The sequence below is a fragment of the Psychrobacter glacincola genome (genome assembly GCF_904846075.1).
GTDB lineage: Bacteria > Pseudomonadota > Gammaproteobacteria > Pseudomonadales > Moraxellaceae > Psychrobacter > Psychrobacter glacincola_C.
Genome location: NZ_CAJGZH010000003.1, coordinates 576,713 through 634,383 on the forward strand (window position 1 = coordinate 576,713; position 57,671 = coordinate 634,383).

Consider the following 57,671-nt stretch of genomic DNA (forward strand, 5'->3'; position numbering starts at 1 on the left):
CCATTTTTATATACATATCGTCATCTTTATGCTGTTTGCTGTTTGCTGTTTGCTGTTTTGCATAATACAGTAATTATCTGGTGATTTATCGCTATCTAAGCAGTAAATCATTTGACAGATACATAGCTTTGAGCCCTTGCGTTAACTGGCTGGCATCGACAGCTCATAGGATTTTCCGCCACTTTGTAACGTCAGTATCGTCTCACCATTTTGCTCTGTCAATTCGCCAATTTCGGTCAAGTGATAAAAAGTATTACGCCCAATAAGTGCGTCCAAACCATTTCTAACGGGCATATAAGGACGTACCTGCATATCCATTGCTGCCTGCTGATCAATCGTATCATTGTCTGTAGGATTATACGCTTTTAATGTGATGGTGTGCTCATCATCTAAACGCACCACATCGCCAGTCGTCGTGGTAAATTCTAGCCAACGGTTATTGCCTTCGTTGACGATACCGACGTCATTGATTAATAAAGGGGCATCTTCAACTTGGATACGGATTTTCTGTACTGGCGTCTTCAAAAAATATTCAATGACACCATTATTATCTTCTTTCCATAAAATAGTCGCAAATAAGCTCACCAATGACTCTCTGGTCATTTGCCCTCCTTCATGCCACCACTCGCCATTTGCCTTTATGACCAGATCCATATCGGCCACATCTTTTGGGTGCCATTTATCCAATGGTGGGATGGCACGTCCTTCACGTTTGCCTACAGTAGACTTTAGATACTGACTGAGCGAATCCATATTACTTAGCTCAGATGGCACGTCTTTTGGCGGTTTAGCTGCCGATTCATCGTTTTGAATTATGTCTTCATTATTGTTATTCATCGTGTAATCCTTTACTTAGCATTCAAAGTTTGGCAAATCTATTATTACTATAAATTTTAGTTTCGGGTATGATGAAAACATATCATCTTAGCACCCTCATTAGTTCAATCTTACCTTAACATCGATACTCATAAATGCGTATCGTGTTTGTAGGACTTTTCTTTTATAATGAGTAACGATTTTTTATTGAAACAGTCAAGTGCGCGTTGTCTTAGTGACACATTTTATTAGCGGATATGTTGATCGCTTTTTATTCACTAGGTTTAACAGCAACGTTGTCAATTGATGCCGCAAAGACAGTTTCTGTCGAGCAGCCATATGTCTGAGTGAAATTAGCGCCGCAAGCCTTATTATGCAATTGTTAAGCTAATGATGCCCTGAGATAAGCCACTAAAAGTTTAGGAGTAGGTATGCAAGAGCAAGACAATCAAAAGCCAGTCGTCGACGGTGATAGCGTTCACACTGATGCACCAGTCGCGACAGATACGGCCAAGCTAGACACCACAAAGCCAGAGTCAACGACGCTGACCAAAGAAGCGCCAGCTGAAGAGATTGCTGTCGAAACCGCCGACCTCAAAAAAGCTGAGACCATTGAAACTGCGACAGAAGCAGCAGTCGAACCTGTCGCCGTGGATAAAGAGCCTGCCGAGAAAGTAGCGGTCGAAAAAACGCCTGAACCAGTAGTAGAACCTGTCGCGGCAGAGCCTGAGATTGAGCGCGAATCAATGGAATTCGACGTCATCATCGTCGGCGGCGGACCTGCGGGTCTATCTGCTGCGATTCGTCTGCGTCAGCTCGCTATCAAAGCTGGCAATGATGAGTTTATGGTTTGTGTGGTCGAAAAAGGTTCTGAGTTTGGTGCGCATACCTTATCAGGTGCTGTGATCGAACCACGCGCTTTGAACGAGCTGATACCAGACTGGAAAGAAAAAGGCGCGCCGCTTAATGTGCCAGCGACCGAAGATCGCTTTTATTATCTAAACTCAGCCACGCGCTCTACTAAAGTACCTGACTCGTTGATTCCAGGACCGATGCACAACAATGGCAACTATATTGTCTCATTGGGCAATGTGGTGCGCTGGTTGGCGGTACAAGCTGAAGAGCTTGAAGTCATGATGTTCCCAGGCTTCCCTGCAGATGATATTTTATATAATGATGACGGTTCTGTACGCGGTGTCTTGACGGGCGATATGGGTGTGGCTGCCAATGGCGAAGCCAAGCCTAGCTTTGAGCCAGGTTATGAGCTACTTGCTAAATACACTATTTTTGCCGAAGGCAGCCGTGGTCATTTAGGTAAGCGCTTAATCAGCCGTTTTGATCTTGATAAAGACTCAGATCCTCAGCATTATGGTATCGGTCTAAAAGAGCTGTGGGACGTAGCCCCTGAGAAACACGAGCAAGGCGTGGTCATGCACGGTCTTGGCTGGCCATTGACCGAAACAGGCTCTACTGGTGGCTGGTGGTTATACTTCGATGAAAACAACCAAGTAAGCTTTGGTCTTGTCGCTGACTTATCTTACCACAACCCATATATGTCGCCATTCGATGAGATGCAGCGCCTAAAGACCCATCCCGTCATCAAAAACGTATTGGAAGGCGGCAAGCGTATCTCTTATGGCGCACGTGCTTTGACCAAGGGTGGCTTAAACTCTCTACCGAAATTCACTTTCCCAGGTGGTGTCTTGGTTGGTGATGATGCTGGATTCTTGAACCCTGCTAAAATCAAAGGCACACACACATCGATGAAGTCAGGCATGCTAGCCGCCGAAGCTATCTTTGAGGCACTACAAGCTGATCGTCAGCATGATGAAGTCGTTGCTTATACCACCATGTATAAAGAGTCGTGGTTGTATCAAGACAACTATGAGTCACGCAACTTCTCGCCTGCAATACATCGCATGGGTCTGTTTATGGGCGGTGCTTTTACCTTTATCGAGCACAACTTATTAAAAGGTAAAATGCCGCTTACCTTACATGACAGCCTGCCAGATTATGATCAGTTAGAGCGTGCCAATCATGCTTTTCAGCCAACCTACCTCAAGCCTGATGGTAAACTGGTATTTGACAAGCTGTCATCGGTATTTATCTCTAATACCAACCATGCAGAAGACCAGCCGGTACATTTGAAACTGACTGATCCAACGGTACCTGTTTCAATTAACTTACCGCTATATGCTGAGCCTGCTCGTTTATACTGCCCAGCTGGTGTGTATGAAGTGGTAAAAGATGCCGAAGGAGCTAAGTTTGTGATCAATGCGCAAAACTGTGTGCATTGTAAAACTTGTGATATCAAAGATCCTTCACAGAATATCACTCGGGTAACGCCAGAAGGTGGCGGTGGCCCTAACTATCCTAATATGTAAATATAAACAATATTAGGATTAATCGCTGATACTAAAAACCGCCCTTATGAATTCATAAGGGCGGTTTTTTTAACTTCGAAACATGAGACAAGTGTATCTTTAATCAGGTGAGATTAATCTGTCCATGCATCACGATTGGCTTCGTTTTTCAGCTTCACAAAGTCATCAGGATTAAACTTGATTTGATCGCCAGTTTTACCTTCTTTAATCTGACGCTCGTAATCACGCAATATGCGCAGTGCTACGGGTGACAAGATTAAAATAGCCACTAAGTTAACGAGTGCCATTAGACCCATTGATAAGTCAGCGAAGTTCCATATGGCAGGAAGACTGGCAATAGCACCCACAAATACCATGCCAAGTACCATAAAGCGGAATATCATGATCATGACTTTAGCATTTTTGGCACCAGAGATGAATTCAAGATTTGACTCACCATAGCTATAATTGGCAATGATAGAGGTGAAAGAGAAGAAGAAAATAGCAATCGCAACGAAGATAACACCCATATCACCCACATATTGCGACAGTGCCAACTGAGTCAGCTGAATACCTTCTTGCTCAACACTAGGATCGACCACACCGGACAAAATAATAATTGACGCCGTTGCCGTACAAATGACAAGGGTATCCATAAACACACCCAGCATTTGCATAAATCCTTGCACCGCTGGATGATCGGGATGACTCTTCGCCGTTGCCGCCGCATTAGGCGCTGAACCCATACCCGCCTCATTTGAAAACAGACCACGCTTGATACCGTTAATCATTGCCTGAGCAATACCATAACCAATCACCCCGCCTGCTGCTTGCTCAAAACCAAATGCTGATTTAACAATTAACACAATCGCCGCTGGGAATTGACTAAAATTCGTCACGATAATGAACAAGGCTAATAGGATATAGAGAATCGCCATAACGGGTACGATTTTACCCGCGATACGAGCAACCGAGCGCAAACCACCGAATACCACTGGCGCAACTAATACAACCAATACCAAGCCTGTCATCCATGTTGGAACCCCAAATGCTTCGTTGGTCGCTTGTGCGATGGTATTTGACTGCACGCCATTAAAGGCTAAGCCGAACGCTACTAATAAGCATAATGAGAAAAATATCGCTAGCCAGCGCTGACCAAGACCTTTTTCGATATAATAAGCCGGTCCACCGCGGTAAACATTGTCATTGTGCGGCACTTTATAGGCTTGTGCTAATGTTGATTCGATAAAGCTGGTCGACATACCGACGATCGCAGTCATCCACATCCAAAACACTGCACCCGGACCGCCAAGGTAAATTGCGATTGCGACCCCTGCCAAGTTACCCGTACCGACCCGCGCCGCCAATGAGGTCATCAGCGCCTCAAATGAGCTGATGCCACCATCTTTACGCCCTTGATTGGACACACGCAATAGCTGCCACATATGCCCAAAGTGGCGAAACTGAATAAAACGTGTGGCAATGGTAAAATAAAGACCCGCACCAATCAGTACGAACATCAGTAATCCATACCAAGGGTTACTTGCAATTAGCCAATCATTGTTGCCCCAAATAATACTGACACCATAATTGACGATGCTATTAAACCAACCTGCTATCCCTTCACCCATACTGCTATCCTCTCACTTACATTTTATACTGCTAGTATATTTTATGGATTGATGTGATTAATGATATTTAAAAATGCTTACTAATCCCTCTGCCTACTCATGAAACAGTAAATATCTGATCAATATACTGGCAAAGTAAATCACTAACATCCTGTCGCTACATTTTAACTGACTAAAGATTATTTAACTATTTCAAACCTCTATTATAAAATAGAATAATTACGAACTTTTGTAAGTTATTTAGATAAAGATCAAAAAAATATTTTTTATATGAAATATTGAAGAAAACTTTTGAGACTAGGTACAACAATTAGATTTTAAAACGTATTCATATAAACACCATTCCAAAAAAAATAGTCACTGCCATAATATTTATTGAGTAAAATATTGGCTATATTTATAGAATGAATGACTTTTATTGCTAATAATGCTCTAATACCTCTATAAAACTAAATCCTTAATATAAATAAGGTTTTATCACAGCCCCTGAGTAGCGGCCGTTTTTTAGCTACTCTCTCTAACATAAGTTGACCATGGTTTCCATAAAGCAAACATTTAGTTACATAAAGTAAATAAAATTTATTTATTGTTAATTAAGTCAATATTGTATATATTCCCAATAAGTTCATAAATATTTCTTGCAATACTTATTGGCATGAATAATAAGTTGAAATATTAAGACAATATCATCAGGGATGATGAGCATAATAAGACAGAGGACTGTCAATCAATAACGACCCTCCTCCATAAATCCTCATCTCTATATACTATAAATCCAGTCATTCTATAGCCCATAAGTCTTGTTAGATGTTTAGGTTATAGTCGACCCACAGCCATATTTTACAATATAAATTTTTAGCAAAATCGAACCACAGAAAAGTATTTTTCATAGTGCTTTGATTAATAGAAATCTGCTTTTTTTTCGATAATATTGGGTTACTTACTACTGGTTGGTCATTCTGCTTTATCAGCCTATAAACTGATTTTAGGATTCGTTTATAGACAACGTATCGAACTGTCTTCCATCATGTGATACATGCTAAAGCAAAATAACTTGTCAGGCTCAAATCAGTAATCTTGTTTTTATGTTAGGCAAAAGGAGTTGTCCTATGGAAAACCACAACGATCCATCCGGTTATTGGCGTGCCAATGTCCGTCTCATTTTAGGTAGCCTATTTATTTGGGCGCTATGCTCATACGGGTTTGGGATTTTGTTACGTCCTCTCTTAGCAGGTATTAAAATCGGTGGTACCGACTTGGGCTTTTGGTTTGCTCAGCAAGGATCCATTGGGGTATTTATCGTTTTAATTTTCTTCTACGCTTGGCGTATGAATAAGTTAGATAAACAATACGGCGTAGACGAGGAATAGCCCCATGAGTCAATTTACGATTAATATTATTTTTGTAGGTCTATCTTTCGCTCTATACTTCGGTATTGCAATTTGGGCACGTGCTGGCACAACGAGTGAATTCTACGTAGCAGGCGGCGGTGTTCATCCTGTCGTCAACGGTATGGCAACGGCTGCTGACTGGATGAGTGCTGCGTCATTTATTTCGATGGCAGGTATTCTTGCCGCTGGCGGTTATGGCGCATCAACTTATTTGATGGGTTGGACAGGTGGTTATGTACTACTGGCAATGCTCCTAGCGCCTTATTTACGTAAATTTGGTAAGTTTACGGTACCTGACTTCATCGGCGACCGTTTTTATTCAAAAACGGCAGCAATGATTGCCGTAATTTGTTTGATTATCGCCTCAACCACATACGTTATCGGTCAGATGACAGGTGCCGGTGTCGCTTTCTCACGCTTCTTGGAAGTTGAAAACACGACTGGTCTCCTGATTGCTGCGGTTGTTGTCTTCTTCTATGCTGTACTTGGTGGTATGAAAGGGATTACTTATACGCAGGTAGCGCAGTATGTAGTTCTAATGATTGCATATACCATTCCTGCTGTTTTCATCTCACTTGAGTTAACAGGCAATCCAATTCCAGGTTTGGGCTTGTTTTCAAACCATGTGGAAGCAGGCGTTCCTATCTTAACCAAGCTAGATCAGGTGGTTACTGATTTGGGTTTCACGGCTTATACTGCTGATGTCCCTAACAAACTAAACATGGTGCTATTTACCTTATCACTCATGATCGGTACAGCAGGTCTACCACACGTTATCATTCGCTTCTTCACCGTACCTAAAGTCGCTGATGCGCGTTGGACAGCTGGTTGGACATTGGTATTTATCTCGCTATTATACTTCACTGCTCCTGCCGTAGGTGCAATGGCACGTTTAAACCTGATTGATACGATTTATCCACAAGGGGTAGCAGAAGCACCTATAAACTATGATCAACGTCCAGACTGGATGAAGACATGGGAAGATACCGGTCTTATTAAGTATAATGATCTTAATAATGATGGTCGTATCCAAATGTACAACGACAGTGGACTTGGTGCCGCTGAGCTTGCCTTGAGTGCTGCACAAGCGGATGGTGGCGATGTAGCCGCTGCCACTGCAGCCGTAGAGACTGCACGTGTCGCACAGGATCTAGAACTTGATGGACGCTTTACCGCAGCAGGCTGGAAAGGTAATGAGCTGGATGTCAATGCCGATATCTTAGTATTGGCTAACCCAGAAATTGCGAATCTTCCACCATGGGTTATTGGTCTTATCGCCGCAGGTGGTTTGGCAGCAGCGCTCTCAACAGCAGCAGGCCTACTACTCGCTATTTCGTCAGCGATCAGTCATGACTTGATTAAACGAAACCTTAATCCAAACATTACTGATAAAGGCGAATTGAGAGTTGCGCGTATTACGATGGGTGTTGCGATTGTAGTTGCTACTTGGTTAGGAATAAATCCACCAGGGTTTGCCGCACAGGTAGTCGCATTAGCATTCGGTATCGCTGGTGCATCGCTCTTCCCTGCACTGATGATGGGTATTTTCTCTAAACGGATCAATAATGTTGGTGCCATCGCTGGTATGCTAACAGGTCTGATTAGCATCCTTGTTTATATCTTTGTCTTTAAAGGTTGGTTCTTCATTAGCGGTACAGCGAACTTCCCTGATACGGCAGAGTATTGGTTATTTGGTATCTCACCACTATCATTTGGTGCGATTGGGGCATTGCTTAACTTTATCGTAGCGTTTGCTGTCTCTTATGCTACTGCTCCGCCACCATTACACATTCAAGAGTTGGTTGAAAGTGTCCGCTCTCCACGTGGCGCAGGCGGTGCAGTCGACCACTAAGTGTATAAATGAGAATATATCTTCAGTTACTATATATCACTCACAGGCAGTAGCTGCTTGTGAGTGATTTTTTTATCTTTTATTTATTATAAAAAATGTTAGATTTTTGCTTTATTGAATATACTTTATTAACTATGCTTAGGGCCTGTTCTCAATTAAATCGATTACCCTCTAAATGGGCTAAAAATGGCTAAATTTTGCCAACCATCGTTAAATAGCTTATCAATATCTCGATATTATTTTCGCTACTTTCCTTGTTTGACGGCAATTTATCTCATTTTTATGACCATTTTTAAAATGAGGACACGCCCTAGTTAAAAGCGCTCAACTAAAAGTGCTTAACGCATTAAGGAAGATTTTATGCTTTTTGAGTTTATCGCTACCATTGCTGCCGCATTTGGCATGGCTGGTCTGGCACTCATTATAACTCACCTCAGTAAACTGGCTGGCAAACGCGCACCAAAGTGGCTTATTCCTTTGTTTGCTGCGATTGGTATGTTTGCCTTTCAAATACACCAAGAATATAACTGGTATGGTCAGCAAGTGAGCAAGTTACCAGCAGGCGTGCAAGTCGTCAAAGTAGCAAAAAGCACCGAGTGGTTTCGCCCATGGTCTTATGTCAAACCGCAAATATTACGTTTTATCGCTGCCGATACCGCCAACGCTAGCGTGCAGGTAGACAATCCAGATGTATATTTGGTTAATTTATATCTGTTTGAAAGACGCAGAAGTGTGCAGAAAGTACCACAAGTTATAAACTGTCGTATTCCTGCGCGTGCCGATTATGTCATCCCCGAAAAAGACAGTAAGCTAACGATTGATGAACATGTGAGGCAAACAACAGCATGGCGAGAGTTGGCAACAGATGACCCGTTGTTCATTAGTATTTGTACTGGTAAAAGCTAACCTCCTCATAAATATGCAAATACAACCCTGCTAAAATATTTGATTACTAAGGGATTTAAGACGGCTTATATTATATTCATGTATTCAATTGCGCTGAAGTTGCGGTATAAGTATGCTTAGAATTAGCGCCTAACAGCAATCCAGCGCATAGACCACCGAAGTGCGCCGCAAACGAGATACCTTGTTGCGGCATCAATCCTTGCTTGATGGTCAACCAATAGCCAGTACCCATGACAATACAGGCAATCAAATAACCCCAACGCCGCGCAAATACAGCACCGCCTATCATATAGCCGAGCATCGCGAAGCATAATCCTGATGCGCCAACATGAATTGACAATGGCGAGCCAATGATCCAAGTGACCAATCCAGATGCGATAATGAGCTTAATCACTGTTCGATAAGCATTCTTCTCAAACAATCCAAACAAAAATAAAATCTGTAACAACGTCAAAGTGTTACCAAGCAAATGTGAAAAATTGCCATGCATCGTCCATGACGCAAACACTCCAATCATGCTGCCCACATCCAAGGCACGAGGTACAATCCCAAAGATATTCCACATACCAAATAATGCCACTTCATTTAAAAAAAACATGCCCCACATCGGTATTAATACAAAAGCATATAAGCCTATAACCTGCTTTATTCGTATCATAATCAAGCTAAGCAGCTGCTGCCAATTCATATAATGCCCTATTCTTTTAATCTATGTTTTTAGCGATATTTTAATGACTCAGCGTAGTAGTGGAGCGTGTTACAGGTGTAAAATCTAACAATGCAGCCTCTTTGTCAGTCATCAAATAACTGTCACTATGTAATAACGACGTCGAGTGATAAGGCACCAAAGCGGTGGGCACAAAACGACGAGCGGCATCGATATGTTTGATAGAATCATCAAAAAAGATATGAGGTGCAAATGTTCTAAGTACAGCTGTTTTTTCTAAACCTCCTAAGAAAAACGCCATATCAACATTGACGCCCCACTCTCGCAATGTCTTAATCGCACGCAGATCAGCGGGTGCGTTGCGAGCTGTCACCAATGCAATCTTTATTGGAGAATACTTGAGACCAGCGGGTAGACGTTCCTGTAAATTTGATAGTTTAATCAACAATTCAGCATAAGGGCCTTTTTCAATGGGTAAATCACGCATCTGTATTTCGCGATCGTGAAAAGCACGCAGTCCTTTTTGCTTGTACAGCAGTTCACCTGAATCATCAAACAGCACCGCATCACCATCAAAAGCAATACGTAGCTGATCAGTATCTAACTCATAGGTATTGATGGGGGTTGCATCGAGTATCGCACAAGCGCAGATATTGGCATCAGCCACTTGCTGGGCATCTTCGCGATTGGTCGTCAAAAATAGATCGACGTTGAAGTCTTTAATATAAGGAGCAACAGGACTGCCTGAAATAAATGCCGAGCGTGAGATAGTCAGCTCATGCTCAAGAATGGCATTGAGGACTTGAATGCCCGTATCTGGACTACTCTTTGAAACAATGACCACTTCCACCAAAGGTGTCTCAACCTCTAAATCTTGCATGCCATCATTGCAATAATTATTCAGATTTAATAGAGCTTTAATTAATGGATAACCAGCACCAATGCTGAGAGCATCGTTCTCACGCTTGGTCATATAATCTCGAAACTCTTTTATGGCGCTTACAGGTCTCTGCTCTAGCAGCTCTAGCAAATAATTTTCTGATTCGGTTAAATCAAAAAGTGCCGTTGCAGAAATCGCGACGATGAGCGTATTACTAAAATCGACTGCCATGATTTTCTCTATTTATAAAGTTATCTATTCGGAAATGCCAACCAGTTTACTACATTCACAAGCCCTTAGAATGATAAGAAAAGTTATCCACGTATAATGTCATTTAGTATAAAAACCACCTTCTAAGTAATCCAAATGACCGCTCAAAAAATGTCTCATAATGTGACTTTATATGCCTTTATGTGGAATAATTTAACCATAGAATTGTTATGTCGACTTTTTCTTTTATCATAAAAAAGCCATATTGTTATGAAAACAATATGGCTCTATTAATGAACAATACAAATGAACGACGAAGCTATGATTTTCTAAGCTTACTTTTATCAATAGCGCTTACGTTAGCAGCACTAAAGATATCGCTGGAAAGGCGACCAAAATAACCAGTCGAATCAGATCAGAGACAATAAACGGTGCGACCCCGCGGAACATATCAGACAGCTTAATATGCGGTGCCATTGCCTTAATGACAAAGATATTCATCCCCATCGGCGGCGTAATCAGTCCAAGCTCTACTGTCAATACAGCGATGATACCAAACCATACGGGATCAAACCCTAACGCCACAATGATTGGATATACCACTGGAATGGTAATGACCAGCATCGCCAAAGCATCCATGAACAACCCTAAGAGGAAGTACATGATTAAGATACAGATCAGTACAATCATCGGGCTAACTGCTAATGTACCAATCCAAGTCGCTAGCGTATAAGACAAGCGTGAAACGGAGATAAAGTAACCCAAGGCTTCTGCACCCAGCAGCATAAAGAACACCACCGCTGATAATGCAAGCGTTTCAATCAAAGATTGCTTTAGACCTTTTATACGCATGCCTTTGGCAAAAGCATAAGCCCAAGAAACAAACGCACCGACTGCTGCTCCTTCTGTCGGAGTAAATAACCCAAAGAAAATACCAGCGATAATCACAATAAAAATAAAGCTAAATGGTATGAGTCCCGTCAATGACAGCAGCTTGGCTTTCCAAGAAGTAGGCTCACCGCGACGCGCTAAATGCGGCTTCCAGCGTACCATAATCATAACAGTGATTGAATACATCACCATGCCCAAAATCCCAGGCAAGAAACCAGCGATGAACATGTCACCGACTGACTGCTGGGTTAAGATGGCATAAACTAGTAGCGCAATGCTAGGCGGAATCATAATACCTAACGTGCCACCCGCTGCTAAAATACCACAGGCAAAACCTGGTTGATAACCATATTTCTCCATTTGTGGCAGCGCAACCTTGGTCATAGTGGACGCTGTGGCTAGGGATGAGCCTGAGATAGAAGCAAAAATACCAGACGATCCTATGCCAGCGATACCCAAACTGCCCCTCACTCCACCAAAAATAGTTCGGGTAGCTTCAAATAATTTCCCTGCCATCCCTGAATGAGTGGCAAACACTCCCATTAAAATAAATAAGGGAATCGCACTAAAGTCATATTTGGCTAGCACATCTACCGGAATATCTTTGAGCATTTGCAGTGCACCACTGGGCGCCGTCACTGCGCCAAAACCAACCAATCCAACACCTAACATGGCAAGCGCCACTGGAACTCGCAGGACAACAAGCAGGATCATGACGATTAAGCCGATAGCTCCAATAATTTCTGGACTCATGCGCCTGTCTCCTCGGCGTCAAAGAACTCGCCCGTTTTAAAGATATTGATGGATTCGATTAATGAGCGAATGGCGAGTAAGAGACTTAAAAATGCACTAAATGCATAGATGGGCATCATTGATAATCGAAGGTCTTGAGTGACTTTACCGTATTCTGTGGCATCAACAGCACTCTCATAAAGCCCCCAAGCAAAAACGATACCGATGATAAAAAAGCCCATCATAAAGACGCCCATCATATAACCTTTAATGGCTTGCGGCATTTTTTGGGTAAAGACATCAACGATGATTTGTGAGCGTTCGACGAAAGCGCCAAAGGCAGCAAGTAAAGCAAAGAGCATGAAGTAAGAGACGATCTCTACACTGCCTTTAACGGTAAAGCCAAACTCGCCACCAGTCAGCTTAAAAATATAACGAGCAGTCACATCGAACATCGTTGTGAGAACAATAATAATAAGACTGATACCACCGATAAACTGGCATAATCTAGAGATTAGAATACTTATTTTTACTAAAAATGCCATGTGACACCTCCAATGGGTTATACCACTTTACAAGCAGCACTGGCAGCTTTTGCTTTCTCATAGACACTATCAGCATCTAAACCCAAAGCATTGACATCACTTAGATATTTTTTAGTACCCTTTTCAAGTGGTCCTTTCCAATCAGGATCATTCAATGGATCAGGAATTTCAACGATCTCATCGCCTTTAGCTTTAGCAGCTTGAATGGCCATTTGATCATGCTTATCAAACACTTCACCAACTTTATTAGCCAATGCCATTCCTGAGTTTTTATCCAACACTTGCTTTAAATCATCAGGTAAGTTGTTATATTTATCCTTATTCATAGTAACCATCAGCGCCGAACTATAAAAAGGAATGTTGGTATGATATTTGGTGATTTCGTCAATTTTGAACGCTGTTACGGCTTCCCATGGAAAACTCAACCCATCGACGACGCCGCGCTGTAGCGAGGTATACATATCATTAGCAGGCAATCCTACTGGTGATGCCCCAGCGCTTTCGATAATATCACCTGCGACTGCAGAAGGGCGTCGGATGCGCATACCTTTCATGTCTTCAGGAGTCCGAATCAACTTATCCGTAGTATGCAGTGAGCCAGGCCCAGCGCCATACATGAATAGTAGATGTGAGTCTTCATACTCACTAGCAAGCGTGCCATCCTCATAAAGAGTCTGAAGCATACAACCCATTTGAGTCGCTGAGTTTGATAAACCAGGAAGTTCAGTGATTTGAGTTAAAGGAAAACGACCACTGGTATAACCATGTGCTTGTGAGCCGATATCTATCGTACCTTTAGCAGCAGATTCGTACGTAACATCTGCTTTGGCAAGACCCGCGGAAGGATACAACTCTACTTTTAAGCGACCATTAGAATCTGTCTCTATTTGCTTGACCCAAGGTTCAAAAACCTCTGTGCTAATAGAAGAGGTTGCTGGCCAAAAGTGAGAGAAGCGTAAAACGGTTGTTTCTTGAGAGTTTGCTGATGAGCCATCAGACGTGTTAGCAGATTGGTTAGAGCAGCCTAAAAGACTAACAGCCGCTAAGACACCAATTGAAAAAAGAGGAGCTAGCTTCATTATCAATTCCTTTTGATAATCGTGAAAATAGGAGTAATACATCACTGGTAAATAATCCAATCTATACCAGATGTAATAATTTACAAGTTTTAAATATATCTTTTACATACCTGTAATAAAAATCTATTTTAAAATTAGCAGCTATAATGAGATAAGTCAAATCATTTTGATGGTAGGACTAAAAATATATTCATAAAATTGCATAGCAATTAAACAAAAAAATCTTCAATTCAAATAGAAAATACACTTATAGAGTGTTAATTCTAAAAGTAAGTGAGATTAAGCATAACTTAATCTCAAACCCACGAAAAAGAAAACCCCCTTCTGCTTATGCAGAAGGGGGTTTTACTTTGAATAGAGAGCTGACGATGACCTACTCTCACATGGGCGAACCCACACTACCATTGGCGCAATGATGTTTCACTTCTGAGTTCGGGAAGGGATCAGGTGGTGCCATCATGCTATTGTCGTCAGCAAAGGGGGTTAGATATGAGTCTGTTATTTTTATTGTTTGACTATAAGTGTTTAGTTTATGGTCGATCAACTTGCAACCTAACTGAATCAAGGTTAAAGGTGATATCGAAATATTCTTTCTTTTATTCTATAAGCTTTCGCTTATACAAGATAGATTAATTAGAGCTTTCATACAAACCACTTGGGTGTTGTATGGTCAAGCCAAACGAGCAATTAGTACAGGTTAGCTACATGCATCGCTGCACTTCCACACCCTGCCTATCAACGTCGTAGTCTTCAACGGCTCTTTAGGGAAATCTAATCTTGAGGTGGGCTTCCCGCTTAGATGCTTTCAGCGGTTATCCCATCCGAACGTAGCTACCGGGCAATGCCACTGGCGTGACAACCCGAACACCAGAGGTTCGTCCACTCTGGTCCTCTCGTACTAGGAGCAGATCCTCTCAAATTTCCAACGCCCACGGTAGATAGGGACCGAACTGTCTCACGACGTTCTAAACCCAGCTCGCGTACCTCTTTAAATGGCGAACAGCCATACCCTTAGGACCTGCTTCAGCCCTAGGATGAGATGAGCCGACATCGAGGTGCCAAACACCGCCGTCGATATGAACTCTTGGGCGGTATCAGCCTGTTATCCCCAGAGTACCTTTTATCCGTTGAGCGATGGCCCTTCCATACAGAACCACCGGATCACTAAGACCTACTTTCGTACCTGCTCGACTTGTGGGTCTCGCAGTTAAGCGCGCTTTTGCCTTTATACTCTACGACCGATTTCCGACCGGTCTGAGCGCACCTTCGTACTCCTCCGTTACTCTTTAGGAGGAGACCGCCCCAGTCAAACTACCCACCATACATTGTCCTCGGTATTGTTATACCTGAGTTAGAACCCCAACATGACCAGGGTGGTATTTCAAGATTGGCTCCACCGAGACTAGCGTCTCGGCTTCAAAGCCTCCCACCTATCCTGCACAAGTCAGGTCAAAGTTCAATGTAAAGCTGTAGTAAAGGTTCACGGGGTCTTTCCGTCTAGCCGCGGGTACACAGCATCTTCACTGCGATTTCGATTTCACTGAGTCTCTGCTGGAGACAGCGCTGCCATCATTATGTCATTCGTGCAGGTCGGAACTTACCCGACAAGGAATTTCGCTACCTTAGGACCGTTATAGTTACGGCCGCCGTTTACTGGGGCTTCGATCAAGAGCTTCGCTTACGCTAACCCCATCAATTAACCTTCCAGCACCGGGCAGACATCACACCCTATACGTCCACTTTCGTGTTTGCAGAGTGCTGTGTTTTTAATAAACAGTTGCAGCAGCCTGGTATCTGCGACTGCCAACAGCTCAAGGAGCGTGTCCTATCACCATCAGCAGCGTACCTTCTCCCGAAGTTACGGTACCATTTTGCCTAGTTCCTTCAGCAGAGTTCTCTCAAGCGCCTTGGTATTCTCTACCTGATCACCTGTGTCGGTTTAGGGTACGATTCGTTTATAACTATTGCTTAGAAGCTTTTCCTGGAAGCATGGTATTTGCCACTTCACTGTACAAGTACAGCTTGCTATCAGATCTCAGCCATGTTGTAGCCCGGATTTACCTAAGCCACAAGCCTACATCCTTTCACCTGGACAACCAACGCCAGGCTGACATAACCTTCTCCGTCCCTCCATCGCATTATAAACAAGTATCGGAATATTAACCGATTTCCCATCGACTACGCCTTTCGGCCTCGCCTTAGGGGTCGACTCACCCAGCCCCGATTAACGTTGGACTGGAACCCTTGATCTTCCGGCGTGCGAGCTTTTCACTCGCATTATCGTTACTCACGTCAGCATTCGCTCTTGTGATACCTCCAGCATGCCTTACGACACACCTTCACAGGCTTACACAACGCTCCCCTACCACTTGAAAACAAATTCAAATCCGCAGCTTCGGCTCCTAGTTTGAGCCCCGTTACATCTTCCGCGCGGGCCGACTCGACTAGTGAGCTATTACGCTTTCTTTAAAGGATGGCTGCTTCTAAGCCAACCTCCTAGCTGTCTATGCCTTCCCACCTCGTTTCCCACTTAACTAGGAATTTGGGGCCTTAGCTGGCGGTCTGGGTTGTTTCCCTCTCCACAATGGACGTTAGCACCCACTGTGTGTCTCCCGGATATCACTCATCGGTATTCGGAGTTTGCATCGGTTTGGTAAGTCGGTATGACCCCCTAGCCGAAACAGTGCTCTACCCCCAATGGTGTTCGTCCGAGGCGCTACCTAAATAGCTTTCGGGGAGAACCAGCTATCACCGAGTTTGATTAGCCTTTCACCCCTATCCACAAGTCATCCCCTGGCTTTTCAACGACAGTGGGTTCGGTCCTCCGGTGCCTGTTACGGCACTTTCAACCTGCTCATGGATGAATCACTCGGTTTCGGGTCTATACCCTGCAACTAAACGCCCTATTAAGACTCGGTTTCCCTACGGCTCCCTAAACGGTTAACCTTGCTACAGAATATAAGTCGCTGACCCATTATACAAAAGGTACGCGGTCACCCTAATAAATTAAGGCTCCCACTGCTTGTACGCACACGGTTTCAGGTTCTATTTCACTCCCCTCACAGGGGTTCTTTTCGCCTTTCCCTCACGGTACTGGTTCACTATCGGTCAGTCAGGAGTATTTAGCCTTGGAGGATGGTCCCCCCATCTTCAAACAGGATTTCTCGTGCCCCGCTCTACTTAATATGTTAACGCTAATGTTTCGAATACAGGACTATCACCTACTACGGTCAGCTTTCCCACGCTGTTCTTCTACATTAGCATTAATCGGCTTCTCCCCGTTCGCTCGCCGCTACTAGGGAATCTCATTTGATGTCTATTCCTAAGGGTACTGAGATGTTTCACTTCCCCTCGTTCGCTTCTTGTACAAGTACAAGATACCTACCTTATGGTAGGTGGGTTTCCCCCATTCAGAAATCTCCGGATCACAGGATATTGCCGCCTCCCCGAAGCTTATCGCAGGCTGTCACGTCTTTCATCGCCTCTGACTGCCAAGGCATCCACCATGTGCGCTTCATTACTTGACCATACAACCCCAAGTAGTCTCGACTTTAAATAAGTGTTGACTTCAAAGTGTCATAAGATCTAATTATGATAACGATATCACCTATGTTTTACGCTTGATTCAGTTCTCTTTACTTTTTTAATCACTCACCCCTGGGATAACAACTGATGTCGTTAAGAGGTGAGTGATTAAGGTTAGGAAGTGCGCGTGAACACGCCCCTCCTAACCCAGACTCATATCTATGTTTTTAAATAGTCTCTATGCTCTCGTCGAGTCACAGATTCTGTATAAAACAGAAAGAAGTAATCGTGTCTTTATTCAAAGATAAATCACTTGTTTCTATTTATACTATTAGCACTTAAAGCTTATTCGTCTATAGTGGTGGAGCCAAACGGAGTCGAACCGTTGACCTCCTGCGTGCAAGGCAGGCGCTCTACCAACTGAGCTATGGCCCCATTATAAAATGGTGGGTCTAAGTGGACTTGAACCACTGACCCCCGCGTTATCAACACGGTGCTCTAACCAGCTGAGCTACAGACCCAATTACGCTTGTTAAAACGTAAGCTTAAACTAAAGAACAACTTGTTGTGAATTCTTGCTGACCGAATGCCATCTATAAGGAGGTGATCCAGCCGCAGGTTCCCCTACGGCTACCTTGTTACGACTTCACCCCAGTCATCAACCACACCGTGGTGAACGCTCCCCGAAGGTTAAGCTATCCACTTCTGGTGCAATCAACTCCCATGGTGTGACGGGCGGTGTGTACAAGGCCCGGGAACGTATTCACCGCGGCATTCTGATCCGCGATTACTAGCGATTCCTACTTCATGGAGTCGAGTTGCAGACTCCAATCTGGACTACGATAGGCTTTTTGAGATTCGCATCACATCGCTGTGTAGCTGCCCTCTGTACCTACCATTGTAGCACGTGTGTAGCCCTGGTCGTAAGGGCCATGATGACTTGACGTCGTCCCCGCCTTCCTCCAGTTTGTCACTGGCAGTATCCTTAGAGTTCCCGGCTTAACCCGCTGGTAACTAAGGACAAGGGTTGCGCTCGTTGCGGGACTTAACCCAACATCTCACGACACGAGCTGACGACAGCCATGCAGCACCTGTATTCTAATTCCCGAAGGCACTCCCGCATCTCTGCAGGATTCTAGATATGTCAAGACCAGGTAAGGTTCTTCGCGTTGCATCGAATTAAACCACATGCTCCACCGCTTGTGCGGGCCCCCGTCAATTCATTTGAGTTTTAACCTTGCGGCCGTACTCCCCAGGCGGTCTACTTATTGCGTTAGCTGCGTCACTAAGTCCTCAAGGGACCCAACGACTAGTAGACATCGTTTACGGCGTGGACTACCAGGGTATCTAATCCTGTTTGCTACCCACGCTTTCGAGCCTCAGTGTCAGTATTATGCCAGAAGGCTGCCTTCGCCATCGGTATTCCTCCAGATCTCTACGCATTTCACCGCTACACCTGGAATTCTACCTTCCTCTCACATACTCTAGCTCTACAGTTTCAGATGCAGTTCCCAGGTTAAGCCCGGGGATTTCACATCTGACTTATAGAGCCACCTACGCTCCCTTTACGCCCAGTAATTCCGATTAACGCTTGCACCCTCTGTATTACCGCGGCTGCTGGCACAGAGTTAGCCGGTGCTTATTCTGCAGCTAATGTCATCGTCCATGGGTATTAACCATGGAGTCTTCTTCACTGCTTAAAGTGCTTTACAACCAAAAGGCCTTCTTCACACACGCGGCATGGCTGGATCAGGGTTTCCCCCATTGTCCAATATTCCCCACTGCTGCCTCCCGTAGGAGTCCGGGCCGTGTCTCAGTCCCGGTGTGGCTGATCATCCTCTCAGACCAGCTACAGATCGTCGCCATGGTAGGCCTTTACCCCACCATCTAGCTAATCCGACTTAGGCTCATCTAATAGCGAGAGCAGTAAACTGCCCCCTTTCTCCCGTAGGTCGTATGCGGTATTAATACGAGTTTCCCCGTGCTATCCCCCACTACTAGGTAGATTCCTAAGTATTACTCACCCGTCCGCCGCTCGTCATCTTCTAGCAAGCTAGAAATGTTACCGCTCGACTTGCATGTGTTAAGCCTGCCGCCAGCGTTCAATCTGAGCCATGATCAAACTCTTCAGTTTAATCTTGCTATGAAGCTCTTTAAAGAAGCTTCTAAACTTGGCTCATCTAATCTGGCAAAATCGCTAAAAATTATGTTCGTAATGAATTAACTTTGAGTTTTTCTGCTGTCTTAAATGATAATTTTTATAGTTAGAATGAACTCCGAAAAGGAGTTAAAACCAACTTTATTTTTTAGCATTCTGAATCAGCAAAAATCCACACAAGTTGTTCTTTAGTTATGCTTTTAAATAGTGCTCAATCACTGTCGTCCAGTAACTGATATATAGGGTATTTCTCTTGCTGTTTAGCCTTAATCCCTTTCAGGTCAAGCTATCTAGCGAGCCGACTATCTTATCATAATGATTTGAATTGTCAAGCTTTTTTATGTTTTGTTTCTTCAAGTTAATTGGGTTATTTATATGTATCTTACATATAAGCTTCCAGCTCGTCTTGATGAGGGCGTATTATAGAGGGTTTGAATCTTTAGTCAAGGGCTATTTTAGCTTAATATTGAATAATCTTGGATATTAGACTAAATTGGCAGAATGGCGACGCTACTTTTGCTTTAACTGGATGGCAGTGTATGGGGTTTTGAGCAAGGATAGCTTTTTCCCTTAAAATTGCTTACCTCTTTCTATAAATGGCAACTTTACATTACAGCTTGCCTATCTTTTTGAAGAAGTCTTTGTAAGCAGCGACTTTTTTATCTAAGGCCAAAGGATAGGCACGTGAGGTAGAAGGCAACCTATATAAGGTAAGATTGTTCACATCGGCTTTTTGATTACTTTCACTCTGCCATTGGTAAGGATAGTCCATACTTTGATTGGTTTTAGGATACTTAGACTTGGCAGGCGGCTCGGCTAATAAACCAAGCAGCACTTCTGTTGCCTTACCGCCCGTGGTAAACAAGGTTTCAACCTTTGGCACTTTTGGCAATATACTATCTAGGTCAACGGGTGTGACAACCGTTAAGTTTTTATCTGAAGCATTACCAGTCTCGCGAATCGCTTGCTTGACGGTCGGACAGGAGGCGATACCGCGCTCAAACATAAAGGCGCGAATACGCTCAGGATCGAAGCGTTTTTCTTTACCTACCCGAAAGTAATCCACATCGTCGAAAAATACACTGCCATAAATACGCCACATGTCATTGTAAAAGTTTGGATAGTGAAATGGCATTGCCCATTTATCAGCGGTCGGTGGAAAAGTGCCCATCATCATTACCGTAGCATTAGGTGGTAAAACGGGAGCAAACGGATGCGTTTCTACCTCTGCTGCTTGGGCTTCAGATAATATCAAGCTATTATCGGTTTGATGCGTATTATTATGGGTGTGATATGGTTGTGTAGTCATAAGATTCTTCATCAGAAAAGCGGTTTTTTTGCTATCATAGCAAGCCTAAACACTGCTTCATTTATTAGGGCGCTATTATAGTCAAACATAGTCGGCTTAAATAAAACCAACCCTGCCATAAATATATTTGGCTTACTTTATTATCAAAGCAGTAAGCTTACTATTGATGGGCTAAATATAGGGTTGAAGTGCAGTAAGTGTTTGTATCTTTTATACTAATGGCAACCGCAGTAACTGCGCAAGCATCGGACCAAAAAACCAAGAGAAACCTTATGAGCGACTTAAAAATCACCGTCATTGATCACCCGTTAGTCCGTCATAAACTCAGCCTTATGCGCGAAAAAGACTGTAGTACTTATAAGTTTCGCACGTTGACCAAAGAGCTTGCACGCTTGATGGCGTATGAAGCAAGCCGTGATTTTGAAATCGAAACCTTCCCAATGCAAGGCTGGTGTGGTGAAATCACAGGTGAACAAATCATCGGTAAGACTGCAACGATTGTACCGATTTTGCGTGCTGGCATTGGTATGCTTGACGGCGTGCTCGATTTGATTCCTACCGCAAAAATTTCTGTCGTCGGTTTACAGCGTGATGAAGAAACCTTACAACCGGTGCCGTTCTTTGAAAAGTTTGTCAGCCATATGGACAAACGTCCAGCCCTTATCATTGACCCAATGTTAGCCACTGGCGGCTCAATGGTCGCGACCATCGAAATGTTAAAGAAAAATGGCTGTACCAACATTAAAGCCTTGGTATTGGTTGCGGCCCCTGAAGGCGTACGTGTGGTCAATGAAGCGCATCCTGATGTGACCATTTATACCGCCGCATTAGATAGCCATTTAGATGAACATGGCTATATCATCCCAGGTTTAGGCGATGCGGGCGATAAAATCTTTGGTAAGCAATTATTCAACAAGTAAGAAAAAGCAAGTAAATCAAGACTAGCCGTCATCGTAACACCCATGACACAGGTACAAAACATCAATGATAAGGATATAAGATGAACGTATTGATTACAGGAGCAAGCGCAGGTTTTGGTAAAGCGCTGGCCGAGCGTTTGGTTGCCAATGGTCATCGCGTGATTGGTTGTGCCAGACGCCTCGATAAGCTGAATGTTTTAGCAGACACTTTAGGCGAAGCATTTTTACCTGTGGTCATGGATGTGAGTAACACGGCTACTATTCCGCAAATTATCGCTGATTTGCCTGACGGTTTTAACCAAATCGATGTCTTGGTCAATAATGCCGGGCTGGCACTCGGTACAGAACCTGCGCAAAATGCCAGTCTTGATGACTGGATGCGTATGACTGATACCAATGTGAAAGGGTTGATGGCGCTAACCCATGCAGTCTTGCCAGCAATGGTAGCGCGCGATAGCGGTTATATTATCAACGTTGGTTCAATTGCGGGCAGTTGGCCTTACTTCGGCGGTAACGTCTATGGTGCGACCAAAGCCTTTGTCAAACAGTTTAGCCTAAATCTGCGCGCGGATCTCATCGGTACGCAAGTGCGCGTGACCAACCTTGAACCGGGTAATGTCGCGGGTACTGAGTTTTCAAACGTGCGTTATCATGGCGATGACGATAAAGCCGCTCAAGTTTACGACGGCTTTAAAACCATGACCGGCGATGATATTGGTGATATTTTATTATGGCTGATTGAATCGCCTGCTCATATTAACGTCAATCGTTTAGAAGTGATGCCAGTTGCGCAAACTTATAACGGGCTGACGATTGCTAAGCAAGATTCTTAAAGGTTTAGCCGAACGTTTGGCTCACTAACGTAATTCATAAGAGCGAAGCAATATAGATTCCTTTATATTGCTTCTTTTTTTGCTACTAACATTCTCTTCATTGACCAAGCGCAACTCCTGAAAGTCTAAAATCAATACCTCATTGCGCAAGCGCTCGCTAGTACGTTTATGATGGCGTATCGGAAATCCCAATACGTGTTTACCTTTCACCACTATCTGATTGATAATGGTAATTGGATTATTCATCCTAACTTTCCTACTCAGCTTTTGCGCATTAATCACGGCAGTGGCGGGATTAACAGTTGTGGTTAAAGTCTTTATCTGGCGCACGCTTTTTGGCAAATCTCCTGCAAAAAATAAGATTTGCTCTAGTGGTAAATACTGCGCGTGACGCATCAATTCCTGACGAAACAGCGAAGGCATATCAATATTGAAACTGTCTTCTGTTTGCTGAGAGAACGCCGTAAAATTACGCTGCAAGTAACGCCCAAATACACTGCTATTAATCCAGTCTTGATAAGTATCATTTTTTAACAGCTGCTTTGTGAAAGCATCAGCATCTGGCACCTCCTCTGCCATAAGAATCGCTAGTAATAGCGCCTGCGGATTGGTAAATGTTTGCTGCTGCCAAAATTGTGGATATAGGCTGTTATCAAGCAATGGTAACGTCAGCTTGCCCATAGACTGATATCCTTATATTTTACTTGCTGACGTTTGATTCGATTGGTCAAAGTCTATGACAAGTCACTACTTTTACCGCTTAACTGCTTTTAACCCTAAACAGCTTCTATGCTATGGCTAATTACCTACTTTAATATAGCAGTCTTTTAGGAATGAGATAAAGACTTTTGCTACGATACATTTTGGCTAAATCGACTTGGTACAATCGCTTAATGAAAACAAGGTACATTGCCTTATGAAGAAAAAATTGATTAACTTGCCTACTAACTACCAGTTGAAAACGATTGATATCATTTTAACTGACGGTACGCTGCTACCAGTGTCAGTCATAGGCAGCGGCAAACCTGTAATATTACTGCATGCTTATGGCATGGATGCACGTGAGTTTTTACCATTTATTTTACCTTTGCTTGGCAAGTATGCTTTTTATCTGCCGCATTTGAGAGGATTTGGCGCCGCAAAAAATATCGATCTCACCCAGTTTGATTTTGTGCGTCAGTATGCCGATGATATCAGTATTGTGATTGAGCAAGTTTGCTTGGCACGCAATATAGAATCGTTGCCAGTTGCCGCTATTTCGATGGGCGCACAAGTGATGTGGGCGTATTTTGAACGTTATGGCGCCGCGAAAGTCAGCCGTTATTTGAATATTGACCAAAGTCCTGCTATCCACAATCAGCCTGATTGGCAAAGTGGCTTGTTTGGCACGCGCCAGCAAGAAGTATTCGATATCTTTCATGAGATAATTGAGAAAACTTTACCTTATGCTGAAATAAAAAGCTTTACCCACCTACCGTTTGCTCTAAAACGCCGTGCAACGGATGTCGAACGACTGTTCTCTCTATTATCTGTTAATCGAACGCGCTCGAAAGCGTTTATACAAGTGATGACTTATAAAAACGACCCCAAACTTGCGCTTTATGACCACAGTATTTGGCATCATAAAATGCGCTGCTTGCAAGCCTATTTGACACTACCCTATGACTTTCGTGGTGCGATAGAGCGGGTCACTATTCCAGTGGTCAACCTCATCGGTGGTCGCTCCAAACTTTACGATGCTAAGTGGCAGCAACAAGTTACCCAAATGCTACCCAATGCTCGCGAAGTTGTTTTGCCGCGCTCAGGTCATGCGATACCAATGGATGAGCCAATTGGGTTTCTATAAAGTATTAAAAGGATTTTTACAAGGTTAGTTTTTGACACAAATAAAAAACGACCTTAATGGGTCGCTTTTTATTTGGGAAAAGAGATTTAAAGTTTTTGAAACATTAATCAGCTAACGCTTTGATCAGCTCAAATCTAGTTACTTGCTTACCGTCAACTTCAACAGTTTCAGTAAACATGGTTAACGGTCGTACCCATACGCCATACTCACCATATAGGCAACGATAAACGACTAAGGCTTCCTCAGTTTCTGAATGCTGCGCGGTATGCAAAACTTGGTAAAGGCTGCCTTTATAGTGGCGGTAAATACCTTGGGGGATGGTTTGGCTCATATTGTCTTCAACTTATTCAACTTATTCAACTTTATTCATATCAACATCATAGCCAGAGCTTTTCATTTCTCTAGCAATGCTATATTTCCAAGCCCCACTTATATCCATAGACTTATAGACTACACCAGATATATCATTTGGAATCTCTAAATCACCTTTTACAAGTGCAACAACGTTTGCTCGACCAATCTTGCCAATTAAGAGTCCGTGCTCAAAAACGACGTTTTGTCTTGCCCGTGGTTTCAAATCTTCTGGTTTAGATCTAACGCCACCAACATCACAAGCCGTATAAAGCACAATAGCAAACCCTACATCCGTGTGTTTTTCTAACTTCTCTATGATAGTAGCACCTGAATCAATTTGTTCATGAAGAATCTTAGCTTCAAAACCGAGCTTTTCAATGAATCTTGCTACTTCATTTTTAGCACCGTCATCATGTCCATGGACTATGAAGACTTTTGAACAATCTAAACTTTTACTTCCTTGTAAATGAGAACTTCCACTATTAGAAAATAATGAGAGCTCTTCGATTATGGTATCTATTAAGTTAATAGCACTCCTTCTCCCTGATTTCCAACAAGCGATATCTTCATCTCTGTTGGCATAAAGCGAAATTGAAAAATAATTGATACGCATCAACTCTTCTAAATAGTTAGAATTACTGCCATGAATATTTTTGATAAGCATATTTAATTGTCGAGTTAACCTATCTAGTTTATCCTCATCATCATATGTTAACTCTTCAAAACCAATTTTTACTTTCTTGAATAATTCAATACTATCCATCTACTCACTCACCGTCACTTTCGCATACGCCTTTTTGCCTGCTTGGATAACGACTGTCTGACCAGCAGTTAGGCTAAAGCCCGCATCGACGACTTCGCCATCTACTTTCACTGCGCCACGCTTGATCATGTCTTTCGCCGATGAGCTATTTTTAGCCAATCCAGCTTGGTTGAGTACTTGAGTAATAAATAGCGCCTCAGCACCTTCCAAATCTAGCGTTACTTCTGGTAAATCAACAGGCAGTTCACCATCAGCTAATACGTTACCTGCTGACTTGTGCGCAATGGCAGCAGCATCGGCATCGTGGAAACGCTCGATTAGTTCTTCAGCAAGAATACGTTTGATTTCTTGTGGATTGCGACCATTTTCCATCTCAGCCATCAACGCTTCGACTTCTTCCATCGGCTTAAAGCTTAAAAACTCAAAGTAGCGACGGATTAAGGTATCTGGCATCGACAGTAGTTTTTGGTACATGGTTCCCGGTGCATCATAAATGCCGACATAGTTATTCAGGGATTTAGACATTTTATTGACGCCGTCTAGCCCTTCTAAGATTGGCACGGTGATACACACTTGTGGCTCTTGACCATAACGACCTTGCAGGGTACGTCCCATTAGGATGTTGAAGGTTTGGTCAGTACCGCCAAGCTCGACATCCGCTTTTAATGCGATAGAATCATAGCCTTGCACCAATGGATATAAAAACTCATGGATGGCAATCGGTGTTTGCGCAGCATAGCGTTTAGAGAAATCATCGCGCTCAAGCATACGCGAGACAGTCAGCTGGCTAGAAAGCTGAATCATATCGCCCGCTGACATATCCTTGAACCATTCAGAGTTGAAGACAATCTTGGTTTTTTCTTTATCCAAAATCTTAAAGACTTGCTCCGCATACGTTTGCGCATTAATTTTGATTTGCTCATCGGTCAATGGCGGGCGTGTGCTGTTTTTGCCAGAAGGGTCACCAATCTTGGCAGTATAATCACCAATTAGAAAATAAATTTCATGACCCAAATCTTGAAAATGTTTCAGCTTATTAATCAGCACGGTATGACCCAAATGCAGGTCAGGTGCGGTAGGATCAAAGCCTGCTTTGATACGTAGTGGACGATTCAGTTTTAACTTCTTAACCAAATCTTCTTCAGATAGGATTTCTTGCGTACCGCGTTGGATCAGGGCAAGCTGTTCTTCTAGGGTGTAAGTTTGCGTGGTCATGATGCTCTCTTTATTGTCTTTATTAAAAGGGTAACGCGTTTGGGCTATTTAGAATCTCGTAGCCAGTAAAAGATGTTAGAATTTGAGAGATATACTAGCGTTTTTTAAGGTAAATTGCCATGACCAAGCCCGTATCGATTGACGATATTCAGAATACTCCTGACACAGATTTAAGTTTAGAGATGAGCTTACATAGTCGTCTAGATAATATTGATGATTTAAATTATGCCACTTTGACCGACGCACTCGAGCAAACGGTGTTTGAAAACTTCGATGATGGCTTATATATCGGCATGATGTCTGGCACCAGTCTAGACGGAATGGATGCGGTTCTTTGTCAGTTTAGTAGTGATAGTAGTGCTGAAACAGATACCCAGCAACCGATGCGACTGTTAGCAACTCATAGCCAAGAGTTTCCGCCGCGTTTGCGTGAAGTGTTATTGGCTTTATGCCAGCCTAATGGTGTTCAAGAATTAGTACCTGCAGAGGGTGAGCCAAACAGCGAATTAGACTGGTTCGGTTGGGCCAGTAAAGAATATGCTGAATTTGCCAGCGAGGCGGTCAATAATTTATTGCAGCAATCGAATACTGATGTAGAGTCGGTGTTGGCGATTGGCTGTCACGGTCAAACGGTACGCCATCGTCCGCAATTGGGCTTTAGCTTGCAATTGCTCGATGCCAATATCATCGCTGAGCGTACTGGCATTAGCGTCGTCAGCGATTTCCGCCGCCGTGATATGGCAGTCGGTGGTCAAGGCGCGCCTTTGGTTCCAGCTTTTCATCAAGCGTTATTTGCCACGCCTGATAGCACGCGCGTGTTATTAAATTTAGGCGGTATTGCCAATATCACAGTCTTGCCAGCAAACGATAGTCCTGTGATTGGTTATGACACGGGTCCTGCCAATTTATTGTTGGATGCGTGGACGGCATTACATACTGATAAAGATTATGATGCTGGCGGCACTTGGGCTCAGTCTGGACAAGTGGTTGAGCCGCTACTTAATCAGCTGATAGAACATCCGTTCTTTGCGCGAACGTATCCAAAAAGTACAGGGCGTGAAGATTTTAATTTAATATGGCTACAGGATGAACTGCAAAAATTTGATCAGGCATCTGCCCATATTCGCTATTCATCAGCGGATGTACAGGCAACGCTCACTGAACTGACAGCGATGAGTGCCAGCATGCAAATTAATATGTTTATTAATGCTCATGAAGATAGCTCGGTTTACGTCTGCGGTGGCGGTGCATTAAACGATTATTTGATGACTCGCTTGCAAGCGCATCTGCCCCATTGCACGGTAGAGACCACCGCAAGCTTAGGACTGAATCCAGCGTGGGTCGAAGCCGTCGCCTTTGCATGGCTCGCACGGCAAACCCTGATGGGTGAAACGGGTAATTTGCCTGCGGTCACTGGCGCCAGTAAAGGCGTGGTTTTGGGTCAGGTTTGTTTCGCCTGACTGGTCAAATTTTAGTTTACACACGTGCACTTATGTGTTTTATAATGAATTCTGAAATACCCTCCTCTTAGGACTTGTAAGTATAGGATATATCGCATGAGCCAACACAGCAGTTCACTTACTGATCAAGCTACCAATGATGCTAGCGCAACAGCAGAGTATCAACCGCGTCAGAAACCACCGCACTATGAGCGTAGCGATGACTTGCGCGTCGTAATTACGGGTATGGGTGCGTTGACACCTTTGGGACTCGACGTCGATAGCTCATGGACTAAGCTGCTCAATGGTGATAGCGGCATCGCGCCAATTACACATTTTGATGCTACTGGCTATCGTGCTCAAATTGCTGGCGTGGTCAAAGATTTCGATGCCAAACAATATATGAATGCCAAAGATGCGCGACGCTATGATGAATTTATTCATTATGGTATTGCCGCCTCTAGTATGGCATTACAGAATGCTGGTTTTATCGATGAAGTAAGTGCTGCTGATGCACCTGTGCAAAATGTCGATCAAGAGCGATTCGGCATTATTTTAGGCTCAGGTATTGGTGGTATCCAAACCATTGAAAACAGTCGCGATACGCTACGAGAAAAAGGCGCTATGAAAGTTTCACCCTTTATCATTCCTGGCTCTATTGTGAATATGGCAGCAGGCTTAGTGGCGATTAAACATACCTTAAAAGGTCCCAACCTTGCGACATCGACGGCTTGTACCACCGCTACCCATGCGATGGGTCTCGCTGCACGTTTGATTGCTTATGGTGACGCCGATGTCATGCTAGCAGGTGGTAGTGAAAAAGGCTCAAGCCCACTTGGCATATCAGGCTTTGGTGCCATGCATGCCCTCTCAACTCGTAATGAAGAGCCAACCAAAGCCTCGCGTCCCTTTGACAAAGACCGTGATGGCTTTGTGCTCGGTGATGGTGCGGGTATGGTGGTACTAGAAAGCCTTGCTCATGCCAAAGCACGCGGTGCAACCATACTCGCTGAACTGGTCGGCTTTGGCATGAGTGATGATGCCAGCCACATCACAGCACCGCCTGAAGATGGCAGCGGTGCGGCGCGAGCGATGCGTAATGCCCTAAATGATGCAGGTATTGAGCCATCGAGTGTTGGTTATGTCAACGCTCATGGCACCAGCACCCCTGCAGGTGATGTCGCTGAATCGATTGCTATTGAAACCGTTTTTGCCCCAGTTAAAGACCGCATTTTGGTCAGCTCAACCAAATCTATGACAGGTCATTTGCTTGGTGCCGCGGGTGCTGTTGAAGCCATATTCACCGTCCTTACCCTACAGCATCAGCATGTGCCACCCACCATTAATTTGGACAATGTGGAAGACAACTGTAACCTCGACTATGTCGCCAACCAATCGCGCAAAGTTGAAAACCTACAGTATGCCGTATCCAATAGCTTTGGCTTTGGTGGTACCAATGGCTCGTTAGTATTTGCGCGCTGGCCCGTGAATCATTAAGGTATAAAACTCTCCATATCGGTCGTTGTAACCTTGGTGTCAGATTTGCTACGTTTGTCCACTTGCAGCCCCTTATCGTATTTGCGTATGATAAGGGGTAATTTTTGGAACATTTATGGACGATACCATGTCAAGCTACTCATTTTCCCATCAGTTTTACCAGCGCTGGACGTGTGCGCCTGAGCCTATTCGCGCAGCTATTACCCAAGAGCTAAAAGACATCACCACCTTATTGCAAAACGATACCCCATTTGAAAGCTTTGTCTTTAATACTCATGATTTGGATACCCACATCGATGAGCTCTACGAAAACCATGAAGCGGAGCAGGCCATCGCTAAAGCCATTACTGACAAAAAGGCCGAAGAGCAAGCGACCGCAGAAAAACAGCAGCGAGAAGAACAACAAAAAGTAAAAGCGGCAGAGGATGCCAGATTAAAAGAAAGTGCTAGATTAAAAGAAGCAGCCAAACTTCGTGAAGTAGCAGATACCGCGCAAAAAGAACAACAGAAAACTGAGCAAATAGCCGCTGAGAAGAAGAATATTGCTGATAAAACGACCGCTATGAATGCCAATGATGCGAGTGATTCAGAATCGCTTAGTATTGATAACACGGTTGAAAAAAACCAAAATGTTGAAAAATCGGCTGCGACGCAATCTAGCTCTGAGAACAAAACCACCAGTGAACATGCTAATGTCGCTAATGACAAGCATATCAATGACGACCACAGTATAAAAGCGGTCAATGACAAAGCCAGCGCCGCCATCAAACTGGCACTGAAAGATGCAAAACTGAGTACTACACATCAAGAGATGATCCGTGAGTTGGAAATGCAAATTGATGATTATCTCAGTGAGCAAATGATGCTGATGTCTGAGAATTTAAAATCTTGGTTACGTGCTGAAGTGACTCAAAATCTAAGCGAAGATGAAGCAGTAACTGATAAAGAGTTTAAAAAAAGCTAAACGCTGCGTCCTACGCATTACCCTTTAGCAATAAATCCTCAGTAATAAATTCCTCGTACTAAAAAACCCCCGTAAACTTTACGGGGGTTTTTTCATTTTAGATTCGTCGATATGAGCGTTTACTTTAGATAGCCTTAGTCCGCTCAGTCAACCAGTCAAGTGCCGCACCTTCAACGCGGTCTTTTAGCTCTGCATAGACTTGGCTATGATAATTATTCAACCAATCAATTTCGATTTGAGTCAATAATGACGACTCAATTAAACGAGTATCAATTGGGCAATAAGTGACGGTCTCAAAATTAAGAAAGTCACCAAATTCCGTCTCTACTGGTTGGGCAACACGTTTATTAACCATCAGGTTCTCAATACGAATACCGTATTTGCCTTCACGATATAGACCTGGCTCATTACTTGAGATCATGCCCTCTTTCATCGCACGCTCTTTCGGCATGCTGGCACTATAAGCAATCACTTGTGGGCCTTCATGAACGTTCAAGAAATAACCAACGCCATGACCTGTACCGTGACCATAATCCATCTGTGCCTGCCATAATGGTGCACGGCATATCGCATCGATGAGTGGTGAAGCGATACCATTGGGGAAATGTGCTTTGGCCAAGGCAATATGGGCTTTAAGTACGGTGGTAAAGTCACGTTTGTGTTCGCTGCTTACCTGTCCAATACCGACCACACGGGTGATGTCTGTGGTGCCGTTTTGATACTGAGCGCCTGAATCAATGAGCAATAAACCACCCTCGCCTTCATTGACATCTAGGTAGCTAAATTTCTCAGGCGTTGCACGATAATGTGGCAGCGCACCATTTTCATTAAAGCCTGCGATAGTCGGGAAACTTGGCGATACATAGTGTGGCTGCTGACTGCGCACTTCGATGAGCATACTATCAACATCTAGCTCGCTTAAACGCTCACCGTCTGCTAAACGCTGCTCAAATGCGGCAAAAAACTCACTTAATGCCGCGCCATCTTGACGCATGGCTTCACGCACATGGTCGATATCAGCGTCAGATTTCACTGATTTTAGCAACGTACTTGGCGCCATTTGCTCAATAAAACCTATGCCATCGCCCATTTTAGATAACGTACCCACTGCCACTTTACTTGGGTCTAATAGCAATAAGTCATCGGCGGTCAATGTGCCCAACGCATCTTGCACAGCGTCATAATCAGCAAGGGTGATACAGCTGTCTTTTAAGATTTGTGCTATCTCGCTACTGACTTTATTATTATCGATAAACAATGTCGCGTCATTTTCGCTAATGAGCATATGTGCCAAAAACACAGGGTTATAGTCAACATCAGCGCCGCGTAAATTGGTCAACCAAGCAATATCGTCTAGGCTTGAAAGCAAGTGATGGGTTGCACCTGCCTCAGCCATACCTGCGCGTACAGCGGCAAGTTTTGAGGTAGCAGACTGCGCGACAAACTGCGCATCGTGTTGATATAGACTGGCAGTAGGTAGCGCTGGACGATCGCTCCATATTTCTGTCAATACGTCACGCTCAGTGATTAAGGTAATGTCATTGGCATCAAAGGCATTTAACAATCTATCTTGCTCAGAGATAGACAATACATTGCCGTCGACTGCCACGCTATCACCTTCTGCTAAGTGCTCAGCTAACCAGTCAATATGATTTGGCTGACCCGGTGCAAGCTTCTCTAAGCTAATACCGGTACCTTCTAATTGGTCAGCGGCATGTACCCAATAGCGGCTGTCCGTCCATAACCCAGCAAAATCAGCGGTAACAACGAGCGTCCCGACTGAGCCTGTGAATCCTGATAACCATAAGCGCGCTTGCCAATATTCTGGCAGATACTCAGATAAATGCGGATCAGCAGACGGTACGATAATCGCGGTCAGATCTTGTGCTACCAACGCCTGACGTAGGCTGTCGATACGATCGTGGATGCTTTGTTTATTCATAAAAGGTGTCCTTATTGATTTTAAAAAATAAGATTTGGAAAAATCATATTGTGAGGCGACTATGGATAGTCGTCTTATTTGAGCGAGTAAACTGTTTTAGGCGTTTGCTATTTATCATTCACTGAATGCTTAGCATCTAAACAACCTGCGTAAGACGCTCAATGTCTTAAAAATTAAAATGTTGTCAATGACCAGATAGATAAGGCTAACTACTGTTAAGAGCCTAATAGCATTACAGCAGAGCATCATTAGATGTTTGGGCGGAAAGCGAACTTTCAATAGCGTGGGGGCAATAACTTACTAAGTGTCACCATAAAACGTGCTACCAATCATGGTAACACGTCTCGCCATCTAACATTTTTGCTGGTATTGATATTGACCCTAAATCCGTTAACCGTGTGTCTGAATTAGCGCAGCGTATCTGCACGCTCGCTTTTTTGCAGCATATTATTGATCGGTTTGGCTAATGCCAATAAGACAACGGCTGTGACCACCAAAAAGATTGTCATCATCGTAAATAAGCCCGGCAACCCTTCGATCTTATCCGCTGATACTTGACCACCAAAGAACGCAGCAACCAAATTACCTAAAGCAAGAGAAGCAAAGAAAAGCCCCATCATCTGACCTTGCATGCCTTTTGGCGCAAGCTTAGTCATTGCAGACAGACCAACAGGACTGAGCGCCAACTCACCAAGGGTCAGCAATAATAAACTACCCACTAACCATAAAGGTGAAGCCAATCCACCATCGCTAGTCAAAATGCTTTTTGAGGCAAATATCATCAAAGCAAAGCCTGCAGCGGCAAACAACATACCAAGCGCAAACTTTACCATACTATTTGGCTCAAGACCTCGATTGGCAAGCTTGACCCAGACAATGCTGATGATCGGTGCTAATATTAAAATAAATAAGGGATTAAGCGACTGGAACCAAATACTAGGCACTTCAAAGCCTAAAACATTCAGGTCTGTATAGCGATCAGCGAACAGGTTAAAAGACGTTGGCTGCTGCTCAAAGCTTGACCAAAATAGCGTCGAGCCGATGATTAAGATAAAACAAATTAACAAACGCAGCTTGTCAGTTTTATCCAATCGCGGTGAAATAAACATGACAGCAAAGTATAATATGACGACTGCTGCAATGAGGTAAGTCATATACTGAGCAACCATTTCAGGGTTAAATGGCATAATACCAGTCGACACTAAGACAGTAATGGCAGCAAGTAGCGCGAGAAACCCGCCAACCCAGCGACCTACATTTTTGAAACGTCCAGTCGTTTGTTCCCATTCAGGCGTAATGTTTTTGGCACGAGCATAACGATTTAAGGTTTTTTTAGCTGAAAAACGATAAATCAATAGTGAAGCTAACATGCCAAGACCACCGACACCAAAGCCTACATGCCACATACCTTTTTCTTTAAATACGCCAACGATAAGGGCAGCCAGTAGCGCACCAATATTGATACCCATATAGAATAGAGTAAAGCCGCTATCACGGCGTGCATCGCCTTTGGGATACAACGTTCCGACCATCACGGAGATACAGGTTTTAAATAAGCCTGAACCGAGAACGATACACATCAAACCCACAAAAAACAGCGTCATCCCAAACATAGCGGATAGTGCGATACACAAATGACCAAGGGCGATAATAATACTACCCCACCACAGTGCACGCTCTTGACCGAGCCAATTATCAGCCAACCAGCCACCCGGTACTGCCGCTAAATATAACGAACCAGCAAAAATACCATAGATAGCAGAAGCTGTAACTTCATCGAAACCAAAACCGCCACTACCGACGGTCGCTACCATAAATAATACTAATAGTGGACGGATACTATAATAAGAGAATCGCTCCCACATTTCTGTGAAAAACAATGGACGTAACGGCTTAGGGTGCCCCATAAATCCATTATCTAGTGCTGCCAATTCAGCAGCACTAGCCTCTGACTTTGATTCTGTACTCATAACTTTATTCCTTTAAAGACCACTGTATTAACGACTAAACATATAATTATCCCGACAAGCGGTCATATAGGCGCATCATTGTTTCACTTGGATATAATCAAGTAAAGAAATAATTGGTCAATAATTACACAAATACTCACAAAAAAACCCGCTATCATTGGCTGAAAGCGGGCTTTTATTTTTAGCATCAATGGCAGTGATGACGACGCTGTTGTGCTTATGGTATTACAATAATATTGCCATAATACTTAGGTTTTAAGCAAAAACACTTAGGCTTTAAGCGAAAATCCTTGGACTTTAAGCGAAGCGGTTTGTCGAGCCATACTTTAAAAATGTAGCATCGACTTACGTATGTTACTGTGCGGCTACCGCTTCATCAGTGGTATCACCCGCTTCCAAATCACCGTCTGCTTGCTCAGCCGTTAGATCAGCATCTGCAACCGCAGTTTGACTAACTGTACCAGAAGCAGTGGCAGTACCAGCTTCTGCGGTAACCACAGCGCTATCAGTATCGGTCGCTGGAGTGACGCCTGCATCTGCAGCAGTATCAGTATCAGTATCAGTATCAGTCGCTGTAGCATCCGCGGCTACAGGTGCTGTTTCAGCTGGCGCAGTGTCTTCAGCATCAATCGCTTCTGCTTCAGCAGCAGCCGCTGACGTTTCGGTTGTCTCAGCAGTAATGTGCTCGCCTGCTGGACGCAAAAATCCAGAAATACCAATAAGTAAGACGATACCTAAAAATAAGGCAACACCGCCTAAAGCAAATAAGAACTCTTTCTTAGGGTTGTTTTCGACAATATGTTCTGACATACCTTATCCACCTTGCACAAAATATTTAAAATATTGGTCTATTATATCGCAATTCGTACCGATTTGTTAAAACCCTTAAGTATTTAAAGGATTTATTATCAACAAACTTTGCCACTCGCTTTTGTGGTTAATTATCATAACCCATTCGAGCGATTCATTATCACTGGTAATAATAGCCAATTATTTTAGCGACTTACCCAAATGCGGTTGCGGCATCCCACGCTTACCAAAGTAGCTCAAGACAAGTAACAGCGTAATGATAAAAAGAATCGGATAATTACCGAAGCTCATAAAAGGTGTATTACCAACCCGCGCCTGAACATCACCGCGCAATACCGTGCGCTCAAACTGCGGTGCACGCTCGACGATACGACCTTTATGATCAATGATAGCGGTCACGCCCGTATTGGTCGCACGCATAAACCAACGCCCATTCTCTAGCGCGCGCATCTGCACCATTTGCAGATGTTGCAATGGACCTGCCGACGTACCAAACCAAGCATCGTTTGAGATGGTCAATAAGAAGTCCGTGCCAATCGCGTTTTTACGAGTGGTATCAGGGTAAGCCACTTCATAACAGACTGCTGAGCCCAAATTATGACCACGTACACGCAGCGGTGATTGGTTGTCACTACCACGACTATAGCTCATGATTTCTTGGCTACCAGCAAGGTTTGGCAAGATATCTAACATACCTTCGAAGGGAATATATTCACCAAATGGTACCAGACGCTGCTTTTTATACATCCCCTCAGCATCACTACCTAGCGCAACCACACTATTATAAAATGGCGGATATTTATCTGTTTTTGGGTCAAAGTTTTCTAAATCTCGATAAGGAATACCTGTTACCCATGTGGTATCTGTTTCTTTGGCCATTTTAACCATTTCACTGATAAAGCCAATCGCTTCATCTTGAAACATAGGAATAGAGGATTCTGGCCATAAGACGATATCGCGATCCCACTCAGTACTTGTCAGAGTTGCATAAATTTTCAGGGTTTCTATTTGATATTCGGTGAGCCATTTTAAATCTTGTGGAATATTACCTTGGATTAAGGACACGGACAAATCAGGCGTGCCTTTTGGTTTCGTCCATTGCGGATTAATCAACCATAACGCGCTGCTAATGACCAACAATGCTATTGATGGAATCATATAGCCACCACGACGACGCAATAGCTCAACCAAACTGGCTGCCAATAATACCGCCACAAAAGACACTGCAAAGACGCCAGCAACTGGTGCTAATGACGATAACCAATACTGCTCCGTAAAGGCATAACCGACAAACAACCACGGAAATCCAGTGAACAGCCACGTTTTCAGCCACTCTTGTAATATCCATAGCGCCGCAAACGACAACGGCTGACGACCGACCATACGGTTGAAAACCAACGCCAAAAAGCCATGGAATAACCCCATGCCTAACCCCATCAGCGCAATCATAATCAGCGCAAGCCATGCTGGCGTATCGCCATAAACATGAATAGAGGTGTATAACCAAAATGCGCCAACGCACCAAAGTCCCGTACCGTAAGCCTGACCGATAAGAAAAGCACGCTTGCCACTCATATCAGGCATCAATAAGGCATATAAAATAGCAGGCGACACTAGCGCCAGTGGCCAAATACCATAAGGCGCCAGTGCAAATATAAACACCGCACCTGCCAGCCACGCAATCAATACCGTCAGCGCTATAGGCAAACCCTTGGGCTTATCAGGGTTCAGGCGTTTTTGTAAATCAACAGTAGACAGGCGCATAGCAGTTATCCAAAACCATATTTTTCAAAATTTTAAGCGTCAACATTCAGATGAAAACCAAGCTGAAGCAGACCGTATTGTGTTTTGTACAGTATCTAAAAGTTAAACCCGCCCATGATACCAGTCTCAACCCATTATAGGTAACATTGCGTAGCAAATACCCAATAGCAAACACAAAAAAAACACGACCGCAATCGTGTTTTTTTGAGTATATCAAATAATGTTTAGGTCGCTATCGACACATCAATGACTACCTATCAATATTTGCTGATCAGGATTGATTTTGGTGAGCTCAAGATTTTGGATAAAACGCCCTTCAACATCAGTAATAGTGATTTTCCAATCATCTATCACCACGCTTTCACCTTCCAAATCACCCACATAACCAAGCGCCTGCATGACTAGACCACCCATGGTGTCGACATCCGTATCATCAAAATGACTGCCAAGCTCATCATTACAGTCTTCAATCACGGTAGACGCTTGCACACGCCACGTATTTGGTTTTTCAGGATCAGCGACGATGTTATTGATATCACTGTCTTCATCGAAGTCATCATGCTCATCGACGATGTCACCGACGATCTCTTCAAGCAAGTCTTCCATGGTAACGACACCGCCAAAGTTGCCGAATTCATCGACGACAATAGCCATATGTACTTGGGTACGCTGCAATGAGCGTAACAAGGTATCAGAACGTGCCGTCTCACTAATATATAGCGGCTGACGTACCAGATCTCTCAAACGTTTGCTATCGATTTTGTCTTCTTGATCGCGCACCATATGCACAAGAATAGGAATCAAATCTTTGGCCAATAAAATGCCAATGACCGCATCATCATCTTGACTGTCAAAGACAGGATAGCGCGAATGGGTGGTCTCAAGGATGATATCCATCACCTCAGCGAGACTGGTGCTTTCGTGCAGCCCAACCACTTGCGGACGCGGAGTCATGATTTCTCGCACTTGTGTCGCAGGCAGATCCAGCACGCCTTCCAACATATCGACGGTATCGGGCTCTAAGAACTGGCGCGAGTCTTGTACCAGACGAATCAATTCGTCACGGGTTTCGGGGGCGGTCGATAGCCAGCGTTTTAAGCCGCGCATCGACCAACTACTCGGGCTGGGAGTGTCGTCAGACATGGTGATGTGATTTAACCTCTTTAGTTAATAACAATTAAAATAATACGTAAAAACAATAATACGTAATAACAGACGTAGATGGGGATGAATACAGCAAATAAAACAGATCTCTGATTATTAAATCATAAATAGAGCAGATCAAAGTAGCTTCACTTTAGCGCAAGGCTCACCGACATTCAACGATAAATTCACTCAAATTGTATTGTCAGTATGTTATAAACTTTGCTATGGTCAAAGCCTTCACACACCAAAACACACCCTATGTCGCTACGTTCCTTTTTCTCTCGCCTGCTCACGCCGCACTCACATAGCCATCGTTCAGATAACGGCTTGGACACGCTTGAGTCAAATAATCATGGTTCGGATAGACACGGCTTAAAAAATAACACTGCGAATGGTCGCCAACCGACACCTACATGGCGATATTATCTTATACAGTTTTTCATCATTATTACCTTGCTACTGTCAGCCGTTTGGTTATTGCTGGCGATTTGGTATCAGTTTGGGGCAGGCTCCGCCATCACTTGGTTAGCCGCACTTTTCATTGTTGGTGTACTGACAGCCTTACTGAGCGTTCGCTATTGGCCGAAAATAGCTCAGCGCTTTGATCATAAACAACGCAGCAGTAAACAATGGAGCAACAAAGCAACCATAAATAGCAAGTCAGCAAATAAATGGTTAACCGCTTTATATGGCGCTATTTGGTTGGTAGGCGTTGGCTGGTTTTTTTCTATTGAACCCCAGCAAGAGCGCGACTGGATGGCTGAGGTAAGTGAAAGAGTCACTTACAAGCGCGATGCAACCAATCCTGATTTAGTGACCCTAACCAATGTACGCAACTTTGATTGGCATACCGACACGGAGGCGACCGAACGCTGGGACACACGTACCATTGATATGTCCAAACTATCTGGCGTCGATGTCACCAATTCTTACTGGATGGGTCCACTGATTGCCCATACTTTGGTCAGTTTTCGTTTTGAAGATGATAGACCGCTTGCTTTCTCATTTGAGATTCGTAAAGAAGAAGGCGAGTCGTTTTCGGCATTGGCAGGGTTTTTTAGACGCTATGAGCTGAGCCTGATTGCCGCAGAAGAGCGTGATATTATCTATACCCGAACGAATGCGCGTGGCGAGCAAGTTTATCTATTTCCCGTTAGCAACTTGCAGCAGCACGAGGTCAAGTCACTATTTGAATCTTACTTAACCGCTGCCGATGAATTGAATGCCAAGCCTGCTTGGTATAACACATTGCTCAGTAATTGCACCAATATCATTTTTTATATGGCGCGTATCGTCAGTGGCGATCGCCTGCCGTGGGATTATCGTATTTGGGTCTCTGGCTGGCTGCCAAATTATCTATATGATGTCGGTATGCTTGACGCTAATCCAGAAAAGACTGGACAGCCGTGGTCAATGGATACATGGTACGAGCGTACCCATATCAACTCAAAGGTTAAAGCATTTAATAATCAAATCAATCTAGAATCTGGCGTTAATAGCAACGAAAACAGCCGTGAGTTCTCTGAGCAAATTCGTCAGGACATTCCTATCCCGCCATTGGCTGACACGCAAGAAGATGCTGAGGCAAAAGCCAAATCTGCGGCTCAGGCTTCTTATTAACATCAAGTAGCATTGTACTTTTACCCTGCAATAATACCAATGTCACTAATGTCACTGATTTCAGTAACTCTCAGTATTATCAAGGCTTAACCCAGCTGACCACCCGCTCCTCCATCGCTTCATCAGACATACCAATCTCAGAAACACAGCGCCCAGCCACGCCAACATTGGCAGCACGCATTTGTTGCTGCGTTACCACTGCATCTTGGGTCAATAACAAATGCCAACTTGGCAAATTTTGTCCTTTATACAAACGCTTATAGGCGCAGTGCGAAGGCAACCACATCATCTGCGGCAGATTGTCCATGGTCAGCTGAATACAGTCTGGCACATGCTCTTGACGCGTGTCATAGTGCTGACAATGACCCGTCGTACAGTCCATTAGCTGGCAAGTCACATCGGTATACTCGACCAACTCTTCATCCACATCACCATGCTCATCTTCGTCAATATACTTAATCAAACAGCAGCTGCCACAGCCATCACACAACGCTTCCCATTCGCTATGATTGAGTTCTGACAGTGCAAAGCGCGACCAAAAATTCGGACGCAAGGTATCATTGAGCTTACTGTCATGGTCGCTATTATTGTTACTTTGATTGCCACTGTCAGGAAATAAGCTCACAGCTGATTTTTCTGTGACTTTTAGCGGCAACGTTTCGTCAGAGTCTAGGTGGGCTGCACAGTTGTTTAACAAGTTTAGTGTCATAAAGGTGCCGTAGCATTTTGATAAAGAGCGTTACAGTATTATAGCTGTTTTTGCCTAGGTTGAGCGTTAAGGTAGTAAAAGTAAGAAAAACGATATAGCAAAAACACAGACAAATAACCTTTATAACTTAAAACTCCTCACATAAAAAAGGATAATAATATGTCAATTAAGACTTTTGAATTAATCAGTACCACCGAAAACGGTGTCCAGCTTATCAGCTATGTGGCATTGCCAGAAAATGCATCTAACGACCATCCTGTTGCGGGAATTTTAGTAGCGCCAGAATGGTGGGGTATCGTTGATCACCCAAAATCAGTGGTCGAGCGCTTGGCAGAAGCAGGTTATGCCGCCGTCGCAATGGACGTGTACGGTGAAGGCAAGCTGACCACCGATGCCGCGCAAGCGAATATGTGGATGGAGCAAGTATTAGAAGATCAAGATATGCTGATGTCGCGCTGCCGTTTGATTCTTAATGACTTTAGCGACCAGTTAGCCGTTGATGGTGACAGTCTAGCAGCGATTGGCTTTTGCTTTGGTGGTAAGGTCGTCCTCGATATGGCTCGCGAAGGTATGCCATTAAAAGCGGTCGCCACTTTCCATGGCAACCCAACACCAAAACAGCCAGCGGATAAAAACTTCACCGCTAACGTATTGGTTGCTCACGGTCGCGATGATTCAATGGTATCAATGGAAGCAATAGAAGGTCTAAAATCAGAACTAGATGCTGCTGGCGTTGACTATATTATCGATGTTTATGACAACGCTAAACATGGCTTTACCAACCCACATGCCGATGAGCGCGCTGCTAAAAATGATGTTGATCTTGGCTACAACGAAGCCGCTGCCAAGCAAAGCTGGGAAAACATGCTTGAATTTATGGAAAATAACTTAGGTAAATAACTTAGGTAAATAACTTAGGTAAATAACTTAGGTAAATAATCTTTGGATCAGGCATATCAATAGCTGTTTTCAGGTTATTAACACACTATTTATTAACCCCTATTTATTAACCCCTATCTATTAACCCAACATATAGCAGAGTGCGCCCGCCGCACTCTGCTTTTTTTATCGTAAACAAATCCATATTGGTCATTACACACTTACAAAGGCTTACTATTAGTAAGGATTTAAGACGCTAACATGATTATTACACAGTCGTGATTCATATAATCGGTCACACCACTTGCTGATAGCTCTCTAATCACTCACTAATAATAAGGTAAAACCATGAAAACCATCCAACAACTATTCGACTTTCATCATAAAACCATCATTATCAGTGGTGCAGCAGGCGCTATTGGTAGCGAGGCGGCACGGTTTTTAAGCTCATTAGGAGGCAACATTGTCCTCGCTGATTTAAATGAAGATAAAGTGAAGCAAATTGCCGCTGATATCGAAAAAGAAACAGGCAATGCAACCTTAGGCATGAAAACCGACTTTACTGACGAGACGCAAATTGCAGCCTTGGTCGATGCAACTATTGCAAAATTCGGCAAGATTTCTGCAGTAGTCAACAACGTCGGTTGGGGTGCAAATACGCCCTTATGGGAATCTACCACCGAAAAAATGGTCAATGCGTATAAGCTCAACACCTTGGGATCTTATCATTTGACTCGTTTATGTATGCCGTATTTAAAACAAGAAGAAAACGCCTCTGTGGTATTTTCTGGATCCATGGTTGGTAATACACCATCGCCAGAATTTATCGAATACAGCACAGCTAAAGCGGGCTTGCTAAATATGGTAAAAAGTATGGCGGTCGCATCAGGTCCTGAAGTGCGCTTTAACTCATTAATTATTGGTACAGTAGATAATGGTGCTTCCTCTGAAGAAGCCGGTTATACCCAAGAGATGATCGATAATGTGGTCAAAGGTATCGTCCTAAAACGACGTGGTGTGCCAGCAGATATCGCTCAAGCGATGGCGTTTTTGTTAAGTGATGCAGCGTCTTGGATTACTGGTGCTGAACTGACAGTCAATGGCGGCGGCGTTTACAAAAGTAAAATGCCAACCTCATAAACTCAGTCATTATTATTATCATAAATTTATAAACGATACATACTAAGGCGTGTTGAGCATTCGACCATACTGGGTAGGATTTTATCTACTCAGTATTTTTTATGCATAAACCTACCCGCTTGGATTTGGAACATAAACCATGACAACAACATTAAACGCAAAATTGCTAAAAGGCGCTATGCTTACTGGCGTAATCAATGCCTTCATTAACGGCGGCATACAATATTTCTTCTTAAAAACATACTCATCAATCGCAATATCTGTTGACTCTATTACCAATAATGAAGACACGGTGCTCGGTACCTCCGTTACCTTATCGATTACGTTAGCCATGATTTTAACTATGGTGGCTTATTTTGGTATCAAAGAAAAAAAAGTAGCCTTCTTTCCAACCGCTTTTTGGTTGACGATAAAGCATGGATTTTTCACCTTTGGGGTATTGACCTCTCTTGCTGTACTATGGCAAAAATACGCAGGTACGGTCGAAGTATCTTTGATTTCAGCTTTAATTATTATCGGTGTTATTGCAGGTATCGTCTCAGGTATGGTGAATTATCTAACCCTACGTGAATGTACATTATCAGAAAGACATAAATTATATGCCGCTTAAATATCTTAGTTTATAAAGCATCAAGGTCAGCTCCATAATCGTGAACGAATAGTCTTGGGCTAACCCGTTTATTTTGATGAGCGCTTTGCTTGTGTTTGCTTTGAAATCGAGTCATCATCAAGCCATCAAATATTGAGTAACGGTGTGGTAGCGCTATGTCTGATATCAGCGGATTTGTATTGCTTGTTTGTCTAGTAGTGATTATCGTTTTTTACAATAAACTAAAGCGACGCGTTGATCAGCTTCAACGAGACATCACGCAACTGCAAGATGAGTTACAAGCGCAGCAACACCGTGTCAGCTCTATGAATAATAACGCCGACAATGACGTAGATGCTCATACTGAACCAATGACTCAAACGCTAGCTGAGACTCACTCGCCTCAACCTATTATCGAGGAGCTATTTGACTCAGCACCTCCTTTATCTACTGCTACGATTCACCCGAAACCAGCCCCTTCTCCAAAAAAACCATCACCCATAGAGCCGGATGAGCGCTCACTGCCTATCGTCACTTCATTGATTCACTCCATCAAAAACTGGTTCTTTGGCGGCAATCTAGTCGTGCGCGTTGGCGTGATCGTCTTACTTATCGGTGTGGTGCTACTACTTCGCTTGTTAAGCGACTATATCGAAGTGTCGATAGCGTCCAAGCTTTTAGCGATAGGCATCCTCGGTTTAGGTCTAGCAGCATTAGGTCTAAAATTGGCAAAAAATCGCTTTGCTTATGGCATCACTCTACAAGGCGCAGGCTTAGCGATTGCGTATTTAACGACCTTTTTTGCCTATAGCGTTTACCAAGTTCTGCCTAGTCTACCGAGCTTTATTGGGCTTGGGCTATTATCTGCGATTACCATTGCACTCGCCGTGCGTCAAAACGCTTTTCCGCTGGCGTTGTTGGCATTATCGGGTGGGTTTTTTGCGCCTATTTTGACCAGTGAAGACACGGGCAGTTTGGTGATATTGTTTAGTTACTATCTACTATTGAACGTGACGATTGCGATTATTGCGCATTACCGCCCATGGAAAATACTGAATTTATTCGGTGTCACTGTGACCTTTGGGTTGGCGTACTACTGGGGCATCAGTGAAAATTTGAGCGCGATCATTGAGGCGCAGCGCTGGTCTTTAGTCCTACTGGTCACCTTACACTTACTGCTATATCTGTTTGTCGTCATTCGCTATGCCCAACAAATCATTGCCTACAATACTCTTAATGAAACAGACATCATCCAGACAGAGAGCGCAGACAACGTAAAGCATTTAGATAGCGTTCACGTAAGAAGTAACAGCTATGTATTCCCTATTGATACTGGCTTACTGTTTTCAGTGCCGATATTAGCCTTTGGTTTATTTGCGGCATTATTAGATGACATTCCTAATGCCTTAACCATCGCTAGTGCTATTTTAGCCACTGTCTATTTAGGACTCGGCTGGTTGTTTGTGCAGCGTAGCCAGCGTTATGCTTTAATCACCGAGGGCATGTTGGCATTAGGGTTTGGCTTTTTGGCACTGGTGATCCCGCTGGCATTAGATGCTGAATGGATTGCCTTTGGCTGGTCAGTACAAGGACTGGCGCTGGTCTGGTTTGGACGGCGTTCATTGCGAGCGTGGTCAGTGCTATTTGGTTTGTTATTGCAGCTAATCAGTATCGGCATGCTGATGGTAAAAGTGGTCTTCGCCATTCAGGATTATCCAACATTGGCCTTAACCATTTCGGCTATCAGCTATCTAGCAACGATGTTTATCTTACGCGTCAGCAACTCGCCAACTACATTGAACGATAGCAGCGACAGCTTTGATAACGACTTAAGTAGTAGCTTAAACAATAATTTAGCATTCTCCCAAGAGCAAACCATCACGTCAGATTCAGTAACGAACTATGCCAACGCATTAGGTATTAGCACTCATGCCGCCCAGCAATGGCTAACCTCAATCAACAGCCAAAGCACCGTGTTTAATCTTGTTTGGCACAGTCCTATACTCATAAAATTTTTGACCTTTACAGCTATAGCGTGGCTACTACAAGTACTGCTGCTTGATTTTAACCAGTGGTTTGTCAGTTGGACACTGGCAACGACGACCATGATTGCACTCGCAGCACTGGTCAGCCTTGCCATATATTGGACAATCAATCGTTATCACTCGTGGATAGAAATCAGACAATTTAGCCATGGCTTATCGATCGTCTTTTATCTCATGCTCGTCATACAGTTACCGCAAAAATTCGAGTTTCACTTAATATGGCAAGGAGCAGATTGGCTACTATTGACTGGTTTAATCGTTGGTTGGTTGATTATTGGACAATCTTGGTTAAAGACGTGGTACGACCATTCCGAGTTGTCACGCTACGATAGTGCAAGCTGGCTGGGAGCTAGCATTCTAATCATTGCTGCCGCCGTCCACTATGGACTCGCAGATTCCGCTGGCGTGATGGCTGTCTTGATTCCAGCCATTTTAATATTGGCTGGATTATGGCGCTGTCATCGTTATGCCAGCTATCGTAAGCAAAATAAGCGCACGAATCAGGTATTAAAACAAAGTCCACTATACTGGTTTGATTGGCAACAAGCGCTATTGAGCTGCGCGGCTATCTTTGCGCCCATTGCCTTATGTTGGGTCATCATTACCAACTGGTCATATGATGGTGTAATTTGGGGACTGTCCTACTTCCCACTATTGAATTTATACGACATTACCTCATGGCTGACGCTATTGGTTGGGTTTAGTTTATATTACATGAGCCAACATCGCTGCGATGAGAGTCTTATCGAATCAAGTGCAGCCCCCCAAACTAAGCGTATATTTACCGCCGATTATTTATTGGTTATTTTGGGACTTATTAGCTTTTGGCTGATTTCCAGTATGTTGGTCAGAACGCTACATGCCTTTATCGGTACACCGCTTTGGGACAGCGCTCAGGGCGGCGCATGGAATAGCGAGCAAGTGCAGACAGGGCTGACCATTTTATGGACACTCTTAGCTTTAGTCGCCACCATCGTCGCCAGTCGCTATTGGCAGCGGACGCTTTGGTTTATGGGCATCGGGCTATTAGGTATTGTCGTACTCAAACTGGTATTGGTTGACCTGTCGCAGACCGAAGCAATTTGGCGGGTGATATCTTTCCTTGGCGCAGGCAGTTTAATACTATTAATTGGTTATCTTGCACCGTTACCTCCAGCACGCGATGAAATAGAAAATCAGGCTCAAAAGTAGCTTTTAAAAATGTATGACAATTTTGAGAAAACATGCTGAGAAAGGTAATCACTGACACTTTACAAACTCGAATTCAACAGTAGTGGGATTAGCTACTCATGGAGCTATAACTTAAGTATAATTGTCATCGTTTTGATTATTGAGAGTGTAAAATGGTACAGAAGTTGACAGCAATAGACTTGTTTTCGGGAGCTGGTGGTTTCTCGCTTGCAGCCCATAATGCTGGCGTGGATGTACTTGCTGCGATTGAATTTGATAGACATGCAGCTGAAACTTATAAAAATAACTTAGTAGATCGACTAGATGCAAAAACACAGGTTTACGCTAAAGACATTACTGAGTTTGATATCGACTCACTTCTTAATGATATAGGAATAAGAAAAGGTAATTTAGACATTCTTTTAGGTGGTCCGCCTTGTCAAGGCTTCTCTTCTCATCGTATTAACGACTCAGGTAAAGATGATCCAAGAAACGCCCTACTTATTCGTTATTTCGATTTTGTTGAGCACCTCAAACCTAAATCTTTCTTAGTCGAAAATGTTCCTGGTTTGCTATGGCCTCGTCACGAGAAATATCTTAAAGATTTTTTAAATCTTTCCAAGAAACATGGTTATACAATCGTTGCTGGTGAACCGCTTATTTTGAACGCACGTGATTATGGCGTACCTCAAAATCGTCGACGTGCTTTTATATTTGCATTTCGTGATGATGTAATGCAAGAAGATATCGATTGGCCACCATCCCCAACCCACCATAAATCTGGTGACTCTCCATGGTTAACCGCTTCATCTGCTTTTGAAAAACCAAATAAAGTGGTCTTAGATACGTTTAGAAAGCGACTTGAAGAAAAATTTGGACATTCTAAAGAGGAGTCAAATCAGGTAGTTGCATCGTTAAAATGGGGCAAAAATATCGATCCTCAAGATTCATGTAACTTAAGTATGACTCATTCTAAAACATTGACTAGAGTCTTTGAAAATACGCCATTATTAGGTGATAGAGACGAATCAGGCAGAGAGCTGGACTGTCACAAAAACTACAAAGGCCATAAAGATGTCTATGGCCGTATTTATCCACATATACAAGCAAACACAATTACAGCAGGGTGTAATAATCCCTCAAAAGGACGCTTTGTGCATCCTTGGCTAAATCATGGTATTACTTTGCGTCATGCTGCACGCCTACAAACCTTTCCAGATGATTACATCTTCACTGGTGGCTCAATAGCGATGGCAAAACAGATTGGAAATGCTGTACCCGTCGCGATGGCACAAGTACTAATAAATCATATAAAATTAATTTTAGAAAAGAAAATGGATTAATAGAATTATCAGTAACATCCAATATCAAAAATGATAAAAATATTTGTTCAATTTATAAAATATACTACTTTAGTGACATCATATCTTTCGAGCTACAGTTAATCCTGCTGTTCAATAATTTGAAACTGTTGCTTAATATTTTCCTTAAATGCTAGCCAAATAGGACTCTCGATATTTCGTTTAGCTAAAGCACCTTCTTGTATCTTATAAATAAAATTAGAGTCGGCATCTTCATTAATTTTCTTAGCTACCCTCTCAAAATTGCTTTTATAGTTTTCTATATTGCTATAATCTTCATTAGCTACCAGCGTATGATCTGATATTTTCCAAATAAGTTCCTCTGGAGTATCTATATTCATAAACTTAAAATGAGTATAAAATGCATCTAATATCCCCTTTTTCATTTTAATTTTTTGTTCTTTTACTTCACTGCTCTCTCTCGCACCTTGACTAGTATTAATAGGAAGCTTAAACGAACTCCCGCATACATTAGTATGATTTTTAAGAATACTATCAAGATTTCCTTCCTCTGCTTCACTAATACTACTTGATTGTATGGGAGGAACTTTAGGCTGCTCATCTCCATCTAAAAGCACAAAAGAATTTTGATTTGCATGAAGATAATAATCAAGACAGTAGTGTTTAATTATATTTTTAGCCCCACCGGGTGATTGATACACATCAAAATTTGATAAAGCTTGCGAGTCTATTTCTTTTAGTACCTCTTCTACAACTAATTTAGCTAATTTATCTTCTACAAAGATGGTCGTTTTATTTTTATTTTTAATACCTATTCTAAGAAATACTTGCTCAGGGGTGGATTCGTTTAATATAGAGTAAGTTCCAGCTGCCTTATTCTTGTAGAACAGCTTGATAGCATTTTTTGGAAGTCCTTCGACAAAGCTGGGAGAGTGCGTTGAAATAACCACCTGACATCCAGAAGTCCGTATTTTTTCTAGTAATAATTTACGAAGCTCTGATTGTGCTCCAGGGTGTAAAGAAACTTCTGGCTCATCGAGTAATATAATTGACCCTTCTGTTGCTTCTGTAACCTTTATAACGCAATTTGTGGCTGCAACCTCGCCGCTTCCAGCCATAGCTTCAGAGTATTGCCCTGTAGCCTCTTTAAAAATAATTGTGTTACTCATACTCCCAAAAAAGTTATGCGTCACTATTGTTGCAGATGAATACTCCTTATTTAAAATCTGATTAATCCAACCTAATTGCATTTCTGTAATATCTTTTATCTCTTTTATCTTTCTTGAATGCCAAGTATGGCTTTGGCTTTTTTTATCTATTCCGGGCTTCAAAGCACTTGAACGAGTGCGAATAAAATCCTGTATGGAATCAATTTTAGAAGTTTTATTGTAATGACCGAAATGGAAACATTTATCAAAAGCACTAATTTCAGCTCTAAAATCAATATAAACGACCTCTTTGTTAACCGCATTCCATCTAGTATTAGTCCTGTGGGGTGATGCCCTAGAAGTTATAGTAGTGGGCATATGTAGCATATTATCTGAAATTTTTGGTTTTGCGGGTTCCCAATAGTCAGGGTTATCTACTCCTGTACGACTGTTCTTTCTTTTTGTTCTGTTTTTTAAAACCTCTACTTCGTCTCCTAATCCTTTAGGTTTATACTTGTATATAAATCTATGAATATCATTTCCCCCACTTAGGAAAGGATCAATTGAAGTTGAGAACCAAAAATCACCAACAGATTTCTTATTTGGACAGCCGTATAGAGCCTGCAGTACGGATGTTTTTCCTGATCCATTGGGACCAACTAAAACAGTCAGAGCATTTTCAAACCGTATACAAGTACCAGGTGTTATTTTCTTAAAGTAAGGGAAACGAATTTGTAGTATTGGTTCTGATAGAGAGCTAATATCTCTCATTTCAACATGACTCATATTGACTTCTTTTTAATTTATTTTTGATTATTCTAGAGTTTTTTGTCAAAAAATAAAGCTTTATTATAAATAATAGTTCATCAATTAAGTAAAAAGAGACACTTAACCTAATATTAAGCTTAAAGCTATAGCCAAGCTATTCAATATCGCATCCCTATGTCTCTTACCTAATGCTGTTAAAGAGAGGTTGCTTTAAGAGTTGATATTTAAATTTTCCGTACGTGAAATTTAGAATAACAGATAAGACGTAATCACGACTTCACATGATGGTTAAGTGAAATTGTAGCGTGAGCAAGGTGGTTCTGTAGTAAACTGGACACCATGAAAAGTAAATGACGATCGTCTTACTTTGCTCATTTTTTATAAAAGGTTATGAAAGCAGATGGATAAGAGAGCAAGTATTCAGTGGTTCCCTGGGCACATGAACAAAGCCCGTAACGAAATCAAAGAAATCATGCCGCAGATGGATTTGGTCATCGAGGTGATCGATGCGCGTATCCCATATAGTAGTGAAAACCCAATGGTTGCGGCATTGCGCGGCGAAAAACCCGTCATCAAAATCCTGAACAAAGCCGACCTTGCTGATCCTGAATTGACCCAAGCGTGGATGGACTATCTTGAGCAGCAAAGCGGTGTGAAAGCCATTGCTTGCGATACTGATAAAGCCAATGATGTCAAACGTATCATCGCCATCTGTAAACAACTTGTGCCCAATAAAGTGGGGACGGGTCGCCAAATCAAAGCCATGATTATGGGAATTCCAAACGTTGGCAAATCAACATTGATTAATACTTTGGCTGGACGTGCTGTCGCAAGAACTGGCGATGAGCCAGCGGTCACCAAGTCGCAGCAATTGATTAAACTTGACGATGACATAATGCTCTATGACACGCCCGGTATGCTATGGCCAAAAGTCGAAAACGAAAACTCTGGCTATCGTCTGGCAGCGACGGGCGGTATTCGTGATACGGCTTTTGATTTCGCTGATGTTGCCAGCTATACCGCTGAATACTTGATGCAAGCCTATCCTGAGCTGCTAAAAACCCGCTATAAAATTGAAGCGTTACCAAAGACTGATTGGGAGTTTTTTGAAGTCGCTGGACGCAATCGCGGCTGTGTACGTTCGGGCAATCAAGTCGATACCTACCGCATGTCTGAGATTTTAATTAACGAGTTACGTAGCGCTAAGCTTGGGCGTATTACGCTTGAAACGCCTGCCATGTCTGAGGCTGAAGAACTCGTCGTCGCTGAGCAACGCTTAGCAGCAGAAGAAAAAAGAATCGCCAAAGAAGAAGAAAAGCGCTTACGTCGTTTGAAAACGCGGAAGAATCGGAAGTAGGTTTGGTTCAAGGCTCATTACTCAAAATACTAATTGCCTATATAAAAGCCCTGATGGGCTTTTTTTGTGTCTAGATTATCTGTATAACATAAGTATTGTATACCAGAACAATAAATATAGAGAGTGCTTAATGACAGATTACAGCGTAATGAGAGAGTTAACTTTTTCCAGCAGAGATGAGTTCACACGTAAGCCTATCGCTGAAAAAATAATTAAGTTATTAAATTCAGATATTGATGTTTCACCACTTATCATTGATGGTAAATGGGGTACAGGTAAAACAGAGTTTTGCTTCAAACTCAAAAACCTTATTGAAGACGTTAATTCCAGTAATTATAAAGTTGGCTACGTGAACGCCTTTCAAGCTGACCATGCTAATGAACCACTATTAGCTTTAATCGCCGAAGTTGCCAGCTTACATAGTAATGATAATGAAAAAAGCGAATTTATTAGAAAGGCAATACCTTATTTAAGGCTCATTACCGGAGTAGGTTTAAAAGCTGCTGTTGGCTTTGTATTTGGTAAATATGCTGCGGAAGCGCCTAGTATCCTTAGTGAAGGTGTTGATGCAATTAAAGATGGTTCTAGCTCACTTATTGATCAATCCCTTGAGTCGATAATAAAAGACCAAGTAGAAGCGGAGAAAAATTTAGCTGACTTGAAAGCTGCTCTTGTTTCGATATCAACAAAAACCCCTATCATTCTCCTCATTGATGAACTTGATCGCTGTCGGCCAGATTTTGCAGTGATGATGCTTGAAACTATCAAGCATGTTTTTGATGTTAAAAATGTGCAGATTATTTTAATTACTAATGCTGATCAGCTCAAAGCAACTATAAAACATAGTTATGGCAGTGAGACCAACTCTCATGATTACCTATATAAATTCTTTAAATATCAGATTAACTTGCCAACTGCTACCAAAGGTACTGAGGGTAAATCAGTTGAAAATAATGTTACTCACTTTAAAACGATTGTACAAGCTAGTAATGTTATCCCTCAAGAATTTAAAGATAATGAATTTATATATGAAATTCCAACCTTCTTGGATCTCAGTGAATTATCACTTCGTAAGATTGAACAAACTGTTCGTTGTATAGAAACTCTAATAATTTTTGAAGACAAAGAACAAAGTAAGTCACAGATTGTTGAGCAAATTCTGATGGTTTTCCTATCCTTTGTCTATATGATTGATGAAGGAACATTTCAGGAGATAAACAATAAAGAAATTGATGACGTTAAGTTTTTACACTTTACTAATGCATCTCAGCTCAATGTCTCAGAGTATAGCTCAGTGGAGGAGCTGGGATTAAGGGATATAATTTCCATTATTTTTAACAAATACTTTGGGCAAGAATGTTTGTACTTGCCTACAGGCCATTTTGATCGCCAACGTGCGGCTCAGAAATTAAGTGAAATCCTAGATATTTATAAGTTTAGTGCAGAAACAGATTATTTAATAAAATTTAAAGACAATAACTCTTATATCTATAAATACATCGATCATACTATCAACAACCTCTTACTTTTCGACATAGTTAAGTAGTTATTTTTATTATGTTATTTAATAGCATCACGTTAGAGAACCCAGCAATGACCGAAACGGAAAAAATCGTCGTCGCTGAGCAACGCTTAGCAGCAGAAGAGAAAAGAATCGCCAAAGAAGAAGAAAAATGTTTGCGTCGTTTGAAAACGCGGAAGAATCGGAAATAATAAATCGACAACCCTTTGTGTCTATAATGTTAGCTGCATAAAATTATTTTAGAGCTCATGCAAAAAAAGCCCCTAAGGGCTTTTTTATGTCTACTGCTAACGATATCTAAGTCATCAACTACTTCTGTTTAGGCATGACTTTTTCGATAGCTTTCAACGCACAAGCTTCATCTTGTACTGCACCGCCTGCGCCGCCCGCTGCAATAGCGCCAATCACATCATTGCCAAACTTTAACGGCACACCACCGCCAATCAGCAGTAAATCATTTACCGTATTCAAGTTATTTGAGTCTGGATTAGCGCGAGCATTATCCGCCAACGTACGTGAAGGCGTTTTGGTAGATAATGCCGTAAATGCCTTACGAACAGCAGCATCAGTATTGTGCGGACCAACGTTATCATCACGCTGTAGCGCGATTAAATTACCAGCACGATCAACAACCGCAACAACGGCAGATTTGCCCTCTGCGTGACAGGCTGCCATGGTGGCATCGATCAATTCATTGGCCAACTCTAAAGAAACATTGGGCTGTTGTAATACTAGATTTGGTTTGGCGGCCAAAACGTTGGCTGAACAGCCAATGACTGCTAGCGCCAATATTGCTTTAGATAAGTAGTTCGACATTAACTTCATAAAGAGTCCTAAATATTACTCATACATGTGAGCGTTTGTTTGAAATGATGCTTGGTGAGCTTTAATAAGCGTATTTGATGAAACCAGACAATGAGTTATCGTTAACTCAAAGGTGCTCTTGCGACCCTAGCGAGAATAAGAGTCATAATCTTGCAAAAAGCACAACAATGATAAGTTAATTTTTCTACAAAATTCACTTAATTTTGTAAGATTTACTTTATAAATTTGCAACTCTACATTAAGTTTTCTGTTACATACTCTGTTTTTTAACACTCATACTCAAAAGACGCTTACATCGTGGTAATCTCAAACATCGCACGACAGCGATATCAACTCACTTCTCTCAAAAATCGGTTATAATTCATACACTAATATGCCAAAAATTGATGATATGACTCAGCTTACCCCCACTGCAAACCTCACAACGATAGAAAATACTTTTACTCAATACTCTACTTCTCTCGATTCGTTCGCCCCGCGCCTACTCGATTGGTTCGCCGAAAACGGTCGCCATGACCTACCTTGGCAACAGCACCAAACCGACGCGCCCAATCCTTATATCGTCTGGCTATCCGAAGTCATGCTCCAGCAGACGCAAGTAACGACAGTGCTGCCCTACTTTGCCCGTTTTATGGCATCCTTTCCGACCGTGCAAAATTTAGCCGCAGCAGAATGGGATACGGTTGCGGAGCATTGGGCGGGGCTTGGCTACTATGCGCGTGCGCGTAATTTGCATAAAGGCGCGAAACAACTGGTCGAAGTCATTGATGAGACGGGCGACTTTCCGCAGACGCTAGCAGGGTGGGAAGCCATATCTGGCGTCGGGCCATCGACTGCTGGCGCGATTATGGCGATGGGTTTACATCGTTATGGCGTCATTTGTGATGGCAATGTCAAACGTGTCTTGACGCGTTGGGCAGCGATTGACGGTGATATTACCAAGTCTGCCACCACCAAAGAGCTATGGGCATTGGCAGAGCGTTTAACGCCTGTCGATGACTCAGGATTGTTCGCACAAGCGATGATGGATATGGGCGCGACGTTATGCACGCGTAGCAAACCTGCCTGCCTATTATGTCCCCTTCAAAAAGACTGCTTGGCACATGCTGAGGGGCGCGAAACGGATTATCCAGTCAAGGCAAAAAAGCAGCCCAAACCCAGCAAGTTTAGCAATGCGTTATTGATTGAAGATATTGATGGCAAAATACTGTGGCTACAACGCCCTGACAATGGCATTTGGGGCGGACTATGGAGTGTACCTTTACAGTTTGTTGAAAAAACCGCAGGCAAAATGAATACTAAAACTGCCGCAGAAAAAACGACTGAAATTGACGATACATCATTAAAAGTGACCAGTAATGAAAAAGTATACGAAGCAGAATTTACCACTGCCGAGCAAATTATCAATGAATGGTTAGATAAGCATAAATTGACAGCAAAAGCAGTCAGTAAAACTTTATTAGACGATGCTCCTATTAAACATTCACTGACCCATTTTCATTGGTATCTAACACCGCAATCATTCACTTTAAATGCTAAGCAAGTGGCTGAAATAACCGAAGCCTTACAGGCAGCACAAATTAATATTAATTGGCTAAATGCTGTTGATGCTCAGGCAACGCTTGGATTGCCACGAGCAATGGTTAAGATTTTAGAATAAAAAAAGCGACTCAGAACAATTCTCAGTCGCTTTTTATTCAACGTTATTTACAAACACAGTTAGCGCTAAGACTTTGGCACACGCAAACGCATCAGGCCTTCTTGTTGTACCGTAGCAACCAGCTTACCGTCTTGCCAAAACTGCCCATGGTTTAAGCCTTTGGCATTAGACGTGGTATCACTCCACATGTCGTATAGCATCCAACCGTTTAGATCAAAATTACGATGGAAATGCATCGAGTGGTCAATACTAGCCGCTTGCAAGCCGCTGGTCATAAAGCTAACACCATGTGACATCAGCCCTGTACCAACCAGATAAAAATCGGACGAAAATGCCAATAGCGCTTGTTGAATCGCAACAGGTTGATTGCCCAATTCGCGGATACGCAACCAGTTCGCCTGCTTCGGTTTCATTGGCTCTGGATGAATCGGATCACGCGGTTTAACTGGTTTAATTTCGACATGGCGACGCCGCATAAAGCGAGCTTTGAGTGCGTCTGGAACTTTACCAACATACTCTTCTTTTAAATCTTGCTCAGCCAGTAAATCCTCTGGTGGCGGATAGACAGGCATATCCTCTTGATACTCTAAACCCTCTTCCATCGGCGAAAACGAGGCTATCATTGAAAATATGACTTGCTCAACAGGCGCTTTACCACGCACCTCTTTATACTGAATCGCCGTCACTTCACGCGCAGACAGACTACGACCGTCACGCAAGCGCCGTACCTGATAAATCACTGGCTGCGTGATATCACCACCGCGCAAAAAATAGCCGTGCAGTGAATGACAGGGTTTGTCTTTATCCAGTGTATGCGCCGCCGCCATGATGGCTTGGGCGAGCACTTGTCCACCAAAAATACGACTGCCAACATAGTCATGGCTCTTACCCTCAAAGACATCGGGGGTCACTTCAATAAGCGCTACAGTAGCTAGCAGCTCATCAATCAATTGCGAATAATCGGACATGACGATAGGTTTCCTTATTTTTATCAAAAACGCTAAGCATCTGAAAATACGCACCCAACGATATCAATATCATATCGCGAAAGACAAAAGACACTTTGCATTTGAATGTAAAATAATATGAAATCACTTGCTAAAAATGCACAAGAGAGATTTAACACGAAAATTTTAGCGCAAAAAACACGGTCATAGCAGCGCTATCACCAGCATTTATTATATAGTTGTTTCAGCTTAAAAGAAGTACAAAGCAATCGAGTACAAAGGTATATGTGATACTTCACACGAGACGCGGTTACCCTTTTATAACAAACGGGCTATAAATCGAAAAGATAAACATCTTACCCAATATCGATGGCTTTGACTAGAGAGCGACGCTCACTTGGCAATATCATGTTGATATTTTTGCTTAACATGCCTTAGGGCGCGTCCTAATATAAACGATATTAATCATAAAAAAACGAGATGCTATTAAACATCTCGTTCTTTTGATCATTTACATTTATGGCTTCACTGCCACTAACACACGGATGGAGTCTGGGACTAATAACAGACTACCTAGTGCTTGCTCACCTTGGGCTTTTAGCTGCTCCAAGCGCTCAATCTCGGCAGGACGTACGTTAGGATTAATCGTTTGTAGATGCTTTAGACGTTTGATTTCACGTGACCACTGCTGGCTAAAACGGGCACTGGCTTGTTCGCCAATCTCAGCAAGCTGCTGACGGGCAATCTCTTCCGCTTCATAATAACGCTGCTCAATCACATCACCGCGTACTTTAATGACTTGGCGAGCACGGTTTTTATCCAGACGCTCAATATGCGGCATAATCATCTCCGCACTGATACGCGAGGACAAATCACTGCCTTGCTCACTGATAAACACGCGGATATTTTGCGTGGTCAGCGTCGCGGGTAAATTGAGCAACCTTGGCGCAATGGCTTCAACGCGGAAATTCACTTCGAGCAGTACCATACCTTGTGGTACAGCAGAACTTTTTAGCATCGCCACCGTGGTATTACCAAAGGTGCTGGTACTCGCCAACTCATAAATCGCGCGCATCAATGGATGCTCATGAGTGATAAATTCGATATCTTCACGCTGTAGTGCTTGCTCACGCTCGAATGTCAACGTCATACCGTCTTCGTCACCGAGTGGCAGACCATCGATATAATCACTAATTTCAGTGCTATCAATCGGAGCAATCACCCACGAGCCATCGCGCTGGATATTGTGATCGATATTGGCTGAGGCAAAAAAGCGCTCAATAAACTGCGGCAATAGATTATGACCATCAAAATCGCGCATGGCGTCAGCGATACGTTTGGCAACACGTGGGCGACACGAGTTGTATTCTAATAGGCGATCACGACCCGCTTGTAGCTGTGCCTCTAACCCCAATCGCGTCTGCTTCGCGTCTTCGATGATGTCTTGTAGTATCGCACGGTTCTCGTCAGTATCCGCGCCTTCAAGCATGGGCTTTAGCTCTTGGATATACTGCTCTTGCACGCTCTGCGCTGTTGGAGAGATTTGATTAAA

42 protein-coding genes, 2 tRNA genes and 3 rRNA genes (1 of these 47 cut by a window edge) are annotated in these 57,671 nt (G+C 43.0%); 20 read left to right on the plus strand and 27 right to left on the minus strand.

Going from position 1 to position 57,671, the window contains the following annotated elements:
• Positions 1 to 141: 141 nt before the first annotated feature.
• Complete coding sequence (locus tag JMW85_RS13620; RefSeq protein WP_201582118.1) at positions 142 to 837, minus strand: DUF1285 domain-containing protein; 696 nt, start codon at positions 835 to 837, stop codon at positions 142 to 144.
• A 725-nt stretch (positions 838 to 1,562) separates the two neighbouring features.
• Between JMW85_RS13620 and JMW85_RS13625 the strand changes: the two genes are divergently transcribed.
• Entirely contained in the window at positions 1,563 to 3,200 is a 1,638-nt protein-coding gene (locus tag JMW85_RS13625) for an electron transfer flavoprotein-ubiquinone oxidoreductase (RefSeq protein WP_201582178.1), read from the plus strand.
• Positions 3,201 to 3,313: 113 nt separating this feature from the next.
• On the opposite strand, the gene JMW85_RS13630 is transcribed toward JMW85_RS13625, so the two are convergent.
• Positions 3,314 to 4,810 (minus strand): alanine/glycine:cation symporter family protein, encoded by a 1,497-nt coding sequence (locus JMW85_RS13630; RefSeq protein ID WP_060491926.1) that lies wholly within the window; start codon positions 4,808 to 4,810, stop codon positions 3,314 to 3,316.
• 1,109 nt (positions 4,811 to 5,919) lie between these two features.
• On the opposite strand from JMW85_RS13630, the gene JMW85_RS13635 reads away from it, so the two are divergent.
• The 3 genes from JMW85_RS13635 (at position 5,920) to JMW85_RS13645 (ending at position 8,959) form a co-directional block, all read left to right on the plus strand.
• Complete coding sequence (locus JMW85_RS13635) at positions 5,920 to 6,180, plus strand: DUF4212 domain-containing protein (protein ID WP_045448034.1); 261 nt, start codon at positions 5,920 to 5,922, stop codon at positions 6,178 to 6,180.
• A 4-nt stretch (positions 6,181 to 6,184) separates the two neighbouring features.
• Complete coding sequence (locus JMW85_RS13640) at positions 6,185 to 8,053, plus strand: sodium:solute symporter family protein (RefSeq protein ID WP_055125849.1); 1,869 nt, start codon at positions 6,185 to 6,187, stop codon at positions 8,051 to 8,053.
• A gap of 360 nt (positions 8,054 to 8,413) precedes the next feature.
• Positions 8,414 to 8,959, plus strand: a complete 546-nt coding sequence (locus tag JMW85_RS13645; RefSeq protein ID WP_201582119.1) for a hypothetical protein — start codon at positions 8,414 to 8,416, stop codon at positions 8,957 to 8,959.
• A 76-nt stretch (positions 8,960 to 9,035) separates the two neighbouring features.
• On the opposite strand, the gene JMW85_RS13650 is transcribed toward JMW85_RS13645, so the two are convergent.
• The 11 genes from JMW85_RS13650 to JMW85_RS13700 all read right to left on the minus strand — a co-directional run bounded on the left by JMW85_RS13650 (position 9,036) and on the right by JMW85_RS13700 (position 20,823).
• Complete coding sequence (locus JMW85_RS13650; RefSeq protein ID WP_201582120.1) at positions 9,036 to 9,647, minus strand: rhomboid family intramembrane serine protease; 612 nt, start codon at positions 9,645 to 9,647, stop codon at positions 9,036 to 9,038.
• Positions 9,648 to 9,687: 40 nt separating this feature from the next.
• On the minus strand, positions 9,688 to 10,737 hold the full coding sequence (locus JMW85_RS13655) for a 5'-nucleotidase (RefSeq protein WP_201582121.1): 1,050 nt from the start codon (positions 10,735 to 10,737) through the stop codon (positions 9,688 to 9,690).
• A gap of 333 nt (positions 10,738 to 11,070) precedes the next feature.
• On the minus strand, positions 11,071 to 12,360 hold the full coding sequence (locus tag JMW85_RS13660) for a TRAP transporter large permease (protein WP_045448043.1): 1,290 nt from the start codon (positions 12,358 to 12,360) through the stop codon (positions 11,071 to 11,073).
• Complete coding sequence (locus JMW85_RS13665; RefSeq protein WP_201582122.1) at positions 12,357 to 12,884, minus strand: TRAP transporter small permease; 528 nt, start codon at positions 12,882 to 12,884, stop codon at positions 12,357 to 12,359. The genes JMW85_RS13660 and JMW85_RS13665 overlap by 4 nt, the downstream gene beginning before the upstream one ends.
• Before the next feature lie 17 nt (positions 12,885 to 12,901).
• Positions 12,902 to 13,963 carry a TRAP transporter substrate-binding protein gene (locus JMW85_RS13670; RefSeq protein ID WP_201582123.1) on the minus strand — a complete coding sequence of 354 codons (1,062 nt, stop codon included), beginning with the start codon at positions 13,961 to 13,963 and terminating at the stop codon, positions 12,902 to 12,904.
• 360 nt (positions 13,964 to 14,323) lie between these two features.
• Positions 14,324 to 14,438 (minus strand): 5S ribosomal RNA (rrf, locus tag JMW85_RS13675).
• Between the two features lie 191 nt (positions 14,439 to 14,629).
• Positions 14,630 to 17,490 (minus strand): 23S ribosomal RNA (locus JMW85_RS13680).
• 357 nt (positions 17,491 to 17,847) lie between these two features.
• Positions 17,848 to 17,923: transfer RNA gene (locus tag JMW85_RS13685), tRNA-Ala, on the minus strand.
• 9 nt (positions 17,924 to 17,932) lie between these two features.
• Positions 17,933 to 18,009: transfer RNA gene (locus JMW85_RS13690), tRNA-Ile, on the minus strand.
• 75 nt (positions 18,010 to 18,084) lie between these two features.
• Positions 18,085 to 19,622 (minus strand): 16S ribosomal RNA (locus tag JMW85_RS13695).
• The 16S, 23S and 5S rRNA genes sit together here with 2 tRNA genes alongside, the layout of an rRNA operon.
• A gap of 634 nt (positions 19,623 to 20,256) precedes the next feature.
• The gene (locus tag JMW85_RS13700; protein ID WP_374220469.1) at positions 20,257 to 20,823 is read right to left on the minus strand and encodes a DNA glycosylase; all 567 of its coding nucleotides are present in this window, start codon (positions 20,821 to 20,823) and stop codon (positions 20,257 to 20,259) included.
• Between the two features lie 404 nt (positions 20,824 to 21,227).
• Here JMW85_RS13700 and upp point away from each other — a divergent pair, with 404 nt between their 5' ends.
• Complete coding sequence (gene upp / locus JMW85_RS13705; RefSeq protein WP_045445969.1) at positions 21,228 to 21,875, plus strand: uracil phosphoribosyltransferase; 648 nt, start codon at positions 21,228 to 21,230, stop codon at positions 21,873 to 21,875.
• Between the two features lie 80 nt (positions 21,876 to 21,955).
• Complete coding sequence (locus JMW85_RS13710) at positions 21,956 to 22,708, plus strand: SDR family NAD(P)-dependent oxidoreductase (RefSeq protein ID WP_201582124.1); 753 nt, start codon at positions 21,956 to 21,958, stop codon at positions 22,706 to 22,708.
• Between the two features lie 24 nt (positions 22,709 to 22,732).
• On the opposite strand, the gene JMW85_RS13715 is transcribed toward JMW85_RS13710, so the two are convergent.
• Positions 22,733 to 23,389, minus strand: a complete 657-nt coding sequence (locus JMW85_RS13715) for a hypothetical protein (RefSeq protein ID WP_201582125.1) — start codon at positions 23,387 to 23,389, stop codon at positions 22,733 to 22,735.
• A gap of 235 nt (positions 23,390 to 23,624) precedes the next feature.
• On the opposite strand from JMW85_RS13715, the gene JMW85_RS13720 reads away from it, so the two are divergent.
• The gene (locus JMW85_RS13720; protein WP_227681893.1) at positions 23,625 to 24,554 is read left to right on the plus strand and encodes an alpha/beta fold hydrolase; all 930 of its coding nucleotides are present in this window, start codon (positions 23,625 to 23,627) and stop codon (positions 24,552 to 24,554) included.
• Between the two features lie 103 nt (positions 24,555 to 24,657).
• Here the strand turns inward: JMW85_RS13720 and JMW85_RS13725 are convergent, their stop codons facing one another.
• Genes JMW85_RS13725 through tyrS form a run of 3 tightly spaced genes read right to left on the minus strand, consistent with a single transcriptional unit; the run spans position 24,658 to position 26,886 of the window.
• Entirely contained in the window at positions 24,658 to 24,885 is a 228-nt protein-coding gene (locus tag JMW85_RS13725) for a DUF1653 domain-containing protein (RefSeq protein WP_201582126.1), read from the minus strand.
• A 21-nt stretch (positions 24,886 to 24,906) separates the two neighbouring features.
• Positions 24,907 to 25,671, minus strand: coding sequence for a TIR domain-containing protein (locus tag JMW85_RS13730; protein ID WP_201582127.1), 765 nt, complete (start codon positions 25,669 to 25,671; stop codon positions 24,907 to 24,909).
• Entirely contained in the window at positions 25,672 to 26,886 is a 1,215-nt protein-coding gene (tyrS, locus tag JMW85_RS13735) for a tyrosine--tRNA ligase (RefSeq protein WP_201582128.1), read from the minus strand.
• A gap of 119 nt (positions 26,887 to 27,005) precedes the next feature.
• On the opposite strand from tyrS, the gene JMW85_RS13740 reads away from it, so the two are divergent.
• From JMW85_RS13740 to JMW85_RS13750, 3 genes are all read left to right on the plus strand, one after another.
• Positions 27,006 to 28,346, plus strand: coding sequence for an anhydro-N-acetylmuramic acid kinase (locus JMW85_RS13740; protein WP_201582129.1), 1,341 nt, complete (start codon positions 27,006 to 27,008; stop codon positions 28,344 to 28,346).
• Between the two features lie 96 nt (positions 28,347 to 28,442).
• Entirely contained in the window at positions 28,443 to 29,822 is a 1,380-nt protein-coding gene (gene fabF, locus JMW85_RS13745; RefSeq protein ID WP_201582130.1) for a beta-ketoacyl-ACP synthase II, read from the plus strand.
• Positions 29,823 to 29,937: 115 nt separating this feature from the next.
• Positions 29,938 to 30,786, plus strand: a complete 849-nt coding sequence (locus JMW85_RS13750) for a hypothetical protein (protein ID WP_201582131.1) — start codon at positions 29,938 to 29,940, stop codon at positions 30,784 to 30,786.
• Positions 30,787 to 30,910: 124 nt separating this feature from the next.
• Here JMW85_RS13750 and JMW85_RS13755 read toward each other — a convergent pair whose 3' ends face one another.
• The 5 genes from JMW85_RS13755 to JMW85_RS13775 all read right to left on the minus strand — a co-directional run bounded on the left by JMW85_RS13755 (position 30,911) and on the right by JMW85_RS13775 (position 38,415).
• Positions 30,911 to 32,728 (minus strand): aminopeptidase P family protein, encoded by a 1,818-nt coding sequence (locus tag JMW85_RS13755; RefSeq protein WP_201582132.1) that lies wholly within the window; start codon positions 32,726 to 32,728, stop codon positions 30,911 to 30,913.
• 407 nt (positions 32,729 to 33,135) lie between these two features.
• Positions 33,136 to 34,698: a peptide MFS transporter gene (locus JMW85_RS13760; protein WP_201582133.1), complete on the minus strand. Its 1,563-nt coding sequence runs from the start codon at positions 34,696 to 34,698 to the stop codon at positions 33,136 to 33,138.
• Between the two features lie 354 nt (positions 34,699 to 35,052).
• Positions 35,053 to 35,508 (minus strand): hypothetical protein, encoded by a 456-nt coding sequence (locus JMW85_RS13765; RefSeq protein WP_201582134.1) that lies wholly within the window; start codon positions 35,506 to 35,508, stop codon positions 35,053 to 35,055.
• Between the two features lie 180 nt (positions 35,509 to 35,688).
• On the minus strand, positions 35,689 to 37,272 hold the full coding sequence (lnt, locus tag JMW85_RS13770; RefSeq protein WP_201582135.1) for an apolipoprotein N-acyltransferase: 1,584 nt from the start codon (positions 37,270 to 37,272) through the stop codon (positions 35,689 to 35,691).
• Between the two features lie 243 nt (positions 37,273 to 37,515).
• The gene (locus JMW85_RS13775) at positions 37,516 to 38,415 is read right to left on the minus strand and encodes a CBS domain-containing protein (protein WP_045445952.1); all 900 of its coding nucleotides are present in this window, start codon (positions 38,413 to 38,415) and stop codon (positions 37,516 to 37,518) included.
• 261 nt (positions 38,416 to 38,676) lie between these two features.
• On the opposite strand from JMW85_RS13775, the gene JMW85_RS13780 reads away from it, so the two are divergent.
• Positions 38,677 to 40,038 (plus strand): Lnb N-terminal periplasmic domain-containing protein, encoded by a 1,362-nt coding sequence (locus JMW85_RS13780; RefSeq protein ID WP_201582136.1) that lies wholly within the window; start codon positions 38,677 to 38,679, stop codon positions 40,036 to 40,038.
• Positions 40,039 to 40,117: 79 nt separating this feature from the next.
• Here JMW85_RS13780 and JMW85_RS13785 read toward each other — a convergent pair whose 3' ends face one another.
• Positions 40,118 to 40,591 carry a YcgN family cysteine cluster protein gene (locus tag JMW85_RS13785; protein ID WP_227681912.1) on the minus strand — a complete coding sequence of 158 codons (474 nt, stop codon included), beginning with the start codon at positions 40,589 to 40,591 and terminating at the stop codon, positions 40,118 to 40,120.
• A 315-nt stretch (positions 40,592 to 40,906) separates the two neighbouring features.
• Here JMW85_RS13785 and JMW85_RS13790 point away from each other — a divergent pair, with 315 nt between their 5' ends.
• The 5 genes from JMW85_RS13790 (at position 40,907) to JMW85_RS13810 (ending at position 47,913) form a co-directional block, all read left to right on the plus strand.
• Positions 40,907 to 41,647 carry a dienelactone hydrolase family protein gene (locus tag JMW85_RS13790; protein WP_201582138.1) on the plus strand — a complete coding sequence of 247 codons (741 nt, stop codon included), beginning with the start codon at positions 40,907 to 40,909 and terminating at the stop codon, positions 41,645 to 41,647.
• Between the two features lie 327 nt (positions 41,648 to 41,974).
• Positions 41,975 to 42,766, plus strand: coding sequence for an SDR family NAD(P)-dependent oxidoreductase (locus JMW85_RS13795; RefSeq protein ID WP_087813609.1), 792 nt, complete (start codon positions 41,975 to 41,977; stop codon positions 42,764 to 42,766).
• 139 nt (positions 42,767 to 42,905) lie between these two features.
• Entirely contained in the window at positions 42,906 to 43,376 is a 471-nt protein-coding gene (locus tag JMW85_RS13800) for a hypothetical protein (RefSeq protein WP_055125326.1), read from the plus strand.
• Positions 43,377 to 43,531: 155 nt separating this feature from the next.
• Positions 43,532 to 46,591 carry a DUF2339 domain-containing protein gene (locus JMW85_RS13805; RefSeq protein WP_201582139.1) on the plus strand — a complete coding sequence of 1,020 codons (3,060 nt, stop codon included), beginning with the start codon at positions 43,532 to 43,534 and terminating at the stop codon, positions 46,589 to 46,591.
• Between the two features lie 152 nt (positions 46,592 to 46,743).
• Positions 46,744 to 47,913, plus strand: coding sequence for a DNA cytosine methyltransferase (locus JMW85_RS13810; RefSeq protein ID WP_201582140.1), 1,170 nt, complete (start codon positions 46,744 to 46,746; stop codon positions 47,911 to 47,913).
• 98 nt (positions 47,914 to 48,011) lie between these two features.
• Here JMW85_RS13810 and JMW85_RS13815 read toward each other — a convergent pair whose 3' ends face one another.
• On the minus strand, positions 48,012 to 49,826 hold the full coding sequence (locus JMW85_RS13815) for an ATP-dependent nuclease (protein WP_201582141.1): 1,815 nt from the start codon (positions 49,824 to 49,826) through the stop codon (positions 48,012 to 48,014).
• Between the two features lie 382 nt (positions 49,827 to 50,208).
• On the opposite strand from JMW85_RS13815, the gene ylqF reads away from it, so the two are divergent.
• The 3 genes from ylqF (at position 50,209) to JMW85_RS13830 (ending at position 52,878) form a co-directional block, all read left to right on the plus strand.
• The gene (gene ylqF, locus JMW85_RS13820) at positions 50,209 to 51,165 is read left to right on the plus strand and encodes a ribosome biogenesis GTPase YlqF (protein WP_045452455.1); all 957 of its coding nucleotides are present in this window, start codon (positions 50,209 to 50,211) and stop codon (positions 51,163 to 51,165) included.
• Between the two features lie 130 nt (positions 51,166 to 51,295).
• Positions 51,296 to 52,711, plus strand: coding sequence for a KAP family P-loop NTPase fold protein (locus JMW85_RS13825; RefSeq protein WP_201582142.1), 1,416 nt, complete (start codon positions 51,296 to 51,298; stop codon positions 52,709 to 52,711).
• 11 nt (positions 52,712 to 52,722) lie between these two features.
• Positions 52,723 to 52,878, plus strand: coding sequence for a hypothetical protein (locus tag JMW85_RS13830; RefSeq protein ID WP_227681896.1), 156 nt, complete (start codon positions 52,723 to 52,725; stop codon positions 52,876 to 52,878).
• Between the two features lie 118 nt (positions 52,879 to 52,996).
• On the opposite strand, the gene JMW85_RS13835 is transcribed toward JMW85_RS13830, so the two are convergent.
• Positions 52,997 to 53,512 (minus strand): GlcG/HbpS family heme-binding protein, encoded by a 516-nt coding sequence (locus JMW85_RS13835; RefSeq protein ID WP_228244541.1) that lies wholly within the window; start codon positions 53,510 to 53,512, stop codon positions 52,997 to 52,999.
• 391 nt (positions 53,513 to 53,903) lie between these two features.
• Between JMW85_RS13835 and mutY the strand changes: the two genes are divergently transcribed.
• Positions 53,904 to 55,172 (plus strand): A/G-specific adenine glycosylase, encoded by a 1,269-nt coding sequence (gene mutY, locus JMW85_RS13840; RefSeq protein ID WP_201582143.1) that lies wholly within the window; start codon positions 53,904 to 53,906, stop codon positions 55,170 to 55,172.
• A 65-nt stretch (positions 55,173 to 55,237) separates the two neighbouring features.
• Here the strand turns inward: mutY and JMW85_RS13845 are convergent, their stop codons facing one another.
• Together JMW85_RS13845 and rapA are read right to left on the minus strand one after the other, a co-directional pair.
• Positions 55,238 to 56,140, minus strand: coding sequence for an acyl-CoA thioesterase (locus JMW85_RS13845; protein ID WP_060491950.1), 903 nt, complete (start codon positions 56,138 to 56,140; stop codon positions 55,238 to 55,240).
• 496 nt (positions 56,141 to 56,636) lie between these two features.
• Positions 56,637 to 57,671, minus strand: partial view of an RNA polymerase-associated protein RapA gene (rapA, locus tag JMW85_RS13850; protein ID WP_201582144.1) — the final stretch only. 1,854 nt of this gene lie beyond the right edge of the window; only the last 1,035 of its 2,889 coding nucleotides appear in the window; its start codon lies off the right edge, out of view; its stop codon occupies positions 56,637 to 56,639.

Coding starts and splice junctions, on each gene's coding strand:
- JMW85_RS13620 (WP_201582118.1), bottom strand. CDS start 837: ATGAATAACAATAATGAAGACATAATTCAAAACGATGAATCGGCAGCT.
- JMW85_RS13625 (WP_201582178.1), top strand. CDS start 1,563: ATGGAATTCGACGTCATCATCGTCGGCGGCGGACCTGCGGGTCTATCT.
- JMW85_RS13630 (WP_060491926.1), bottom strand. CDS start 4,810: ATGGGTGAAGGGATAGCAGGTTGGTTTAATAGCATCGTCAATTATGGT.
- JMW85_RS13635 (WP_045448034.1), top strand. CDS start 5,920: ATGGAAAACCACAACGATCCATCCGGTTATTGGCGTGCCAATGTCCGT.
- JMW85_RS13640 (WP_055125849.1), top strand. CDS start 6,185: ATGAGTCAATTTACGATTAATATTATTTTTGTAGGTCTATCTTTCGCT.
- JMW85_RS13645 (WP_201582119.1), top strand. CDS start 8,414: ATGCTTTTTGAGTTTATCGCTACCATTGCTGCCGCATTTGGCATGGCT.
- JMW85_RS13650 (WP_201582120.1), bottom strand. CDS start 9,647: ATGAATTGGCAGCAGCTGCTTAGCTTGATTATGATACGAATAAAGCAG.
- JMW85_RS13655 (WP_201582121.1), bottom strand. CDS start 10,737: ATGGCAGTCGATTTTAGTAATACGCTCATCGTCGCGATTTCTGCAACG.
- JMW85_RS13660 (WP_045448043.1), bottom strand. CDS start 12,360: ATGAGTCCAGAAATTATTGGAGCTATCGGCTTAATCGTCATGATCCTG.
- JMW85_RS13665 (WP_201582122.1), bottom strand. CDS start 12,884: ATGGCATTTTTAGTAAAAATAAGTATTCTAATCTCTAGATTATGCCAG.
- JMW85_RS13670 (WP_201582123.1), bottom strand. CDS start 13,963: ATGAAGCTAGCTCCTCTTTTTTCAATTGGTGTCTTAGCGGCTGTTAGT.
- JMW85_RS13700 (WP_374220469.1), bottom strand. CDS start 20,823: ATGATGATGGGCACTTTTCCACCGACCGCTGATAAATGGGCAATGCCA.
- upp (WP_045445969.1), top strand. CDS start 21,228: ATGAGCGACTTAAAAATCACCGTCATTGATCACCCGTTAGTCCGTCAT.
- JMW85_RS13710 (WP_201582124.1), top strand. CDS start 21,956: ATGAACGTATTGATTACAGGAGCAAGCGCAGGTTTTGGTAAAGCGCTG.
- JMW85_RS13715 (WP_201582125.1), bottom strand. CDS start 23,389: ATGGGCAAGCTGACGTTACCATTGCTTGATAACAGCCTATATCCACAA.
- JMW85_RS13720 (WP_227681893.1), top strand. CDS start 23,625: ATGAAGAAAAAATTGATTAACTTGCCTACTAACTACCAGTTGAAAACG.
- JMW85_RS13725 (WP_201582126.1), bottom strand. CDS start 24,885: ATGAGCCAAACCATCCCCCAAGGTATTTACCGCCACTATAAAGGCAGC.
- JMW85_RS13730 (WP_201582127.1), bottom strand. CDS start 25,671: ATGGATAGTATTGAATTATTCAAGAAAGTAAAAATTGGTTTTGAAGAG.
- tyrS (WP_201582128.1), bottom strand. CDS start 26,886: ATGACCACGCAAACTTACACCCTAGAAGAACAGCTTGCCCTGATCCAA.
- JMW85_RS13740 (WP_201582129.1), top strand. CDS start 27,006: ATGACCAAGCCCGTATCGATTGACGATATTCAGAATACTCCTGACACA.
- fabF (WP_201582130.1), top strand. CDS start 28,443: ATGAGCCAACACAGCAGTTCACTTACTGATCAAGCTACCAATGATGCT.
- JMW85_RS13750 (WP_201582131.1), top strand. CDS start 29,938: ATGGACGATACCATGTCAAGCTACTCATTTTCCCATCAGTTTTACCAG.
- JMW85_RS13755 (WP_201582132.1), bottom strand. CDS start 32,728: ATGAATAAACAAAGCATCCACGATCGTATCGACAGCCTACGTCAGGCG.
- JMW85_RS13760 (WP_201582133.1), bottom strand. CDS start 34,698: ATGAGTACAGAATCAAAGTCAGAGGCTAGTGCTGCTGAATTGGCAGCA.
- JMW85_RS13765 (WP_201582134.1), bottom strand. CDS start 35,508: ATGTCAGAACATATTGTCGAAAACAACCCTAAGAAAGAGTTCTTATTT.
- lnt (WP_201582135.1), bottom strand. CDS start 37,272: ATGCGCCTGTCTACTGTTGATTTACAAAAACGCCTGAACCCTGATAAG.
- JMW85_RS13775 (WP_045445952.1), bottom strand. CDS start 38,415: ATGTCTGACGACACTCCCAGCCCGAGTAGTTGGTCGATGCGCGGCTTA.
- JMW85_RS13780 (WP_201582136.1), top strand. CDS start 38,677: ATGTCGCTACGTTCCTTTTTCTCTCGCCTGCTCACGCCGCACTCACAT.
- JMW85_RS13790 (WP_201582138.1), top strand. CDS start 40,907: ATGTCAATTAAGACTTTTGAATTAATCAGTACCACCGAAAACGGTGTC.
- JMW85_RS13795 (WP_087813609.1), top strand. CDS start 41,975: ATGAAAACCATCCAACAACTATTCGACTTTCATCATAAAACCATCATT.
- JMW85_RS13800 (WP_055125326.1), top strand. CDS start 42,906: ATGACAACAACATTAAACGCAAAATTGCTAAAAGGCGCTATGCTTACT.
- JMW85_RS13805 (WP_201582139.1), top strand. CDS start 43,532: ATGTCTGATATCAGCGGATTTGTATTGCTTGTTTGTCTAGTAGTGATT.
- JMW85_RS13810 (WP_201582140.1), top strand. CDS start 46,744: ATGGTACAGAAGTTGACAGCAATAGACTTGTTTTCGGGAGCTGGTGGT.
- JMW85_RS13815 (WP_201582141.1), bottom strand. CDS start 49,826: ATGAGTCATGTTGAAATGAGAGATATTAGCTCTCTATCAGAACCAATA.
- ylqF (WP_045452455.1), top strand. CDS start 50,209: ATGGATAAGAGAGCAAGTATTCAGTGGTTCCCTGGGCACATGAACAAA.
- JMW85_RS13825 (WP_201582142.1), top strand. CDS start 51,296: ATGACAGATTACAGCGTAATGAGAGAGTTAACTTTTTCCAGCAGAGAT.
- JMW85_RS13830 (WP_227681896.1), top strand. CDS start 52,723: ATGTTATTTAATAGCATCACGTTAGAGAACCCAGCAATGACCGAAACG.
- JMW85_RS13835 (WP_228244541.1), bottom strand. CDS start 53,512: ATGAAGTTAATGTCGAACTACTTATCTAAAGCAATATTGGCGCTAGCA.
- mutY (WP_201582143.1), top strand. CDS start 53,904: ATGACTCAGCTTACCCCCACTGCAAACCTCACAACGATAGAAAATACT.
- JMW85_RS13845 (WP_060491950.1), bottom strand. CDS start 56,140: ATGTCCGATTATTCGCAATTGATTGATGAGCTGCTAGCTACTGTAGCG.